Origin of the sequence: Streptosporangium sp. NPDC051023, assembly GCF_040689595.1 — a bacterium.
Taxonomy (GTDB): domain Bacteria; phylum Actinomycetota; class Actinomycetes; order Streptosporangiales; family Streptosporangiaceae; genus Streptosporangium.
The window spans coordinates 1-57,671 of record NZ_JBFBCE010000012.1; the positions used below are offsets into that span (position 1 = coordinate 1).

General features: G+C 70.5%; 39 protein-coding genes and 3 pseudogenes (1 of these 42 running past the window's edge). 10 read left to right on the forward strand and 32 right to left on the reverse strand.

Annotated elements, in window-relative coordinates:
• Positions 1-106 precede the first annotated feature (106 nt).
• The 5 genes from AB0395_RS10380 to AB0395_RS10400 form a co-directional block, all read right to left on the reverse strand.
• Positions 107-823, reverse strand: a complete 717-nt coding sequence (locus tag AB0395_RS10380; RefSeq protein ID WP_366278939.1) for a dihydrolipoamide acetyltransferase family protein — start codon at positions 821-823, stop codon at positions 107-109.
• Entirely contained in the window at positions 820-1,797 is a 978-nt protein-coding gene (locus tag AB0395_RS10385; RefSeq protein ID WP_366278941.1) for an alpha-ketoacid dehydrogenase subunit beta, read from the reverse strand. Before AB0395_RS10385 ends, AB0395_RS10380 begins: the two co-directional genes overlap by 4 nt.
• Positions 1,798-1,872: 75 nt before the next feature.
• Positions 1,873-2,991, reverse strand: coding sequence for a pyruvate dehydrogenase (acetyl-transferring) E1 component subunit alpha (gene pdhA / locus AB0395_RS10390; protein ID WP_366279192.1), 1,119 nt, complete (start codon positions 2,989-2,991; stop codon positions 1,873-1,875).
• A gap of 40 nt (positions 2,992-3,031) precedes the next feature.
• Positions 3,032-4,777 carry a non-ribosomal peptide synthetase gene (locus tag AB0395_RS10395; protein WP_366278942.1) on the reverse strand — a complete coding sequence of 582 codons (1,746 nt, stop codon included), beginning with the start codon at positions 4,775-4,777 and terminating at the stop codon, positions 3,032-3,034.
• A 338-nt stretch (positions 4,778-5,115) separates the two neighbouring features.
• A complete protein-coding gene (locus AB0395_RS10400) occupies positions 5,116-6,372 on the reverse strand; it encodes a carotenoid oxygenase family protein (RefSeq protein ID WP_366278944.1) in 1,257 nt (418 codons plus the stop codon).
• A gap of 83 nt (positions 6,373-6,455) precedes the next feature.
• Here AB0395_RS10400 and AB0395_RS10405 point away from each other — a divergent pair, with 83 nt between their 5' ends.
• Complete coding sequence (locus AB0395_RS10405; protein ID WP_366278946.1) at positions 6,456-7,163, forward strand: TetR/AcrR family transcriptional regulator; 708 nt, start codon at positions 6,456-6,458, stop codon at positions 7,161-7,163.
• 91 nt (positions 7,164-7,254) lie between these two features.
• Here AB0395_RS10405 and AB0395_RS10410 read toward each other — a convergent pair whose 3' ends face one another.
• Complete coding sequence (locus AB0395_RS10410; protein ID WP_366278948.1) at positions 7,255-8,943, reverse strand: acyl-CoA carboxylase subunit beta; 1,689 nt, start codon at positions 8,941-8,943, stop codon at positions 7,255-7,257.
• 397 nt (positions 8,944-9,340) lie between these two features.
• Here AB0395_RS10410 and AB0395_RS10415 point away from each other — a divergent pair, with 397 nt between their 5' ends.
• Positions 9,341-9,862 carry a hypothetical protein gene (locus AB0395_RS10415; RefSeq protein ID WP_366278950.1) on the forward strand — a complete coding sequence of 174 codons (522 nt, stop codon included), beginning with the start codon at positions 9,341-9,343 and terminating at the stop codon, positions 9,860-9,862.
• Between the two features lie 218 nt (positions 9,863-10,080).
• On the opposite strand, the gene AB0395_RS10420 is transcribed toward AB0395_RS10415, so the two are convergent.
• From AB0395_RS10420 to AB0395_RS10430, 3 genes are all read right to left on the reverse strand, one after another.
• Positions 10,081-11,127 carry a carboxymuconolactone decarboxylase family protein gene (locus AB0395_RS10420; RefSeq protein WP_366278953.1) on the reverse strand — a complete coding sequence of 349 codons (1,047 nt, stop codon included), beginning with the start codon at positions 11,125-11,127 and terminating at the stop codon, positions 10,081-10,083.
• Between the two features lie 114 nt (positions 11,128-11,241).
• Positions 11,242-12,897 carry a GMC family oxidoreductase gene (locus AB0395_RS10425; protein WP_366278955.1) on the reverse strand — a complete coding sequence of 552 codons (1,656 nt, stop codon included), beginning with the start codon at positions 12,895-12,897 and terminating at the stop codon, positions 11,242-11,244.
• Entirely contained in the window at positions 12,894-13,463 is a 570-nt protein-coding gene (locus AB0395_RS10430) for a DUF5987 family protein (RefSeq protein WP_366278957.1), read from the reverse strand. The genes AB0395_RS10425 and AB0395_RS10430 overlap by 4 nt, the downstream gene beginning before the upstream one ends.
• A gap of 571 nt (positions 13,464-14,034) precedes the next feature.
• On the opposite strand from AB0395_RS10430, the gene AB0395_RS10435 reads away from it, so the two are divergent.
• The gene (locus tag AB0395_RS10435; RefSeq protein WP_366278960.1) at positions 14,035-14,760 is read left to right on the forward strand and encodes an AraC family transcriptional regulator; all 726 of its coding nucleotides are present in this window, start codon (positions 14,035-14,037) and stop codon (positions 14,758-14,760) included.
• Between the two features lie 144 nt (positions 14,761-14,904).
• Here the strand turns inward: AB0395_RS10435 and AB0395_RS10440 are convergent, their stop codons facing one another.
• From AB0395_RS10440 to AB0395_RS10490, 11 genes are all read right to left on the reverse strand, one after another.
• Positions 14,905-16,308 carry a cytochrome P450 gene (locus AB0395_RS10440; protein ID WP_366278962.1) on the reverse strand — a complete coding sequence of 468 codons (1,404 nt, stop codon included), beginning with the start codon at positions 16,306-16,308 and terminating at the stop codon, positions 14,905-14,907.
• Positions 16,305-16,841, reverse strand: a complete 537-nt coding sequence (locus AB0395_RS10445) for a flavin reductase family protein (protein ID WP_366278964.1) — start codon at positions 16,839-16,841, stop codon at positions 16,305-16,307. Before AB0395_RS10445 ends, AB0395_RS10440 begins: the two co-directional genes overlap by 4 nt.
• A 24-nt stretch (positions 16,842-16,865) precedes the next feature.
• Entirely contained in the window at positions 16,866-17,294 is a 429-nt protein-coding gene (locus AB0395_RS10450; RefSeq protein ID WP_366278967.1) for an acyl-CoA thioesterase, read from the reverse strand.
• Positions 17,295-17,296: 2 nt separating this feature from the next.
• A complete protein-coding gene (locus AB0395_RS10455; RefSeq protein WP_366278969.1) occupies positions 17,297-23,068 on the reverse strand; it encodes a type I polyketide synthase in 5,772 nt (1,923 codons plus the stop codon).
• On the reverse strand, positions 23,065-24,054 hold the full coding sequence (locus AB0395_RS10460; protein WP_366278972.1) for an enediyne biosynthesis protein: 990 nt from the start codon (positions 24,052-24,054) through the stop codon (positions 23,065-23,067). The genes AB0395_RS10455 and AB0395_RS10460 overlap by 4 nt, the downstream gene beginning before the upstream one ends.
• 5 nt (positions 24,055-24,059) lie before the next feature.
• Complete coding sequence (locus tag AB0395_RS10465; protein WP_366278973.1) at positions 24,060-26,027, reverse strand: CRTAC1 family protein; 1,968 nt, start codon at positions 26,025-26,027, stop codon at positions 24,060-24,062.
• A 3-nt stretch (positions 26,028-26,030) separates the two neighbouring features.
• Complete coding sequence (locus tag AB0395_RS10470; RefSeq protein ID WP_366278975.1) at positions 26,031-27,017, reverse strand: DUF1702 family protein; 987 nt, start codon at positions 27,015-27,017, stop codon at positions 26,031-26,033.
• Positions 27,018-27,261: 244 nt separating this feature from the next.
• Complete coding sequence (locus AB0395_RS10475) at positions 27,262-28,251, reverse strand: DUF1702 family protein (RefSeq protein WP_366278977.1); 990 nt, start codon at positions 28,249-28,251, stop codon at positions 27,262-27,264.
• Positions 28,252-28,411: 160 nt separating this feature from the next.
• Entirely contained in the window at positions 28,412-29,215 is an 804-nt protein-coding gene (locus tag AB0395_RS10480) for a TIGR03084 family metal-binding protein (RefSeq protein WP_366278979.1), read from the reverse strand.
• 349 nt (positions 29,216-29,564) lie between these two features.
• The gene (locus AB0395_RS10485) at positions 29,565-32,018 is read right to left on the reverse strand and encodes an ATP-binding protein (protein WP_366278982.1); all 2,454 of its coding nucleotides are present in this window, start codon (positions 32,016-32,018) and stop codon (positions 29,565-29,567) included.
• A 317-nt stretch (positions 32,019-32,335) separates the two neighbouring features.
• Positions 32,336-36,130 (reverse strand): hypothetical protein, encoded by a 3,795-nt coding sequence (locus AB0395_RS10490; protein ID WP_366278984.1) that lies wholly within the window; start codon positions 36,128-36,130, stop codon positions 32,336-32,338.
• 656 nt (positions 36,131-36,786) lie between these two features.
• On the opposite strand from AB0395_RS10490, the pseudogene AB0395_RS10495 reads away from it, so the two are divergent.
• Positions 36,787-37,767, forward strand: a pseudogene (locus AB0395_RS10495) (RNA polymerase sigma factor); the annotation flags it as partial.
• A 51-nt stretch (positions 37,768-37,818) separates the two neighbouring features.
• On the opposite strand, the gene AB0395_RS10500 reads toward AB0395_RS10495, so the two are convergent.
• The 8 genes from AB0395_RS10500 to AB0395_RS10535 form a co-directional block, all read right to left on the reverse strand.
• Positions 37,819-39,105 (reverse strand): cytochrome P450, encoded by a 1,287-nt coding sequence (locus AB0395_RS10500; RefSeq protein WP_366278985.1) that lies wholly within the window; start codon positions 39,103-39,105, stop codon positions 37,819-37,821.
• On the reverse strand, positions 39,098-40,492 hold the full coding sequence (locus AB0395_RS10505) for an FAD-dependent oxidoreductase (RefSeq protein WP_366278987.1): 1,395 nt from the start codon (positions 40,490-40,492) through the stop codon (positions 39,098-39,100). Before AB0395_RS10505 ends, AB0395_RS10500 begins: the two co-directional genes overlap by 8 nt.
• Positions 40,482-40,709 carry a ferredoxin gene (locus tag AB0395_RS10510; protein ID WP_366278990.1) on the reverse strand — a complete coding sequence of 76 codons (228 nt, stop codon included), beginning with the start codon at positions 40,707-40,709 and terminating at the stop codon, positions 40,482-40,484. Before AB0395_RS10510 ends, AB0395_RS10505 begins: the two co-directional genes overlap by 11 nt.
• A 128-nt stretch (positions 40,710-40,837) precedes the next feature.
• Positions 40,838-41,968: a serine hydrolase domain-containing protein gene (locus AB0395_RS10515; protein WP_366278993.1), complete on the reverse strand. Its 1,131-nt coding sequence runs from the start codon at positions 41,966-41,968 to the stop codon at positions 40,838-40,840.
• Positions 41,968-43,356 (reverse strand): amino acid permease, encoded by a 1,389-nt coding sequence (locus AB0395_RS10520; protein ID WP_366278995.1) that lies wholly within the window; start codon positions 43,354-43,356, stop codon positions 41,968-41,970. The genes AB0395_RS10515 and AB0395_RS10520 overlap by 1 nt, the downstream gene beginning before the upstream one ends.
• A gap of 195 nt (positions 43,357-43,551) precedes the next feature.
• The gene (locus tag AB0395_RS10525; protein WP_366278998.1) at positions 43,552-44,418 is read right to left on the reverse strand and encodes an enoyl-CoA hydratase/isomerase family protein; all 867 of its coding nucleotides are present in this window, start codon (positions 44,416-44,418) and stop codon (positions 43,552-43,554) included.
• Positions 44,415-45,929: an AMP-binding protein gene (locus AB0395_RS10530; RefSeq protein ID WP_366279001.1), complete on the reverse strand. Its 1,515-nt coding sequence runs from the start codon at positions 45,927-45,929 to the stop codon at positions 44,415-44,417. Before AB0395_RS10530 ends, AB0395_RS10525 begins: the two co-directional genes overlap by 4 nt.
• On the reverse strand, positions 45,926-46,600 hold the full coding sequence (locus tag AB0395_RS10535; RefSeq protein WP_366279003.1) for a TetR/AcrR family transcriptional regulator: 675 nt from the start codon (positions 46,598-46,600) through the stop codon (positions 45,926-45,928). Before AB0395_RS10535 ends, AB0395_RS10530 begins: the two co-directional genes overlap by 4 nt.
• A gap of 106 nt (positions 46,601-46,706) precedes the next feature.
• On the opposite strand from AB0395_RS10535, the pseudogene AB0395_RS10540 reads away from it, so the two are divergent.
• Positions 46,707-46,931, forward strand: a pseudogene (locus AB0395_RS10540) (helix-turn-helix transcriptional regulator); the annotation flags it as partial.
• A gap of 192 nt (positions 46,932-47,123) precedes the next feature.
• On the opposite strand, the gene AB0395_RS10545 reads toward AB0395_RS10540, so the two are convergent.
• Positions 47,124-47,729 (reverse strand): DUF4142 domain-containing protein, encoded by a 606-nt coding sequence (locus AB0395_RS10545; RefSeq protein ID WP_366279005.1) that lies wholly within the window; start codon positions 47,727-47,729, stop codon positions 47,124-47,126.
• Positions 47,730-48,008: 279 nt separating this feature from the next.
• Here AB0395_RS10545 and AB0395_RS10550 point away from each other — a divergent pair, with 279 nt between their 5' ends.
• Together AB0395_RS10550 and AB0395_RS10555 are read left to right on the forward strand one after the other, a co-directional pair.
• Positions 48,009-51,842: a helix-turn-helix domain-containing protein gene (locus tag AB0395_RS10550; protein ID WP_366279007.1), complete on the forward strand. Its 3,834-nt coding sequence runs from the start codon at positions 48,009-48,011 to the stop codon at positions 51,840-51,842.
• 324 nt (positions 51,843-52,166) lie between these two features.
• Positions 52,167-53,135, forward strand: a complete 969-nt coding sequence (locus tag AB0395_RS10555; protein ID WP_366279008.1) for an LLM class flavin-dependent oxidoreductase — start codon at positions 52,167-52,169, stop codon at positions 53,133-53,135.
• A 306-nt stretch (positions 53,136-53,441) separates the two neighbouring features.
• Here AB0395_RS10555 and AB0395_RS10560 read toward each other — a convergent pair.
• Positions 53,442-53,552 (reverse strand): annotated as a pseudogene (locus tag AB0395_RS10560) (hypothetical protein); the annotation flags it as partial.
• On the opposite strand from AB0395_RS10560, the gene AB0395_RS10565 reads away from it, so the two are divergent.
• Complete coding sequence (locus AB0395_RS10565; protein ID WP_366279194.1) at positions 53,518-53,979, forward strand: LLM class flavin-dependent oxidoreductase; 462 nt, start codon at positions 53,518-53,520, stop codon at positions 53,977-53,979. The pseudogene AB0395_RS10560 and the gene AB0395_RS10565 sit on opposite strands and share 35 nt — an antisense overlap.
• Here AB0395_RS10565 and AB0395_RS10570 read toward each other — a convergent pair.
• Positions 53,958-55,031: a cation diffusion facilitator family transporter gene (locus AB0395_RS10570; RefSeq protein ID WP_366279011.1), complete on the reverse strand. Its 1,074-nt coding sequence runs from the start codon at positions 55,029-55,031 to the stop codon at positions 53,958-53,960. The genes AB0395_RS10565 and AB0395_RS10570 overlap by 22 nt on opposite strands.
• Positions 55,024-55,428: a metalloregulator ArsR/SmtB family transcription factor gene (locus tag AB0395_RS10575; RefSeq protein ID WP_366279012.1), complete on the reverse strand. Its 405-nt coding sequence runs from the start codon at positions 55,426-55,428 to the stop codon at positions 55,024-55,026. Before AB0395_RS10575 ends, AB0395_RS10570 begins: the two co-directional genes overlap by 8 nt.
• 727 nt (positions 55,429-56,155) lie before the next feature.
• Here AB0395_RS10575 and AB0395_RS10580 point away from each other — a divergent pair.
• Entirely contained in the window at positions 56,156-57,007 is an 852-nt protein-coding gene (locus AB0395_RS10580) for a protein phosphatase 2C domain-containing protein (protein ID WP_366279015.1), read from the forward strand.
• Between the two features lie 209 nt (positions 57,008-57,216).
• Positions 57,217-57,671 carry the 5' end (the start) of an LLM class flavin-dependent oxidoreductase gene (locus tag AB0395_RS10585; protein WP_366279018.1) on the forward strand. Its footprint extends 601 nt past the window's final position, so the window shows 455 of its 1,056 coding nt (coding positions 1-455); its start codon is at positions 57,217-57,219; the stop codon falls past the right edge of the window.

Consider the following 57,671-nt stretch of genomic DNA (forward strand, 5'->3'; position numbering starts at 1 on the left):
GCCCCGCGGCCGTTCCCCCTCCCGGCCCCGGCTACCCCGCGGCGCTCCACCGGCCGCCGGCCGGGGGGGGGGGGGGGGGGGGCGCCGCGCCGTCAGGGCCGCACCGTCAGGTCCGGGCGAACATCAGCGCCGGGTCCTCCAGCATGGCGCCGATCTCACGGAGAACCACCGAGCCCAGCTCGCCGTCCATGACGCGGTGGTCGAACGACAGCGCCAGTGTCGCGACCCTGCGGATCACGATCTCTCCCCGGTGCATCCAGGGCGTGTCCCTGATCCGGCCGAGCGCGAGGATCACCGACTCTCCCGGGGTCAGGATCGGGGTGCCCCCGTCGATTCCGAAGACGCCCACGTTGGTGATCGTGATCGTTCCTCCGGACAGATCGTGGGGCGATGCCCTGCCCGCCCTCGCCGTGGCGGTCAGCTCCGCCAGGGCTCGGGCCAGCTCGGGCAGCGGCAGGCGGTCCGCGCCCTTGACGTTGGGGACGACCAGCCCGTGCTCGACGGCCGTCGCGACGCCCAGGTTCACCTGGCGCCTGACCACGATCTCCTGGGCCGCCTCGTCCCACGAGGAGTTGATCAGCGGGTTGCGCCCGGCCGTGACCAGCAGCGCCTTGGCGACCGGCAGCAGCGGCGAGATCCTGACTCCGGCGAGGCCGGTCAGGCCGCGCAGCCTCGTGACCAGTTCCGTCATCGCGGTGACGTCGGCTCGCAGCCACGTGGTGACGTGCGGCGCGGTGAACGCCGACCGCACCATCGCCGCCGCCGTGCGCTCGCGCACCCCCCTGACCGGGATGCGGTCCCGGTCCGCCTCGCCCGTGCTCACCACGCGAAGGTCTGGTCGACGGCGTCGAGGACGCGGTCGAGGTCGGGAAGGTAGTGCTCCTCCAGGCGCGACGGCGGATAGGGCGTCGAGAAGCCGCCGACCCGCAGCACCGGGGCCTGCAGGTCGTAGAAGCACCTCTCGGTGACCCTGGCGGCCAGCTCGGCGCCGTATCCGCTGAACACGGGCGCCTCGTGCACGACGACGCACCGGCCGGTCTTGCGCACCGACGACAGGACCGTCGCCTCGTCGAGGGGGCTGAGCGAGCGGATGTCGACGACCTCGATGGAACGGCTCCCGTCAGCCTGGGCGGCCTCGAGGCAGGTCTTCACCATCGGGCCGTAGGCCAGCAGGGTCACGTCGTCCCCCTCGCGCGCGACCACGGCCCGGCCGAGCGGGGCGGCCCTGGACAGGTCGAGTTCAACCGGCGCCTTGTCCCAGTAGCGCCGTTTCGGCTCGAACAGGATGACCGGGTCGGGGCAGGAGATGGCCTGCTGGATCATCGTGTAGGCGTCGGACGGGTTGGAGCAGGCCACCACGCGCAGGCCGCCGGTGTGGGTGAAGTAGGCCTCGGGTGACTCGCTGTGGTGCTCGGCCGCGCCGATGCCGCCGCCGAACGGGATCCGGACGACGACGGGCAGCTCCAGCATGCCGAGCGACCGCAGCCGCATCTTGGCGAGCTGGGAGGTGATCTGGTTGAAGGCGGGGAACACGAAGCCGTCGAACTGGATCTCGCACACCGGGCGGTATCCGCGCAGCGCGAGCCCGATGGCCGTGCCGACGATGCCCGACTCGGCCAGGGGCGTGTCGATGACCCTGCTCTCGCCGAAATCCTTCTGCAGACCGTCGGTCACCCGGAACACGCCGCCGAGCCTGCCGACGTCCTCACCCATGACGACGACCTTGGGATCGTGCTCCATGGCCTTGCGCAGGCCCTCGTTCATCGCCCGCGAAAGGGACAGGGTCTCAGCGCTCACCTTCGCGCTCCCCTCCGCGCGCCGCAGGATGAGGGTGAGAGCGCGCCCTTCCGGCGCGGGCCCCCGCGGGCCCCGTCATCGAGACACCTCGTCGAAGGACCCGAGATAGGAGGCGAACCGGGCCCGCTCGTCCGCCAGCAGCGAGTGCTCGGCCGCGTAGACGTGGTCCCAGAGCTCGTCGAGGTCCGGATCCGGCAGTGCCAGGCACTGTCTGCGCAGGTCGGATCCGGCGTCCTGCGCCTCCGCTTCGACCTCGTCGAAGAACTCACCGGTGGCGGTCCCGCTCTTCAGCAGGTATGCCCTGACCCGTTCGACGGGGTCCTTGAGCTGCCACGCCTCGACCTCGGCGGGCAGGCGGTACCGGTTTGGGTCGTCCGTCGTCGTGTGCGCGCCCATCCGGTAGGTGAACGCCTCGACCAGCGTCGGCCCCTGCCCACTGCGCGCGTTGTCCAGTGCCTTCCTGGTCACCGCCAGACAGGCGAGGACGTCGTTGCCGTCGACCCTGACACCGGGGAACCCGAAGCCGTCCGCGCGCCGGTAGAGCGGGATGCGTGACTGCCGCTCTGCGGGCTCGGAGATCGCCCACTGGTTGTTCTGGCAGAAGAACACGATCGGCGCGTTCTGCACGGCCGCCCAGACGAACGCCTCGTTGACGTCGCCCTCGCTGCTCGCGCCGTCGCCGAAGTAGGCGATCACCGCGTCCTCGGTGCCGTCGCGCTGGACGCCCATGGCGTAGCCGGTCGCGTGCAGGACCTGGCTGCCGATGACGATGGTGGGCACGTGCAGGTTGTGCTCCCGCGGATCCCACCCGGCGTGGTTGATCCCGCGGAAGGAGCAGAGCACCCGCACGCGGTCGACGCCTCTGCACCAGGCGACACCGTGCTCCCGGTAGCTGGGGAACGCCATGTCTCCGGGCATGAGAGCACGGGCCGATCCGACCTGCGCCGCCTCCTGGCCGCGCAGCGACGGCCAGACGGCCAGCTCTCCCTGGCGTGCCAGGGCCAGGGCCTCCGCGTCGAGTCTTCTGACGATCACCAGGTCGCGGTAGAGGCCCTTGATCTCCTCGGCGGTGAGGCCGACGTCGTAGTCCGGGTGCTCGACTCGCTCCCCATCCGGGGTGAGCAGCCGAACGAGTTCGGGAGGGGATTCTGCGACGGTTCCCGGGGGCCTACCGCGCGCGGCGTCGATGGTCACGTGCCACTCCTCGTGCGTTGCGGTGATCACGATCCGTCCGTCAGGTGCCGTTCCCCAGCCGTCCGGCCAGACCGGCGACCGTGGGGGTGTCGAAGATCACGCTGATCGGCAGGTCCTCCCCCAGCTCCGCCTGGATGCGGCTGACCAGCCGCATCGCCAGCAGCGACTGCCCGTCCAGGTCGAAGAAGCTGTCGTCGATCCCCACCCGCGCCACGCCGAGCACCTCGGCGAAGAGGGAGCAGAGGGTCTCCTCCGTCGCGTCGCGGGGAGCCCGGTAGGCGGACAGGCCCGTGAAGTCGGGCGCGGGCAGCGCGTCGCGGTCCAGTTTCCCGTTGGGGGTCAGCGGCAGGGCGTCCAGCACGACGAACGCGGCGGGCACCATGTAGTCCGGCAGCGACTCCGCGGCGTGGGCGCGCAGGGCCGCGACACCGGCGTCGCCCGACTCGGGGACGACGTAGGCGGCCAGCCGCTTGTCGCCGGGCTCGATCTCCCGCGCGACGACAGCGACGTGGGCGAGTCCCGGATGCCTTGCCAGCACGGCTTCGACCTCGCCGAGCTCGACTCGGAAGCCCCGGATCTTCACCTGGTCGTTCGCCCGCCCGACGAAGTCGACCAGGCCCTCCGGGGTCAGGCGCACGAGGTCGCCGGTGCGGTACATCCGTTCCCCCGGGCCCGCGAACGGGTTGGCGACGAAGCTCTCCGCGGTCAGGGCCGCCCTGCCGACGTACCCGCGTGCCAGGCGCCCGCTGCCGATGTACAGCTCGCCGACCGTTCCGTGAGATACGGGGGTGAGCGTGTCGTCGAGGACGTGGAGCCTGACGTCGTCGAGCGGGCCTCCGACCGAAACGCCGCCCTCCGCCGTGTACGGGGCGGTCATCGGGCCGTGCGTGACGAACAGCGCCGTCTCCGTCGCCCCGTACATGGCCCGCACCACCGTATCGGGGCAGGCGTCGAGCACCCGCCGTACAGCCGCGGGCGCGATCACGTCTCCGCCGGTCAGCACCTCGCGCACCCCGGTGAAGCATTTGGGCGCCTCTTCCGCGACCACCCGGAAGAGGCCCGCGGTCAGATGCAGGCCGGTGATCCTCTCGTCGGTGACGAGGCGCTGCAGGGTGCCGACGTCGAGGACGCCGGGGGGCGCGACGACGATCTGTCCGCCGCGCAGCAGGGGCACCCACAGCTCGTAGGTCGAGACGCTGAAGGCGTGCGGCGCGACCATCAACACCCGCTCGTGCCGTCCGCCGTCCCAGCACGAGTCGGAGACCAGCCCGAGGACGCCCCGCTGGGTGACGCCGACGCCTTTCGGCTCCCCCGTCGACCCCGAGGTGTACATCACGTAGGCCAGCTGGTCCGGGTGGGAGACGATGCCGGGATCGGACTCCGGCGACGCCTGCGACTCTTCTCCGCCCTCGATGACGACGACCTGACCGCCTCGGGGAAGGCCGCGCCCGCGCATGGCCTCGTCGGCGAGCAGGACCGGTCCTCCGGCGTGGTCCATGATCCATTGCATACGCTCCAGCGGGTGGGCGGTGTGCAGCGGCAGGTAGAACGCCCCGGTCTTGAGAACCGCCAGGATCGCGACCACCATGTCGGCGGAGCGCTCCATCAGCACGGCGACCGGTTTCTCCGGGCGGGCCCCCAGCTTCAGCAGCCGGTGCGCGAGCCGGTTCGCCCGCTCGTCCAGTTCCCGGTATGTCAGGCGGAAGTCATCGGAGGAGACCGCTGTCGCGTCCGGTGTCCGCCCCGCCTGGACGGCGAAACGTTCTTGGATGGAAGAGGAAACCATCACGTGCTCCAATCCGTTCGTTCCCTGCGGCGGTCCGTGCGGGCGAGGGACCGGGGTGCCGTGCCGCCCGCCGTACGGATCGCCCGGTTCCCGTTCGCGCCGGTGCGAACGGGAACCGTGGCGGTAAGACGGACCGGCGGATGTGATGGCCGTTCATGTGACGGACGCCGGCGGGAACCTCCCTGAGCCTGAAGCCCTCCTCTCCGCCGCGAACCGGTCGCCGACGGATATCCGCCCTCGCGTCCAGCCACGCAGCCAGCGTCACATCTGCCCGCCGTACAGCGCATCTCCCGGATTGCGCTGCTCCTCCGCGCTCCCCGCGCCCTCTCAGGCGGGCATCAGGCGGGCAGCCAGGTCGCGCGGCCGGACGCGGGCGTGGCGCAGGCCAGGGGAGGCCGGGGAACGCGGACGGTGGCGTACGGCCCGCCCGCCAGGTCGAGCGCGTCGAACACCAGCAGCTCGCTCCGCCGCCCTGCGGCGTCGTGGGAGAGGACGACGATCCAGCCGTCGCCCTCGTGGCCCTCCCGCGCGCTCCCGACGGGCCGCGGCACGAACACAGGGTGACCGGCACGGATGCCCGCGCCGAGTTCGTAGCCGTGGACGCCGCCGGTCACGAGATCGCGCCGGAAGAGCGTGGTGCCGGTGTTCAGGTCGCGGGAACCGAACACGTACCGATGCCTGCGGCCGAGCACCCCTTCGTCGACCAGGGCCGTCTCCCACGCGGGAGCCAGCGCCCGCTCGCCCACGGTGCCCGTGGTCAGGTCGAGCGTCCAGCGGCACAGGTACGGCCGCGCCCCGAACCCGGGGGGTGCGCCGTCGGGCACGGCATCGCCGGGGGCGGCGTCGAAGGCCCGCGGGTGCCGCACGGCGTCCACGACGACCCGGCCCCCTTCCTCGTAGGCGTTCACCGCCTGGAAGACGTAGCAGGGACCGATCTGGAACCAGCGTGGCTCCGCGGCGCCGTCGCGGGGCAGCAGGCCGAGACGCGCCCGCCTGTCCGGCCGCCAGGCGTACGGCAGGCGGGCGCCGACCAGCTCGGCCGCGCGGCTGTAGACCACGGGCAGGTCGAACACAACGACGTACCGTTCGGTGAGGGCGGTCGCGTGCATGAGGGGCGCGCCGTCGAGGGCGAACGGCCTGGCGTGTGAGACGGTGCCGCCAGATCCGGTGACCAGGTGCTCGACGTGTCCCAGGCCCGGGTAGGCGGCGACCGTGTGCCACTCGCCCGTCGCCGGGTCGCAGACGGGACGGGCGAGCGTGACGTGGCCGGGAGAGCATGGAGCCGGGGCCTTGGTGCTTGCGAGCCGTATCGGGGGGGCCAGCGCGGGCACGGGGCCGAGCGGAGTCTCCTGCCGGGCCGTCGCCCTCACACGGTGCAGCAGGGCGCTCCCGCCGCTCACGCGGACACCCGACAGGACGGACCTGCCGTCGGGCCTGCCCGCACACAGCGGGTGCGGGAACGCCTGGAGGAACCATCCGTCCAGGTCCGCGGGGAGCACGCCCTCGACGGGCAGTCGTTCCGGTGACGGGGGACGGCCGACCGCCGGGGAGACCCTCACCGATGTCTGGTCGGACGCGCGAGCTGGGGCGGCCATGGGGCGCCTCCTCCGGAAGGGGGCAGCAAATACCATAACACTGTTGTGCTTAAAACATATCGCCGTTATGTAATACTGTCAACATGAGTCCTCGCCGGGCCGATCCCAGAACACGCCCCGCACTGGTCGACATCGCCGCCCGGCTACTCGCCGAGGAAGGCCCTCAGGCCCTGTCCACCCGGCGGCTCGCCACGGAGGCGGACAGCTCGACGATGGCGGTCTACACCCATTTCGGGGGGATGAGTGGGCTGGTGCGCGAGATAGTGCACGAGGGGTTCGCCCGCCTGCAGCGCCATCTCACCCACGTGAGGCAGACCGAGGACCCGGTGGCCGACATGGCTCTGCTGGGCAGGGCGTACCGGCACAACGCGCTGGCCAACCCGAACCTGTACGCGGTGATGTTCGGCGGATCCTCACTCGCCGGGTTCTCCTTGACGGAGGAGGACCGCCAGCACGGCCGCTACACCCTGGGCAACGTGGTCAAGTGCGCGACCCGGTGTTTCGAGACGGGCCGATTCAGGGCGGACGACCCTGAACTCGTCGCCCACCAGATGTGGAGCGCGATCCACGGGCTGGTCACCCTGGAGCTCGGCGACTACCTGATCGCCCCCTACGACGCGGACCGCTGCTTCGAGGCCCAGCTCACCGGCCTGATGGTCAGCTCGGGGGACGCCCTGGACGCCGCGGCGAGGTCGGTCGTGCTGTCCAGGGAGCGGATGCGGGACGAGGTTGAGACCGTGGGAACCGCGGAGGACCGGCAGGAGAGCCCGGACGATCCGCAGGAGGAGTGAGCCGCCTGGCCGTCCGCAAGGCCGCCCTCGTGGACCCGAACCGGCGGCGTCCCCGAGGGTTCGCCTCCGCGGGCGCGCCGAGTCCGCCGCCCTACAGCGGGATGTTCCCGTGCTTGCGCTGTGGCGGCGTCTGGCGCTTGTTCCTCAGCATGGCGAGGCCGCGCGCGACCACGGACCGGGTCTCCGCCGGGTCGATCACGTCGTCGACCAGGCCACGCTCCGCGGCGTAGTGCGGGTGCATGAGCTGCTTCGAGTACTCGGCGACGAGTTCCGACGACAGCTGCTCGGGATCGGCGGCCGCGGCCAGTTCCTTGCGGAAGATGACGTTCACCGCCCCCTGGGCGCCCATCACCGCGATCTCGTTCGTCGGCCAGGCGAGTGAGAGGTCGCTGCCGATGGAGCGCGAGTCCATCACGATGTACGCCCCGCCGTAGGCCTTGCGCAGGATGACCTGGATGCGGGGTACGGTCGCCTCGCAGTAGGCGTACAACAGCTTGGCGCCGTGCCTGATGATGCCCGCGTGTTCCTGGTCGAGGCCCGGCAGGAAGCCCGGCACGTCGACCAGGGTCACCAGCGGAATGCCGAAGGCATCACAGAACCGGACGAACCGTGCCGCCTTCTGCGACGCCTCGACATCCAGCACGCCCGCGAGCACCATGGGCTGGTTCCCGACCAGGCCGACCACCTCGCCGTCGACGCGGGCCAGCGCACAGATCACGTTCGGCGCCCAGTCCTCCTGCAGCTCGAGGAACTCCCCGTCGTCGACCAGTTCGGCGACGACGGAGCGCATGTCGTACGGTTTGTTCGGCTCGACGGGAACGATCTCGGCGAACCTGGGCCTGTGGTCCGTCGCCGCCTGGCGCGACGGCTCGCTCGGGGGCGGCTCCAGGTTGTTGCTGGGGAGCAGTGACAGGAGGTAGCGCACGTCCTCGAGGGCACTCTCCTCGTCGTCGCACACGAAGGTCGCGACCCCGGAACGCCCACCGTGAACCTCGGCGCCGCCCAGATCCTCATGGGTGACCCGCTGGCCGCTGACCGCCTCGACGACGTCGGGGCCCGTCAGGTACATCTTCGCGGTCTCGCGGACCATGAAGGTGAAGTCCGCCAGGGCCGGGGAGTAGGCGGCTCCCCCGGCGCAGGGGCCGAGAATGACGCTGATCTGGGGGATCACACCCGAGGCCTGGACGTTGCGGCGAAAGATCCCGCCATAGCCGTCCAGGGCCATCACCCCCTCCTGGATCCGGGCGCCACCACTGTCGTTGAGCCCGATGAGGGGGGCGCCGGTGGCGATCGCCAGGTCCATCACCTTGTGGATCTTTGACGCGTGCGCCTGGCCGAGCGACCCGCCGAAGATCGTGAAGTCCTGGGCGTAGACGAACACCCTGCGGCCCTCGATCGTGCCCGAGCCCGTGACCACCCCGTCGGTGTGCGGGCGGTGTTCGCCCGCCTTCAGGCCATTGGCCTGGTGGCGGCGGTACATGTCGATCTCGGTGAACGACCCCTCGTCGAGCAGGAGCTCGAGCCGCTCCCGCGCCGTCCGCTTGCCGAGCGCCCGCTGCCGGTCGGCCGCGCCCCGGGAACCGGCGGCGATCTGGCCGCGCAACCTGCCGTGCCGTTCACGCAGGAGGCTCATCGACGGTGCGGGCGCCTGGGCGGGGAGGCCCTGACCTCGCCCGCCCGCCTGGGCCGCGTGGTGCCCGTTTGCGTGCTCCGCCCCCTCCTCTCCCCACGACGCGGGCGCGTCCGGGGAGGGGGCGTGCCGGTCGGTCCGCTGGCTCATCGTGAGGTCCCCTCTCATGGCGCCGTCACGCGGACCCGGTGTCGCGCCCTCACCGACGCGGCGACCGAATGGGCCCCAACGAATTCGGTGCCGCCTGCGCTCACCAGCATCAGAAATACCTCGCTCATAGGCGGATTAACTAGGTGCTTCGCACCAAGCGTGCACGAACGAAGATCTCATTGTCTTCTCCCATTGTGCTTTCAGCGGACCAGGGTTATCGTCCGGCGTAAGGCAAATTCAGCAATCCGGGAGAAGAGGCGGCCGATTCAGCCTGCTACGGTTGACGGCGATGCAACGGAGATTCACATTACGGACATTAAGCAATGTAATTCAATATGAGAGCGGAGGTTTCCGTATGGTTTCCGAGGCGGCTTCTGCAGGTCGCTTTCCCGGAAGAATGGCAATTGTCAACGGCCCCCAGCACAGGACCTGGCTGAACGTCTTCCTCGTGATCGTCCTGGCCCACTGGGCCGAGCACGTGGCACAGGCCGTGCAGATCTACGCCCTCGGGTGGCCGATCCCGCAGGCGCGCGGCGTGCTGGGGCTCCCGTTCCCGTGGCTGGTGACCTCCGAGTGGATGCACTACGACTACGCGCTGTTCATGCTCGCCGGGCTCATCCTGCTCAGGAAGGGGTTCACCGGGCGCGCCCGCACCTGGTGGAACATCTCGCTGGGCATCCAGGTCTGGCATCACCTCGAGCACCTGCTGCTGCTCCTGCAGGCGCTCACCGGCAACCACCTGCTGGGCAGGCCCGTCCCGACGAGCATCCTCCAGTTGGTGTTCCCCAGGGTCGAGCTGCACCTGTTCTACAACGCGATCGTCTTCGCTCCCATGGTGGTCGCGATGATTCTCCACCGCCGCCCGCGTGATTCGGAGCGCGCGGCCATGAACTGCAATTGCGCGGCGGTGCACGCCTGACCGGAGCACGGCTCGGGAGACAAGCGCAGGCCGTCCCGTACCGGACCGCTTGGTTTACCCGACTCCTCCATTTCGCCTCCTGTTCGTTTTCCCATCGCCTGGTGATCGGCCCGGCCGTCCGCACGGACCGGGCCGATGCCTTTCTGGTTTTCCGCTGCGAGGCGGCCATTGAAGGTTGAGGCGCTTTTCTCCGGCCAAATAATTCGCATGAAAATCGCTCACGAGCCGCGAGAGTCCTCTTCCTGCCGCATCCAGCCGCCGACCCTGCGCGCCGCCGCCATACTCGCCCACGCGGTGAGCTCGATCAGTGCCCTGTCACCGGGACGGGCCGCAGTGAAGTCGGCCACGACGGACTCGCCGACCCGGTAGGAGGCGAGCGCCGTCAGCAGGGCCAGCCGCCCCGCGGGGCGCTCGGCGACCGCCAGGCCGGAGACGGCGTCGTCCGCCCAGGCATTGCCGAGGTCCGCGTGCCCTCCGTCCCACCCGGCCAGCCTGGTCGTGACGAGGTCGCGGACCGGCTCCGGCACGGAACGGCGACCGGCCATCTCGACGGCCCGGACCGTACGGGCGAACGCGCCTGCGACGTTCGGCGCGCCTGCCGCCCAGGACAGGTCTTCGGGAAGCGGGGCCGCGGGCAGCAGGCCAAGCGAGGCGCCCGGTTCCCTGGTCTCGCGGGCCGTCAGCCGCATGAACCAGCCGAGCGCCCGCATGAGCCCGCCGCGTGCCGTCGGCGGCACGTGCGGCGGGAGGGGGGTGTCGTCCAGGAACACGTTGACCATGCGGTTGAGATAGTGGAAGGTGACCGCGACTCCCACAAGCTCGGCTGCCTGTTCCGCGGGGAACGGCGCCCCGTACGGGGTGGTCTCCGCGCGCCTCCCGCTCGCCCTCGCCCACGCGGTGATCGGCTCGACGCCGCCCTCGGCGTCCCTCCCGCGAACCAGGCCGTGCAGGGTCGCGCCGTGCACCCCGACGCAGTAAGGGCAGGCGTTGCCGAGCGAGACCCCGGTCGCGACCGCCTCCTTCGCCACCCGCCCCGCCCGCCCCTCGGCCAGGAGCGTCTCCCGCAGCATCATCCAGCAGGCCGCGAGGATCTCCGGCGCGGGCGAGTGGAGGGCGACCGGCGGCGCCAGCATGCCGAACTCTCGTTCAGAGCTTGCGTAGACCTCGGCGACCAGGCCCCGCGCGGCGGCCGGCCGTACCGGGGAGACGTGCCTGACCTGGTCAAGCGACCTACGTAGTGCCCTCCTGACGAGTTTCCCGCCCATCGCACGCTCCCTGGGATCGGTGAAGCCATTGGTACTCGGGATCCGTACGGCCGCGCCCGCGGCCCGCGAGGCGGACCGGCCGCCTCGCGGGCGTGAGCGGGGTGCGCCGCGACGCTACTTGCGCGTCAGGCTGGGGACGAACGGGAGGGCCTGGCGCCTGCCGCTCGTTGCGCCGTCCGGCGACGGCGCCCCGTAGGTAACCTCGACGCCCCGTTGCCGCGCGGCCTGCACGATGCCCGGCATGGCGCGCTCGGCCAGCGCCGCGATGGTCATCGCGGGGTTGACCGTCAGCGCTCCCGGCACGGCCGAGCCGTCGGTGACGAAGATGCCCGGGTGGCCGCGTAGTTCGTGACGGTCGTCGAGCGCCGAGGTGTGCGGATCGTCGCCAATGCGGCACGACGCCAGCGGGTGCACGGTGTAGGCGCCGACCACGTCGTTGGTCCACGGCATCACCCTGGACAGCCCGTCCCGCTCCATGATGTCCCGCACGTCGGCGTCCGCCTGGGCCCAGCCGCGCAGCGTGTTCGCGGTCGGCCGGTACTGGATGGGGCCGCGTCCGAGCATCTGCTGGGAGATGCGTACGGCGTTGCCGGTCGGCGGGGGCGGGCCGAAGACCCCCTCGTTGTCGTCCTCACTCATCGTGAAGATGGTCAGCCACGACTGCCAGCGCCGTACGATCTCCTTCTTCTCCGCGCCGAACCAGGTCGGGCCGGTCGCATCCGGCACCTGCGCGAGGATGGTGCCGAAGCCGGGCGGGAAGTAGAGCTGCTCCAGCGAGTAGCGGGAGTACTCGGGCAGCGCGCCGTCCAGGCGATCCCAGCTCGCGACGCAGGGCCCCTTCCCGATCTGAGACGCCTCGTAGGCCGCCCCGTCGCCACGGGTCAGCCCCAGCAGGTCGCGAACCCTGTCCTCGTCGAGGATGGCGGTGTTGAGCCGCTCGCCGTTGCCCGAGAAGTATCTTCCGACCGCGGACGGCATGGCGCCCAGGGTGGCCTCAGAGCGCTGCAGGATCACCGGTGTGGCCCCGGCGCCCGCCGCCAGCACGACGATCTTGGCATCGATCGTCCCGCTGCCGGTGTGCACGCGGTAGTCCTCGTCGTCGACGACGGCGTAGTGCACCCGATAGCCGCCGTCGCCGGTCCTGGACAGGTGCTGCACCTCGTGCATGGGCCGGATCTCCGCCCCGTGCGCGACGGCGGCGGGCAGGTAGTTGAACAGCAGGGAGCGCTTCGCGTCGAAGCGGCACCCGGCCATCATCCAGTTGCAGTTCGTGCACTTGTCCCCGTCGATGGCGACCGGCACCGGATTGGCCGTGCGTCCCGCGTGCGCGCACGCCGCCGCGAACAGCCCGCCGGAGTAGGTGACCGACTCCCAGTCCTGCCTGGTCACGGGCAGCGCCTCCGCCACCCGGTCGTACCAGGGCTCCAGCATGTCGCGGGTGATGGTCCCGGGCCACATGCGCCTGCCGATGTTGCCCCTGCGTTCGAAGACGAACCGGGGCGCGCGGGGCATCGCGGCGAAGTACACGACGCTGCCGCCGCCGACGCAGTTGCCGCCGAGCAGGCTCATGCCGTCGCCGACCACGAAGTCGAAGATCCGCGTGTAGGACGATCCGAGCTTGAAGTCGTGGTCGAAGTCCTCGCCCTCGAGCCAGGGCCCGCGCTCGAGCACCACGACCCGCGCCCCGCCTGCCGCGAGGTGGTAGGCCGCGATCGCGCCGCCGAAGCCGCTGCCGACCACGAGGACGTCCGTCGTTTCCGTGCCGGTCATGCGGGGCTCCCTGTCGAGGTCGTGCCCGGGTGAAGGCTGGCCAGCTTCCGCCCGTACGAGTAGTCGGGGAACCGCCACAGGCCGTCGGTGCCCGGTCTGGCGAAGCCCATGGCCGCCAGGCCCGGATGCCCGGCGGCGATCGCGTCGACGGTGTGCATGTGAGCGGCGGTGTCGAAGGCCATGTTGCTGAACAGTGCGACGCTGACCCACGCCTCCCGTTCCGGGTGACCGGGGGCCGTCAGTGTTCCCACCAGGGCGGTGCGGTGCGGGAACGGCAGCGCGACGAATGGCGGCAGCGAGGGGGTGAGGTCGAGCCCGTGTTGGCTCGCGTATGCCCGCGCGTGTTCGTTCAGCGACCTGGCGAAGTTGCCGAGCGCGGGCGCCAGCCCGGTCGCGGGGGTCTCCAGCAGCTCGACGGCGCCCGCGGCGACCGCCCCTCCCCCCACCGCGGCGCCCGCGATCGCCTCGTCGTCGGGTGAGCGCTTCTCGCCAGGGACGATCGTGTCCGCGAAGGCCTCCAACGTCATCGTCCTGGCCTGTTCTTCGTCTGGGATACCCGGTTGCACCGGCGTTTCCTCCTGTCGGCGAGGGGGTGCGGTGTGAGCCGCCGAGAAGCCGGCGCATCGGCCGAACCCTCTTTTCACGGACGGGCCCCGACGACGGACATGGACCGGCGAGACCCTTGCCCGGCGCGGCGAGATCTGCGACCAAATAGAACTCATATATCGAATTCAGTTCCGGCCTGATCCATCGTCCGAGTGATGACGCACGGTACGCATCTTCTGAATTGCCGTCCTGTCAACCCTCTTTCCGGGCCATTTCAGCGACACACTAATACCCGATTACCGGCACACATAACCCATGGTAGCGACCTGAAGACGGAGAGTGTGCATCACTGGCACAGTTGACAGCAGTCAGATGTTGATTTAGAAATATTGATGCCGATCTTTTTATTAGTTGTTCGGCAGGCATATAGAAGCCCAGCGGCGGAAAATCAATACGATGACCGACCCCATAGAGGCCAACGGCTAATTCTAAGCAAACTTTTCCCGTCATTCATACGGATGAATTTTCAACAAATGGAGAGGAATGATGGAGGAAGTTCTTGAGAAAGCTGTCAGGCGGGTTATCGAGACCATGCGTGAGCATCTCGGCGACGATCTCACCATCGACGACATGGCCCGCACCGCCATGTTCAGCAAGTTTCACTTCTCCCGGGTGTTCAGACAGGTAACCGGCGTCTCTCCCGGCCGCTTCCTGTCGGCTCTCCGTCTCCAGGAGGCCAAACGGCTGCTTCTCTCGACCTCGTTGAGCGTCGCCGACATCAGCATCCAGGTCGGCTACTCCAGCGTCGGCACCTTCAGCTCTCGTTTCAAGAGCTGCGTCGGTCTCGCGCCGACCACCTACCGCCAGCACGGCGGCTTCGCCCCACTGATCCTGACCAGCGGCAAGCCCGACGATGTCGAAGCACGATTGGCGACCATCCAGGGCAAGGTCTGGGCTCCGCCCTCGGGTCAGTGCGGCCTCGTTTTCGTCGGCCTGTTCCCCACTTGCATCCCCCAGGGCCCCCCGGCCCGCTGTATGATTCTGCGCCGTCCGGGCCTGTACGCGCTGGAAGACGTGCCCCAGGGCACCTGGCACCTGCTGGCCCACTCCGTTGCGCCCGGCAGTGAGAAGGTCATGGGCAGCCTGGGCAGGGATCCCTCGCTCTATGTCGGTGGCTACGGGCCGATCACCGTACGGTACGACGTCGTGGTGAAGCCCGCCGACGTGCAACTGCGGCCGATGGGAACCCTCGACCCCCCGGTGCTGCTCGCATTGCTCGACGTGCGCCTGGTGGCGCTCAACTCGGTCGCGAGCTGAGCTGTGACCCGCGGGAAACGGCCGCAGCCATGGGAGCCTGCGGCCGTCGTCGTTTCACAGGACGCCTGGCGTGTCCCCCGCTGAACGCGCGGCGTTCGCGGGCCGTTTCGCCCCGCGGGACCCGCGGCGCCTGTCGGGACCGGTTCACCTCATGGGATGCACCGTCATCGGAAGGCCGCCGCGCATCCTGAGCGAGAGCATGGGCTCGGCGACCGCCTCATGGCCGGGCACCCTGACCAGACGCAGGTCCCGGGCGATCATCGCGACCACGAAGACAGCCTCCATCATGCCGAGGCTGTTGCCGACACAGAACCGGGGACCGGCGCCGAACGGGATGTAGGCGTACCGGGGCCGGGCGGAGGTCTGGCCAGGGGCGAAACGCCCGGGATCGAAGCGCTCCGGGTCCTCCCAGAAGTCCGGATGCCGATGCAGCGTGTAAGGACAGATCAGGACGTCCGCCCCGGCGGGCACATGGTAGGCACCGACCTCGTCGTCCCTCTGGGCCTGGCGGGTCAGAATCCACACGGGCGGGTAGAGCCGCATGGCCTCCTCGACGACCATCGCCGTGTACTTCAGCTGATGCAGGTCCTCGTAGACGGGCCGCCGGTCGCCGAGCACCTCGGCCGCCTCGGCGTGCAGCCTGTCCCACACCTCGGGATGCCGGTCGACCAGGTGGAAGGTCCACCCCAGCGTGCTGGCCGTCGTCTCGTGCCCGGCGAGCATCAGGGTGATCAGCTCGTCCCGCATCCGCTGCCTGCCGATCCGGGGGTCGCGTTCCTCTCCGGTCGAGACGACCAACCGGGAGAGCACGTCGTCGCCCTCCCCCACCTCACGCGCCGCGCGCTGAACCACCAGCCGGTCGACGACCCGCTGCAACTCCCTGCGCGCCCTGCGAAAGCGCAGTTGCTTGGGCAGGGGAAGCCAGGTCGGCACCGCGCCCAGCGTGACCATCTCGAACATCGCCTGGTCTTGCACCGCCTCGAACGAGTGCGCGACGGAGCCGAACGCACCGAGGTCGGCGTCGAGGAGGGTGCGGCCGAGCACCCCCAGGGTGAGCCCGGTCATCTCCTGAAGCACGTCGACCGGCTCGCCGCCCCGGTGTGCCCGCAGCCTGTCGACCAGCCCCGCCGCCTCCTCAACGACGGCCCCGGCCTGCTGGGCGATTCTCCTGTGCTGGAACGCCGGCTGGATCATCCGGCGCTGCTTGCGCCACAGCTCACCCTCGCTGGTCAGCAGCCCGTCTCCGAGGGCACGCCGCGCCTGGACCAGCCCGATTCCCTTGTGGTAGTTGCCGCTGTTGTCCGCCAGCACGTGCTTGGCGTGGTCGGGATGGTTGAAGAAGTAGAGCGTCTTGGGCCCGAGGGAGATGCGGACCGCGTCGCCGTACCGCTCCGCCGCCGATGTCATCAGCGCGAGCCGGTCCCGGGTCAGCTTTACGAACAGGCCCATCGCCGCCCTGCGCGGGGGCCCCGGCGGCACCGGGCGGCCGCCGCGTGCCAGGGATGACCTGTCTGGTACGGCCGCAGCACGCCGTCTGGTGAGACTCATGCCGTCACCTCGCTCCGATCTGGGGTGATCTGACGAAACCTGCCGTGGAAGAACAGCAGGGCATCCTGGTCGTCCCGCTGTTCCATGGAGAGCACTTTTCCGACGAAGATCGAGTGGTCACCGCCGTCGTAGGTGCGCCACAGCTCGCACTCGAAACGCGCGAGCGTCCCTCCGAGCAGTGGCGCACCGGTGAGCGGCCCGGGCATCCAGTCGACGGTGTCGAACTGGGCGATTCCCAGGCTTCGCCAGCGGTTGGAGAAATGCCGGGCCAGGAACTCCTGGTGAGCGGCCAGGACGGACACCCCGAAGGCACCCTCCGCGGCGAGACAACCGTGCATGATCGCGCTGCGGTCGACGCAGACCAGCACGAGCGGCGGATCGAGCGAGACAGAGGTGAAGGAGTTCGCGGTCATGGCGTGCGGGCTGCCGCCGCCGACGGTCACCACGGTGACGCCGGTGGCGAACATCCCGAACGCTCCTCGTATCGCCTTCGGATCCGTCACCTCGTGGGACGGCTCAGGATTGACGCTCATGCTGATCTCCCCGGTTGGCCGGTCCTAGGACAGATATGGTTCGAGCGCGCGGGTCAGCGACTCGGGGACCCTGGCCGGGACGGTGCGGCTGTTCGGCCCTCGCATGCACGCGACCCGCTGCCTGCCCCGGGCGATCAGCGTCTCCCGCTCGCCCAGGTCGAGCCGGATGTAGTCGAAGCTGAACTCGAGCTGGGTCTGGGCGAGGTCGACCAGGCGCATCCTGATGGACAACTCGTCGAAGGCCGTGATCTCGGCGAAGAACTCGCAGTCGACCTTCAGCGTGAAAAGCTTCAGGTCCTCCTGCAGCTCGCCGAGCACGCCGGGCGCGTGGAGCTTCAGGAACATCTCCCGGCAGCGTCCCTGCCAGCGCAGGTAGTTGACGTAGTAGACGTTGCCGACGATGTTCGTCTCCTCGAAGCCGACCGTGTGCAGGTATTCGAAGTAGTTGCCCATCGCTAGGACCGCCCCTCGGTGAGGATCGCGAACACGACGGGCTCCCGGACTCCTCGCAGGGTCGTGACGAGCGTCGCGATCCGCAGGGCGCCCGAGGCGAAGACCGTCCATGCGTCCCGCCGCACCGGAGTCCAGGTGAGCGGGGCGCCCTGCGGGAGGCCCGCCTTCCGCAGGCACTCGACGGCGGTCCACACTCGGGTCGCCGCGGCGTCCAGGCTGCCGCCCAGCTCCGCGGCGACCAGCTCGGCGAGGGGGAAGTGCAAGCCGAGCAGCCCCTGCCACGTCTCCCCCGCCCTGTCGATCACGGGTTCGACGTCACAGCCGACCGTGCCCGTGGCCGCGACGCAGAGGGTCAGCCCCGCGCCGTGGGACGCCGAGATCGTCCCGCCTCCGTCGACCTCGGGCCGCCCGTCGGGGCGGTAACGGACCTCGGCCGGACGACCAAGGGCGCGTCCCGCGGCCACGGCGGTCAGTTCCCTGCGCTCGGCCGTGCCCTCCGTCCTGCCCGGCTCGACCGCGACCGCGACCCGCGCGCCGACCAGGTCCTCCAGCGTGCGCTCCAGGTAGGGGCCGAGCAGCGGCACAACCCAGGGACCCCGCCCGTCGCCCTTGCGCACGGCCCGCAGGCTCAGCCCCTCCCAGCGCTCGACGACCTCGCCCGTCCCGGTGCGCACGGCGATGTCGTAGATGTAGGTGTCGCCGTCGCGGTGCCGTTCCACCGCGCAGTAGCGCAGCTCGCCCGCCTCGGCCAGCGCGGCGCCACCGGGATGGACCCGTTCGATCCCCAGGGGCAGCAGCGTCGCGTCCGGCACGCAGACCTGGTTGCCGTGCATCAGCGCATCCCGCATGCCAGGGTCGCCGAGCAGCAGCTCGCCGGGCAGGAAGCCGGTGAACCAGTCCGGCGCGCCGACCACCGCGACGTCGGCGTCGACGTGTCTGGCGGCGGCCCTGTGGTAGCGGCGCAGGCGCTGGAAACGCTCGCCCTGGAACAGGACTCCGCCGTACAGGTCGGTCGCCGGGTCGAGCGGCACCGCAGGCAGGCCCCCGCCGCTCTGGTCGGGCGGGCCGCTCGGCACCGCCTCTCCCGAGAAGCGCAGCAGCGCCCTGAAGTGGTCGGCGCCGAAGCCGGTCTCCGCGCTGCGGATGGCCACCTCGACGCTGTCGTCATCGGTGACGGCCGCCGCGACCCGGATCGTGGTGGCGCCGTTCTGCGGCACCACGATGGGCCGTAGGAACTCGGCCCGCTCGATCGTCGGCAGCCCGGCGGTCCCGAGGGCCGCCACGGCCACCTGGGTCATCGCCTCCATGCCGAACACCGCGGGGAACAGCAGGTTGCCGTCGAGGTGGTGGTCGGCGAGATAGGGGTCGGTCCCGGCGTTCAGCTCGATCTCGGTGACCAGTTCGACGCCGTGGTAGCGGATCAGCGGCCTGTCGACGAAGCGCAGCAGCGGCAGCGGGGGCAGGTCGCGGCGGACGGTTTCGATGCCCTCGGTGCGCCCGCTGATCACCACGACGGCAGGTGCGTCGGGGTCGGCGACCAGCCGCCGCATGATCTGCACGCCCTGGTCGGGTGTGATGGGGGTGACGCCGTCGCGGGCCAGCGCCTCGACGACGGCAAGCCGCTCCCCCATGCCCACACCGGACCAGACCGACCACTCCATGCAGAGGCTGCGGCACCCGGGATGCCGCAGGGCGACCTCCTCGGTGAGGCTCGCCAGCCACTCGTTCGCGGTGGCGTAGTGCGCCTCCCCGCGCAGCCCGACCCTGCCGATGATGCTGCCGAACGTCACGAGCAGGCGCAGCGTCCCCGGGTCGACCGCGTCGAGCACGGCCCGCAGACCGTCGATCTTGGGGGCGAAGGTACGGCGGAACGCGGCCATGTCCAGGCCGGTGAGCGCGCCTGGCTCGTTGCGTCCCGCGCCGTGCAGCACCGCGGTGACCGGTCCCGTCTCCCGGGTCGCCTCCGCGACCGCGCCACGCACCTGTTCCGGGTCGGTGACGTCGGCCCTGGCGTATCTGACGCTCACCCCGGTGTCCGCCATCCGCCGCAGGTTGGCCGCCAGTTCCCCGTCCTGCGCGGGATCGGAGCGGCCCAGGACGAGGAGTCCGGCGCCGCTGTCGGAGGCCAGTGCCAGCGCGCACTCCGCGGTGATGCCCTTGCCGCCGCCGGTCACCAGGAGCACGTCCGTGCCGTCGAGCGGCCGGACGACGCGGGCGGGCCGTACCGGCATCGCGCGCAGGGTCGGCACCCGGCGCACGCCGGCGTCGTCGTAGTGGGCCTCGGCGTAGCGCGTGGTCGCCGCGACCTCGTCCACGACCCAGCCGACCGCCCGTTCCGTCACCGGCACGTGCACGATGGTCGTGCGCAGGTGGGGAGCCTCGAGGGACAGCGTCTTGGCCATGCCTGCCGCGCCCCGGCCGTGTTGCACCAGGACGAACCGGCTGCCCGGCCCGCTCGCAAGGGCCGCCTTCGCGCCCAGCAGGGCGTGTTCCAGGTCCTGTTCCGCGCACTCGGGAGGCAGGCACACCAGGACGCCCGCGCCGACGCCGACGTTTTCGAGTTCCCGGCGCAGCGACTCGGCGAACGGGTGGCCGCCGGTCGTGTGGAGCCGCCACCGGCCGTTGTCCTCGCGCCCGCGAGCGGCGGGCAGCGGCAGCTCGTCGAGGTCGAGGGAGAAGGGCCTGGCCCACGCGGCGGCGCCGGTCACCGTCGTGGCCGGGCCGTCGCCGGTGGCCTGGCCGGTCTCGGCCAGCGTTTCGAGAGCCTCCGCGAGTTCGAGCACGGTCGCCGTGGCGAAGTTGGTCGGTGCCTGGGCCGAGGACAGGCCCAGACGCTGGGCCGCCTGGTTGACGATCTGCCCAACCGTGATCGAGCTCAGGTGGAGGTCGTCGAGCAGGTGGCTGTCGCCCCGCACCATGTCCATCGGCAGTTCGGCGCGCTCGGCCGCGAGACGCCGCAGCAGGTCGACGGCTGTCTCGCGCGAGCCGTTCCCGTCGTCCCGCGGTGGGAGCGGGCCGACGGTTTCGGTGCGCCGCGCGGCGGCGCTGAGCCGGATCTTGGGCCCCTTCTCGCAGGGGTTCTCGAAGAAGGTGAACTCCGCACCAACCTCCAGCGGCCGGACCAGCCGTCCGTGGAAGAGCGCCTCGTGCACGACCGGGACCCCGGCCACGTAGGCTGCGGCGACCACCCGCAGCAGCCCGGCCAGCGACTCGTCGTCGGTGTCCAGCGCGACGGCGGGCACGTCGGTCACCGCCCCGACCAGCCCGCTGAGCACCCGTCCCGGGCCAACCTCGACGAACAAATCGATGTCCTTGGCCGCCAGCTCGACCGCCTGGGCGAACAGCACCGGGTCGGTGATCTGCCTGCGCAGCAGCGCCGGGATGTCGGTGCCCGCGTCCAGGGCCTCCCCGGTGACCGTGGAGATGACCCGCAGCCCGACCTGGTCGAACCGCTCCGTGGCCAGCCGCGCGCCCAGAGCCTCCGCGGCGGGCGCGACGAGCGGCGAGTGGAAGGCGTGCGACACCTGCAGCGGGGTCCACTGCAGGCCCTCCGCGACGGCCCTGCGCCCCGCGGCCTGTACGGCGTCCGCGGGCCCCGCGATGACGGTCTGCCTGGGCCCGTTGTATCCGGCGATCACGACGGGCAGGCCCGCCGTCAGGACGGACACCGTGTCCGCGGACGTGGCGATGCCCGCCATGGTGCCGGAGGCGCTGTGCTCGGCCATGGTCCTGCCCCGCGCGGCGGCGACCCGCAGCAGGGTCTCCTCGTCCATCGCGCCCGCCCACTGCAGCGCGGACAGCTCGCCCAGGCTGTGACCGACCGCGACGCTCGCCTCGACGCCGAGGGTGGCCAGGGCGCGCAGGCCGGCCATCGAGCCGGTGACGATGCGCGGCTGGGCGACCGCGGTCGCGACCATGTCTCCGCCCGCGGGCAGCACCGCCTTGACATAGACCTCCTCGACCTCGGCGAAGCGCCTGCGCAGGGCGCCCCCGCTGGTGCCGCGCCCCGATCCCTGCCCGGGGAAGAGGTAGCCGATCCTGCCCGGCCCGCTCACGTGGCCGAGGAAGCAGCGGCCGTCCGCCGCGAACAGGGGGATCTCCCCGGTGTCGAGGGCCTCAAGCACGCGGCGCAGCCGCCGTTCCGCGTCCTCCGGAGAGGAGACGACGACGGCCGCCCGGTACGGCAGGCCGCGCAGCTCGCGTTGCAGCGTGGCCGCCAGATCGCCGAGCTGCGCGTACGACAGGGCGGGCACGAAGCCGACGATCCTGACCAGGCGCTCACGCAGCTCGGGCAGTGATCCTCCGTCGAGGAGCAGCAGTTCCACATCCTGTACCGAGGAGGCGAGCGCCCTGGTCCGGGTGTCGAGGGGGGCGCTCCTGCGCGGGCCCGCCTTCTCCAGCACCACGTGGGTGTTGATGCCGCCGAAGCCCATGGCGGTGACGCCCGCGCGCACCGGGACGCCGGTCGGCCACGGCTCTGCCTTGCGCAGCACCCGGAGCTGCGCCGTGTCCTCCTCGAGCAGCGGGTGGGGCTCGACGCAGCCCGTGGTCGGCGGCAGCACCTGGTGGTGCACCGCCATCACGGCCTTGATGAGCCCGGCGACCCCGGCCGCGGCCTTCGTGTGCCCGATCATTCCCTTGATCGAGCTGATCGCGGCCGGGGCGCCCGCGGGGCCCGCTGCCGCCTTGGCCTGTGACAGCGCCGTAAGCTCCGTCCTGTCACCGACCTCCGTGCCGGTGCCGTGGCCCTCGAACATGGCGACGGTCTCGATGCCGAAACCCGCTCGCTCGTACGCCCGCCGCAGCGCCAGCCGGTACCCGCCGACCTCCGGCCTGGTTATGCCGCCCCTGCCGTCGGAGGAGACGCCCCATCCGACGATGGTGGCGTAGACCCGGTGCCCGGTGTCCCTGGCGTCCTGCTCGCGCATCAGCACGACCATTCCGCAGCCCTCACCGGGCCAGAAGCCGTTCGACCTGCGGTCGTAGAGCCGCATCTCGCTCCTGGCCAGGGCTCCGGTCTTGGCGAAGCCCACGATCTCGAACGGGTCGATGGACAGGTCGACCCCGCCGGCGACGGCGACGTCGAGGTCGCCGTCGATGAGCGTTTTGGCCGCGGTGACCACGGACAGCAGCGAGGACGAGCAGGCGCCGTCGACCGTGTAGCCGCCTCCTTTGAGGTCGAAGTGGTTGCAGATCCGCCCGGCGATCGTGTTGGAGAGGCCGCCCGCGAGGGTGTCCTCGTCGGGGACGGGGAACGGGCTCTTGTAGCCGACCTCCAGGTCGTCGAGGAAGTTCGCCAGCGCGTCGTCGTCCCAGCCACGTTCCCTGAGCGCGAGAGCGACGGTGCGCCGCACGTACGGCCAGCGCAGGCGCATCAGGTTGGCCCTGGCGAACTCACCGGTGAGGGTGTTGCCGACGACCACGCCGGTGCGTTCCCTCGCCAGTCCCTCCGCGTCGGGGAAGCCTGCGTCCGCCAGGGCCAGCGCGGCCGTGTCGAGCGCGAGCCAGTGAGTGAGATCGGTCGAGCGGTAGGCGCTTCCAGCGATCTTGTAGCCGACCCGGTTGAACTCGTAGCCCTCGATGACCGCCGCGTTTCGCGCGTAGAAGCGGTCGGGGGCCGCGGGGTCGGCGTCCCAGTAGTCCTCGAGCCGCATCCGCGCGTCCGGCAGTCTGCGGAAGGCCCGGCGTCCCGCGAGGGTGTTCTCCCACAGCTCTCTCGGCGACGCGGCATCCGGGTAACGGCACGCCATGCCGACGATCGCGATCCTGGTCATACCGGGGCGACCTCCTTTCCGCTGCTCGGCAGGGCGGGGGCGTCCTGGGCGAGGGTTTCGCCGACCGTACGGCGTTCCTGGGCCTCGCGCTGCTCGCGCGCCCTGTCGACGAAGTAGAGCGACCACAGGAAGGCGCCGCGGATGAGGCAGACGGTCGCGGTGGCGAAGAAGATCCCATAGGGGATGTGCACCGCGGTGTAGAAGCCGTAGGTCAGGGCGACGCCGCCGCCGAAGACCATCTGCACCGCCGGTCTCGACGGGCTCGTGCCCGGGTCGGTGATCATGTAGTTGGTGAAGAGGATGAAGGCGACGCCGGTCATCGTGCCCAGCGCCCCGGCGATCGACGTGCCGAAGAACAGGCCACGGAGGACCGCCTGCAGGGCGAAGCCGCCGACCCAGGCGGCGATCAGCCACATCCGCCCGGTGAGCTTGCCGTTGATCATGCTGCCGCCGAGGACGATGATCGCCGGGACGAGCCAGTCGATCCAGGTGTCGACGTTCTCCGTGAAGTGGTACGGCGGCGCGATGCTGGCCCAGGGCAGGATCAACAGGATGACCGCGATGCCGAAGTTCGACGGGTTCATGAAGTGCCGCAGCCTGCCGCGCACCGGTGCCCGCAGCACCCACTTGGCGCCGACCGCGACGGTGACCCCGAAGATCATCACCAGGACCTGGTCGTTGACGTAGATCAGCATGTTCAGGGCGAGGCTGGTGATGTGCGCGGGGTAGAGGAACTCCATCAGGCCGCGCATGCCGTTGCCCGCGTAGCGTGGCGCGCGCCCCTCGCCTCTGGCCGAGACGTACTCCAGCGCGATCTCCACGGTGTAGCCGGTCGCCAGGGCGATGACGGGCCACAGCCACGGCTGCTCGAACCCCAGGAGGGTGTAGCCGATGATGTTGAAGACCGTGATCGACATCGCGAAGTTGCGCAACGCCATGGCGACCTTCGGGTCATGGCGCGGGGGGGTCGGCGTCCTGTCAGACATCTCGATCACTTCTCCTTGGCCTGCGAGCCGAGCTCGAGACAGTGCCGGCCCGGGCTCAGCTGAAGATCCTGGTCGTGTACCTGTCCGCTTCGATCACGCCAGCGCAGGTGCACCCGCACGGGGCCCGTGACGTCCCGGCCGAGCCCGATGTGCACGTCGCTGCTGCGCTTGCCGGAGTGGCCGCTGCCGCCGTCGACCCTGCCGAGGAGCTTGCGCCCGTCCGGCATCGTCACCGTGACCTGCGCGCCGGTCACCGGGGAGCCGGGAGCGGGCAGCGCTCCAGGGACCGGTTCGGCCGCGTGGGTGAGCTGCAGCCAGAGATAGGCGCCGGGTGACGGGCTCTGGTTGTGGTAGAAGACGGGTTCGGCCCACTGCCTGGCGACCGCGAAGTCGAGCCTGCCGTCGCCGTCCGCGTCACCGGTCGCGACGCCTCGCGTGGGCACCGGTATCGCCAGGCCCAGCTCCTTGGCCAGGTCGACGTACGTGCCGTCGGGGCACTTGACGAAGAAGTGCAGCGTCTGGGTTCCCGCGACGTCGTCGCCCGCGCGCACGTTCGGCCACCAGTAGGGGTTCTGCAGCAGCTCGTCGTTGGCGGTCGCCAGTTCCTGCAGCTGCGGCCACCGGTCGACCTCGCCCTTCACGAACCCGGTCGCCTGGACGATGCCGAGGTCGCCGCTGTTGTCGAAGTCGTCTATCTTGACGTCCCAGCCCCAGCCCGACCAGGCCGTGCGGGCCTGGGCGCTGCGGTCGACCCACGGCGCCTCGCCCCGGCTCAGCTTCGCGCGCAGGCTCGCCTTGTCCCCGGAGGTGGACATGAACTGGAGGTTGCTCTCCTCGATGCCGAACGACGTGGTGATGTTGCTGACGAACATGTCGTAGACGCCGTCGCCGTTGAGGTCGCCGAAGTCGAGGCCCATGCCCTTGAAGGAGTCGTGGCCGAGCGTCTTCGACTTGGGGATCAGCGGCGTGCGCACGCCCTCGACGAGCGAGAGCTTGATGTGGCCCGGCGTCGACCGGTTGTAGAACATCCTGTCGGGACCGAAGTCGTTGGCGAGGTACAGCTCGGGCAGCTGGTCGCCGTCGAGGTCGGTTGAGGCGGCGGCGAGCTCCCAGCCCTTCGAGGCCACCTCGGGCAGCACGTCGCCGAGTTTCTGGTAGGTGACCGAGGGCTGCGGGCTCGTTCCGGCTCCGGTCCAGCGGAAGAAGTAGTCCTCTCCGCCGTTGTGCGCGTTGGACATCGAGTGGTTCATGTGCACGACGCCGGTGCTCCTGGAGTCGAGCACCGCGCTCCGCGGAAAATAGTTGCCGATGAAGATGTCGTCGTGCCCGTCGCCGTCGAAGTCGGCGACGGTCGCGGCGTTGGTGTTCCACTGCGGCCCGCTGTAGAGGCCGCCGGTCGCATTGGCCCCGGGCACCAGTTCGGTCGGCTGGTAGGCGTTCGCGTCGAGCCTGGTCGCGTCCGGCCTGGCGAGGTAGAGGATCGGCGTACGGCCCCACAGGTAGACCAGCAGGTCGAGACGGCCGTCCTCGTTGAAGTCGGCGGGGACGCAGCCCATGGGCGCGATGTGGTCGTTCATGGGGAGCGCGCCGGGGTCGAGCGCGAAGGGCGCGTACCTGTTCGCCTTCCCGCCGGGAGCTGGGGTGACCACGGTCTGGTCGATGCGCGGGTCGACGAGGCACAGGTCGTTGGACAGGCCGTCGCCGTCGAGGTCGTTCATCGCGATCGCCGCCCCGACCGAGGAGATCCACGCGTCGATGTGCGTGTAGTCGGGGTGCACCTTGCGGATCTCCTGCTGCTGGAAGCCGCCCGGCAGCGCGACGGACATCGGCGCGAAGGCGTACCTGCTCGCCATGCGGCCCGTCTCCGCGGCCGAGGGCGTGGGCAGGCGGGCCACCAGGAATGTGCTCACGATCAGCACGAGAGCGATGACTCCGGGCAGCTGCCTGCGCAGCCAGCCAACTGTCGCGGTCACGTCCTAACACCTCCCAAGGGATGCAAACTCGTTGGCGATGCGCTGCCGCCACACCTCGTAGGCCGGCGCATCACCCTGGACCGGCCCGTCGGGACGGGCCTTCTCGCTGATCCGCGCCGCCTGTTCCGGCGTCATGTCGCAGAAGACCCGGGTGGCGAGCAGCGTGTGCGGCCCCACGAGGCCGGCTCGCTGCCTGGCCTCCGCCGCGAACGCGCAGCCCTGCGCGACCTGGGGGCGGTGCCTGCCCGCGCGTTGCCAGAACGTCAGCAGCTCCCCCTCGTCCGCGCCGCCCGCGTAGCTGGCGGCCAGCCCGGCGCCCGCGTAAAGGTCGTTTCTGCGGGACTCGGGGAAGCCGTCGATCATCGTGGCGACGAGAGCGGCGTCCGCGCCGCCGACGAACCACATGGCCCGTCCGATGCCCTGGTCGACGGCGCGGTTGGCGTACCACCGGAAGCGGTCGGCCGTCCAGGGGAACGCGGGGTCGCGGAAATGCGCGTGGACGTACCGGCCGGTGCGAAAGTAGGCCTGGTGGAAGCCGTACCCGTCGAGTACGAGCCACCGCAGCAACGGGTCGTAGGCGGAGACATCGGGCCACCGGAACCTCGGCAGCCTGGCCATCGCCCATCCGACCCCGACGTAAACCATGTAGACGTGGTCGTCGCCGCGCCCCGCGAGGAACCCGTCAACCCGGCCACCGCCGGTGAACGGCAGCGCGTCGAGGACGGCGAAGCCCATCCCCGCGCCCTCGTAGGCGAAACCGCGGAATCGCTCGGGAATCGTCTCCAGACGTTGCTCGGCCTCGCGGATGGTGCGCGCCTCCGCGGCATAGGCGTAACCGGTCAGAAATGATTTCCCAATCGTTTCCAACAATTCTCTCGCAGCCGGACTTTTCTCATTGAAACCACGCGTCTCAAGTTTTGTGGCCGAGACGCTCGGTGTCAGAATGCGGCGCCTGAGCACCCTCAAAAAATTGGCCACCTGCTCCCTCACGCCCCTTTTTTGGATAGACTGGTCTCCTTAGGGTGATCTCTCGATAAATCTACACAATCAGCTCAACCCGCTGTCTACTTCAAACGTGCTCACGAAAATAAAAAAGAAACCTTCCAGTAAATGAGTTTCCCTTTCCCCGCATCGGGATATGACATAAAGATTTCGGCGGCATCAATTCCAAGAAAGGCCACATCGGTAAACGCGTAACCGGCATGCGGGCACGCCGCGGGGAGGGTGGGGGCGGTCAGCCGGGAAGGCGGTCCGCCAGGAAGAGGAGACGCGCGCGCACCCCTTGGCGCCACAGCTCGTACGCGGGCAGCCCGTCCGAGCCCCGATCGACGGCGGCGCCGTCCGCGAGCGCGACGGCGGCCTCGACGGACAGACCGGCCAGGATCCGGGCGGCGACCTGGGTGTGCGACGGTACGAAACCCGCGTAGTCGCGGGCCTTGGTCGCGAACACCGCGCCCTGGGCGAGCTCGGCCCTGTGCTCTGCCGCGTGCCTGCGCAGTGTGGCCAGGGCTTCCGGGCCGCATCCGCCCGCGAACGCCGCCGCCAGCCCGACCCCGCTCCACAGATCCGCCTGCCTGTGTCCGGCGAAGCGCCCGACCGCGGCAGCGACGTCGGCGACCTGGGCGCCGTGGATGAACCACAGGGCCCGCCCCACGCCCTGGTCGGCCGCCCTCAGGAAGTAGTCCGGCGAGCCCTCCCACGGGTAGGGCGAGGGCACCCGCTGCTCGTCGACCCAGCGCCCGGTGTCGAAGTAGGCGCGGTCGAAGCCGTACCCGTCGACCGCGAGCCAGCTCATCGCCGGGTACGGCGACCCGGCCAGGTCGGGGACCGCCTTGCGCCACAGCGGCCTCGGCAGCCGCGCCATCGCGAATCCGACCCCTATGTAGGTCAGGAAGATGTGCGGCCTGCCAGGCCCCAGCAGGAGGTCACGGGCACGGTGGCCACGGCCGCCGCTCATCGCGTCAAGGACGGTGAACGCCATCGTCGCGCCCTCGTACGCGAAACCACGCAGCTCGGCATCGACCATTTCGAGTCTGCGTTCGACCTCCCACTGGTCGTGCGCGTTGATTCCCCACTCGAATCCGCAGACAACCGACTGGGGAATAGCTTCAAGGTGTCGGGTCGCCTCCGATGGCGTGACCGGAAAACCTCGTCGAGCGAAAGTCACCTCGGCCAGGGACGGTGCCAGCAGAAGACTGCGCAGCGAACCGAAAATGGTCGGCATGAAACCTCCCCGCCCTCGGCCGGTGGCGACCGCTCAACCACCGGCTTGACCATTTCATGCTCACTTCCCGAACATCCTGACGCATCTTTTGAATTGCGCTGCTCCCGGCGGCGGTCGAGGTACGGCCCGGCACCGCGCGGCGCCGGCTCCCCGCGCCGCGCTACCGCCGCGTGGTCGCGAACTGGCCCGGGGAACGGCCCTCGCCCGCGGGCCCGCGATAGGCCTGGGCGATGTCCAGCCAGCGGTCGGCCTCGGCACCGGAGGCGGTGAGCGCGAGGTCGTCGCGGTGCCTGCGCCTGACGACCAGAAGGCAGAAGTCATGGGCGGGCCCGGTGACCCTCTGCTCCGCGTCCTGCGGGCCGAACACCCACAGCTCTCCGGAGGGCGAGGTGAGCTCGAAGCGGAACTCCTCTCGCGGCGGCGTCAGGCCCCGCGCCAGGTACCCGAACTCCTTGGTCAGCACGGCGAACCCGACCAGGTGCCTGATCCGGTCCGTCGGCTCCCGCCACACGCCGAGCGTGTCGGCGATGTCCTGGCCGTGCCCGAACAGCTCCATGTACCCCGCGCAGGCGAGGACGACGGGCGGCAGCGGCCTGACGAGCCAGGGCACCGTCTGCTCCTCGGGCACCGCGGCGAGCGCCGTGAGCGAGGCCTCGCGCGAGGCCTGCCAGTGAGCGAACAGCGTCTCCGGCGGATCGCCGAGATGTTCCGCCAGAGCGGCGTTCACCGCCCCGTTGAAGTCCTTGCCCGCCTCGGCCACCCGGGCGTTGAACGTTTCCGGATCCGACGCCGCCAGGCCCGCCAGGCGGAAGACGAAGACCAGGTGGGCGATCTGGTGCTTGATGGTCCATCCGGGGGCGGGGGTCGGCAGCGCCCACCGGTCCGCGCCGAGGCCGGCGACCAGGCGGTCAAGTTCCTCGGCTTCCGCGGTCACATCGGAGATCACGTCCTGCAACTGGGTCACGAATCTGTCCTCTCGCAGGGGAAACGGGGTTCCCGGATGCCTCATTCGTTCGGGCGCCCGGCGACCGGCCGTTCCCGCGGCCCGAGCGGCGGCACTTTCGATGAGGTCCGTCCGTCCCGCGGAGGGTGGCGTCGGGCGTTTGCAGACGCGCCACGCCGTGAAGGGCACGCGCCCACCGCTCCCGCGCGGCGATCGTCGTCCACGCGGAAGCCCGTGGCCGGGTCCGTCCACGGCGCCGGCGGACGCGCAGGCCGCGGACGGCAGCGCGTTGTGACCAAGCATGCATCGGCGCGGATCGGCTGTCTTCTCTCCCCGTGCTCTCCCTTCCCCGGGCGGGCCGTGAAAGTCCTCACGCGCCCTGCCCCGCAGGGGACGGGCTGATGAGTGGCAGATGAAGGATAAAACGCGCCCCGTGAGAAGATTCGTTCTGGACAAGAAGGGTGCCGTGGTGGGCGTGGGCGATGTCGCGGGCGATGGCCAGTCCCAGTCCGGTGCCGCCGTGGTCACGGCTGCGGGCGGTGTCCAGGCGGGTGAAGCGCTGGAAGATGTGGTCACGCTCGGCTTCGGGGACTCCCGGACCGTCGTCAGTGACGCTGAGCTCCGCCCCACCGCTGGTGCGGCGGACCCGCACCACGATGATGTGCGCGGCGTGGCGCTGGGCGTTGTCGAGCAGGTTGTGCAGAATCCGACAGATCTGCGAGGGGACGACATCGACCATCACACCGGGCCGCACATCCAGGCGTACCTCGTGGCGGTCGCCGGTACGGCTGCGGATTTCGGCTTCGGCGAGTTCGGCCAGGTCGATGTGCTTAAAGGCGGTAGGCGGGACGCCGTCGAGCCGGGCCAGCAGCATCAGGTCGTCCATGATGGCCTGGAGCCGGTTCACATCGCGCAGCGCATGGTCGATCAGCTCGCCCAGGTGGGTCTGGTCGGGATGCAACTGCGCTTCCTCCAACTGTGCACGCAGTCCGGCAAGCGGGGTGCGCAGCTCGTGGGAGGCGTCGGTGGTGAATCGCTGCTGGAGTTCGAGTGACTGTTGCAGCGACGCGGTGGCGCGTTCCAGTTCCAGCGAGATGGCGCGCTCGTGGGTGTAGCGGCGGGCGTTGTCGATGCACACCGCCGCGCGGCTGACCAACCCCTCGGCCAGGGAGACATCATCGTCCTCGAACGGATCGGACGCCTGCCACCGCGTGAACGTCACCGCCCCCAGCACCCTGTCCTGGGCCAGCAACGGCACCGCGATGACCGAGGATGCCGGTTCTCCGATCACCTGCACCGGCCGAGCGCCGCCCGAGTCCGGCCAGAGCACCGTCTCCCCTCTCGCCAGACAGCGCGACTGCTGGGAGAAGGCGAGGTAGTGCACCGGCTCGCCCGCGGCAACCGGGCTCACGTTCTCCTGGACGCCCTGGACGGCGACCCGGCGCAGGCCGCCGGTGAACGCTGCGGGCTCCTCACCGCGCACGACGCCCTCGCTGAGATCAACGGTCACCAGGTCGGCGAACCGCGAGACGGTCACCTCGGCGAGTTCCTCGGCCGTCCGCACCACGTCGAGGGTCTGACCGATGTTCATGGCGGCCTCGCACAGCAACCTCAGGCGCTTGCGCGCCGCGGTGGCGAGCCTGCCGACCTCCGGTTCACCAAAGAGGAACAGCCACGGATCGATGGGCGTGGACGCCTCCCGCAGGGAGCCGGACGGCGGCCACGTCTCGTCCTCCTCGCCCATGCCGGGCCATGCGTTGCCCGCCGCCGGGAGGCGGTCTGCGCCGGGTGCGGTGCTCGCAAAATTGCCACCGCCTGCGGCGCTGTCGTTGACGACAAGATCCCCGTTCGGGGCGTTCTGGTTGTGCGCGACGGTCACCAGTGGGGCCGCCAACCGGCCCAACCGATCGCATGGTGACGTGACGAGGTCGTCGGCGAGGGACCGCCACCGGCCGCCCTGGATCCGGACCTGCGCCACGACGCCGACCATACCGGCGAGTTCGGGCCCAGGCAGGCAGCGCAGTGTGGCGTTGCGACCGTGGGACAGGGGGACCTCGACAGCCGCTCGCTGCCCGTGCGCGATCAGCTCGGCGGCCTTCTCCTCCAGTGCGAGACGATCGCCGAAGGGGAGATCACGGAGCAGCGAGTCGGCCTCCTGCGCGGGCAGGAGGTCGGGCAGGTCCGCGGTTCGCAGGTATGCGTCGAGCAGGGCGCGCTCCTGTGCGGTGCTCTGTTCCAGGAGCCGTTGTTCGATGGCCTCGGCCACCTGACGGGCGAGCAGGCTCATCGCCGGATGCACGTGTTTGTTCAGGCACGCGATCGTCACCACACCGCGCGCGTGCCCGGTGAGCGGGTCGAGAATCGGGACACCGGTGGCGGTGAACGACTGCATGCACCCGGCCAGATGCTCGAAGCCTGCTACCTGCACCAACCGCTTCTCCCGCAGGGGAGTGCCTGCGGCGTTGGTCCCGAGGAGTGCTTCGGTGTACTCCACGCCCGGGACGTGATGCGTGCGGTCGAGCGCTCTCCTCAGCGGCGGATCACTCTCATAGCGCTGCAGCATCCTGGCCTGCTCATCGCTGAGGAGCAGAGCCGTGCCCGTGTCCGCGATCGCGACCTGGAACCGCTCCAACACCGGTCGGGCCACCCGGGCGAGGGCGCAGTCCTCGTCGACCTCAACCGGATCGGCGAATTCGAGTCGCTCCGGGATGAGCCCGAGCTCCTGGCACCTGCGCCACGACTTCAAGATGGCAGGCCGAACATCCTCCCCTGTCGACTGCCCCCCGAAGAACCGCTCGAAGATCCGCTCGGTGCGTACGGCCATGTTGATCCCCCGAAACCTGCGACCGACGTCGTTCCTGACGCACCTCTCCAAGGTTAAATGGCTGGCATATAAAGCAAACCGCCACAAATTTCAAAATAAGGCCAGGTCAGCGGCAATTTTTGCCCGGGCGTTCGCTGCTCGCGGCGGTCGGCATGGCCGGTGCCGTTGAGGACGAAAACCGCGCGACTTTGAGGCGAGAGCAAGCGGCTGGGGCGCCGTTATCAGTGCAACTCAAAGCCATATCATTGCCATTTCGTTACCAGATTTTAAGGAGTCTTCTCTTGGCAACGGGCTTCCCCGCCCTGCCGGGGCGTCCGTCAGCGGCAGAGCGGGTCGTACGGCATGTCAGGAAAGTAGCGACCCCATTCGGCGCCGGTGATCCTGGGGTAGGCGATGTCGCAGACCAGGGCGGCGACGCGCTCCGGGTCCGTCTCCCACATGCGGGCGGTGCGGTCATGGCTTCCGGTGGCCAGGGTGTGGCCGTCCGGCGCGAACGCGAGCGCGTGGATCTGGTGGCCGGTGTGACCGGTGAGGGTCGCCAGCTCCATGGGCCTGCTCGGGTCCGCGGTGTCCCACAGCTGGACGGTGCTGTCGGCCCCTGCCGTCGCCAGGACGCGGCCGCCCGAGCCGAACGCCACCGCGTTCACGGTGTCGGTGTGCCTGGTCAAGGTGGCCAGGGCGCGAGGGTTGCGCAGATCGCCGACGTCCCACAGCCGGGCGGTGCGGTCGAAGCCCGAGGTGGCCAGGGTGCGCCCTTCTGGGCTGAAGGCCACCGAGTTGACGCCGTCGGTGTGGCCGGACAGCAGCGCGACCTGACGGGGGTGCAGCGGCCGTGAGACGTCCCAGAGTCGCACCGTGCGGTCCCAGCTCGCGGTGGCGAGGACGCGGTCCCCCTGGCCGAACGCGACCGAGTTGATGCCGTCGGTGTGGCCTGGCAGCAGCGCGACCCGGCGGGGGCTGCGCGGCCGTGAGACGTCCCACAGCCGCACCTCGCGATCGAGGCCTCCGGTGGCCAGGAGGCGGTCCCCCTGGCCGAACGCGACCGTGTTCACGTGGTCGGTGTATCCCCTGAGGGTCGACAGCAGGGTTGGGTGCGGCAGATCCGTGACGTCCCACAGCCGGGCAGTGCGGTCGAGGCTCGCGGTCGCCAGGAGACGGCCGTTGCGGCTGAAGGCCACCCCGCAGACCGGGCCGTCGTGGCCGATGACCTCACCAACCTTCTTGTAGTGGAGGGGGTCCGTGACGTCCCAGAGGCGTACCGTGTGGTCCCAGCCCGCGGTGGCGAGGGCATGGCCGTCCGGGCTGAACGCCACCGCGCAGACCGAGTCGCGGTGCGCCGTGAGAACGGGCCCGGGAAGGTCCCAGATCCAGATGGTGTGGTCGTCGCTGGCGCTCGCCAGGCTTCGTCCGCCGGGACCGAAGGCCACCGAGACGACGCCGCCTACCTGGCCGGTCAGAACGGCGGGCTCCTCCGAGTCTGCGGGGTCGCCGACGTCCCACAGCCGGACGGAACGGTCGAGGCTCGCGGTGGCCAGACCGCGCCCATCGGGGCTGAAAGCCACCGAGCGGACGACGTCACTGTGGCCACGGAGAACCCGCGTCCCGCGGGCCAGGCGGGGATCGCCGGTGTCCCACAGGCGCACCGTGTGGTCCTGGCTGGTGCTGGCGAGGGTACGGCCGTCCTGACTGAACGCCACCCAGACGGCCGGCGCCGTATGGCCGGTGAGAACGCGCAGCCCGGTGGGGCGATGCGGGTCGGTGACGTCCCACAGGCGCACCTCGTGGTCCCAGCCCGCCGTCGCCAGAGTCCGGCCCCGGGGGTCGAAGGCGACCGAGATGACCGCGTCGCTGTGGCCGGTGAGGCTGGCCAGCGGCCGGGGACGGTACGGGTCCGCGACGTCCCATAGGCGCGCGGTGCGGTCAGTGCTCGCGCTGGCCAGGACACGCCCGTCAGGGCTGAACGCGACCGCGTTCACGTCGCCGTTGTGACCGGTCAGAGCGGCCAGTTCCCGGGGGTGGAGCGGGTCGGCGACGCTCCAGAGCCGCACGGTGCGGTCCCAGCCCGCGCTGGCCAGGAAGCGCCCGTCAGGGCTGAAGACGACCGCGTTCACGTTGGCGGTGTGGCCGGTGAGAACGGTTGGCCCGCCAGGGGTGTGCGGGGCGGTGAGGTTCCACAGGCGCACGGTGCGGTCCCGGCTCGCGCTGGCCAGGAAGCGCCCGTCGGGGCTGAAGGCGACCGTGTTCACGTTGTCGGTGTGCCCGGTGAGCCGGGTGGCGTACGGCGCGGCGAACGTGCTGAGCAGGGCGCCTCTGGCCTCCGTCGTGGGGACGAGACGGTAGGCCGCGAGGCCGAGTTGCGCGGCCAGGGCGGGATTGGTCTCGCGCAGCGCGGCGGCCTCGCCCGCGGCCTTCTGGGAGACGGCGATGTTGCGCTGCCGAGTGGCGGTCCCGTTGGCGTCCGCGGCGTAGACGACGGCGGTGACCGCGAGGACGAGCAGGACGGTGAGCGCCGCGACGAGCTGGCGCAGGCGGCGGGTGTGCAGCCTGCCCGCGTTCTGCTCGGCGGCCCGCGCCGACAGGCTGGCGTCGAGGAAGTCGCGCTCCCTGGGGGTGAGCGCGGCGTCGCTCGTCTCGATCCAGCTCTGTGCCTGGGCCAGCCGGACCCCTCTGTAGAGGGCTCCCGGGTCACGGCCGAGCGACTCCCAGGCGTCGGTCGCCTCGGTGAGCCTGCGGTGGACGCGCAGGCCCTCCCTGTCCTCGGCCAGCCAGTCGCGCAGCCGGGGCCAGGCGCCGATCAGGGCCTCGTGGGAGATCTCGACGCTGTCGCGGTCGAGTGTGAGAAGCCGCGCACCGGCCAGGCGCTCCAGGACCGTCGAGGTGTCGGGGTCGCCGGTGTCGAGCTCGCGCCGGAATATGCGGCGTTTGGTGTCCTCTGTGCCCTCACCCAGGGCGGTGAGACGCTGGAACAGGTTTTTGACCAGCCGCTGCTGGTGGGGATCGAGGGTGGCGTAGAGCGACTCCGCCGTCTGGGCGAGGGCTCCGTGCAGACCTCCGGCCGCCTGGAACCCGGCGAGGGTCATGGCGTTCCCTCGGCGCCTGCGCCAGGTCTCCAGCAGGGCGTGTGACAGCAGGGGCAGCACCCCGACCCGCCCGTTCACCTGGGCCACCAGGGTGGTCAGCAGCGAGGTCTCCACGGCGCAGCCCGCCCGGACCGCGGGCTGGACGATGGCCCTGCGCAGTTCGTCCGTGGTCATGGGACCCATCGCCATCTGGGCGTCGCCGAAGGCGGAGACCAGGTCCGGGTAACGGGTGCAGTGAGCGTAGAAGTCCGCGCGCACTCCCAGCACGACCCGGCAGCGGCTGTTCTTCGCCTGGGCGACCGCGATCAGCGCCTCGATGAAGCGGACGCGCTCGAGCTCGTCATCGCAGAGAGTGAAGATCTCCTCGAACTGGTCGACCACGATCAACATGTCGGCCTGCGCGGGCTGGCCCGCGAGTGCGTGCCGTACGATCCGGTTCAGGGTGCGCGGGTCGTGCACGAGCTCGTCGCGGAGCCGCCCCGGCGCGCCGCCCGTGACGCGGGCGAGCTGGATGGCACACTCCTCCAGGGGGGAGGGGCCAGGAGTAAAGAGCACGACGGGCCCGTCTCCGCCCTCGGCCCGCCGCCAGGGCAGCAGACCGGCGCGCAGCAGCGACGACTTCCCCGCTCCCGAGGTTCCGAAGACCGCGACCAGCCGCTGCCGCGAAAGCCGGGTCACCAGTTCCTCGACAAGCCGTTCCCTGCCGAAGAACCGGTCGGCGTCCTCCCGCTGGAACGCCGCGAGACCCACGTACGGTGGATCCCCCTCGTCGGCGGCGGAGTCCGCGGCCTGCGAGGCGTCCGTTCCCGCGAGCTCGGCGGCCACGACGTGCCAGTGCCTCTCCCATTCGGCGACGTCACCTCCGCAGGCGTCGACGTACGCCAGAGTCACCGCCAGGCTCGGCAGCTTCCTGCCCGCCGCCGCGCCGGAAAGCGTTGCCACCGAATAGTGGGCGCGACCGGCCAGTGTCCTGTAGGGCGGGCTCCCCGCCTTCTCCCTCAGCTTGCGCAGATCGGCCGCGAATCGCAGCAAAACGCCGTCTCCCGCGTCCAGTGGTCGTTCACCACGTGGCAGCGCCTCCACCCCCTCGGTACCGGTTCCTTAACAGCCCTTCCGGGCATGGGAAACACCGGCCGGCAAAAACCCTTCGGGCCAGTCGGCGATGGAACTTGCCCGGAGATTGTTACACATGCGTTCGTATGTCGAAAGTGAATTAGACGCCCGCCCTGAGCACGGGCTTCTTCGAATCTGACTCGGAGTAAACTCGCCGTGACTACACCGGCACATCCACGGCGACCACGCGTCAGGACCCTGCTCCACGCCATTTCGCCCATCCGTTTCCCTCGTAGAGAACGCCCTCAACGCGGCACGAACCAAGGCCGATATCCCCATTCAGGATGTTCTAAAATGCTTTTTCGGGTGTCACCGTAAGAAATACGGGAAGAAAAGAGGGCAAAACTCCGCGGATTTACCGGAGAGGTTCTTCGCATCCCCGCCGGCGTCCACAACACTGGTTGCTGCCCTCAAGTGGCCTCGGACGCGGCCCGGCCCGCGGTCACGGGGGTACGCCACGGGACGCCGACGCCCGCGAATGGCCGTAGCACGGCCCCGCAGGACGTACGTTAAAACGCACAGGTGTTTGCCCTGCCGGCTCCATGAAGGATGTGATCGCCGTGACGGCCTCCGCCGAGGACAACGTGCTGATCTTGGCCGACGACGATGACGACGTCCCCAGCGCCCTGGTGACGGTCGCGGGCGCGACCTCCGACCCGGTCAAGGACTACCTCAAGCAGATCGGCAGGGTCCCCCTGCTCAACGCCCAGCAGGAGGTCGAGCTGGCCAAGCGCATCGAGGCCGGCCTGTTCGCCGAGGAGCAGCTGGGCATCGACGGTGACCGGCTGCCCGTCGACGTCCGCGCCGAGCTTGAGTGGATCGCCGAGGACGGCCACCGGGCCAAGGACCACCTGCTCGAGGCCAACCTGCGCCTGGTGGTCTCGCTGGCCAAGCGCTACACCGGCCGCGGCATGCTCTTCCTTGACCTGATCCAGGAGGGCAACCTGGGCCTGATCCGCGCGGTCGAGAAGTTCGACTACACCAAGGGTTTCAAGTTCTCCACCTACGCCACCTGGTGGATCAAGCAGGCGATCACCCGCGCCATGGCCGACCAGGCGCGAACCATCCGCATCCCGGTCCACATGGTCGAAGTGATCAACAAGCTGGCCAGGCTGCACCGGCAGATGCTGTCCGACCTCGGCCGCGAGCCGACCCCCGCCGAACTCGCGGTCGAGTTGGAGATGACTCCGGAGAAGGTCGTCGAGATCCAGCGGTACGGCCGCGAGCCGATCTCGCTGCACAGCCCACTCGGCACGGAGGGCGACAGCGAGTTCGGCGACCTCATCGAGGACTCTGAGGCGATCACCCCGGACGACGCGGTGGTGTTCAGCCTGCTGCAGGAGCAGTTGCAGGCCGTTCTGTCGGGGCTCTCCGAGCGCGAGGCCGGGGTGATGTCGATGCGGTTCGGACTCGTCGACGGCCAGCCGAAGACGCTGGACGAGATCGGCAAGGTCTACGGGGTGACGCGCGAGCGGATCCGGCAGATCGAGTCGAAGACCATGACCAAGCTGCGCCACCCGTCCAGGTCCCAGGCCCTGCGCGACTATCTGAGCTGACTCCGTATCCCGCGGCCCCGCCCCGCGGGGCCGTCCTGGCTGCCGTCCTGGCTATCGTGTGAGACCGTCGAAGGCGACCTGAAGGTGGCGGGGGCCGCGCAGAACCGGATTGGGCCGGTACGGCGGCGGGTCGTCCACGAGCCTGGGGTTGCTGAGCCTGCGGGCGATCTCGGTCAGCGCGATCTGCGTCTCCAACCGGGCCAACGGCGCGCCGAAGCAATAGTGGATGCCGTTGCCGAAACCGAGGTGCTGGTTGTCACGGCGTTCGGGATCGAAACTGTCCGGATCGTCGAAGCGTCTGGGGTCCCGGTTCCCCGAGGCGAGGACGAGCCAGATCGGCGCTCCCTTGGGGATGACGGCGCCCGCGATGTCGATATCGGCGAGGGCCGTGCGCTGGGGCAGCAGTTGCACCGGCGGCTCGTAGCGCAGTAGTTCCTCGACGAGCGGGACGGCCAGGCCCGGGTCGCCCTTCAGCCTGTTGAGAACCTCCGGGTGGCGCAGCAGGGTCAGCGTCCCGTTGGTGATGAGGTTGACCGTGGTCTCGTGACCGGCGATGAGAAGCAGGACGGCGGTCGTGACCAGCTCGACCAGTGACAGCCGCTCCTCGGGCACCCGCTCGGTGACCATCGCGGACAGCAGGTCGTCGCCGGGCGCCCGACGGTGCTCCTCGATGAGCTCGGCGAGGTAGCGTCCCAGCTCGAACCGGGCCTGCTGGGCGGCGCGCTGCCGTTCCCGCGGATCCTGCGCGGGGTCAGGGTCGAGGCCCGCGACGACCTGGTCGGCCCAGATGTGGAAGCGTGCCTCGTCCTCGTGCGGCACACCGAGGAGCCTGCAGATGACCATCACCGGGAAGGGGTAGGCGAAGTCGTCCACGATGTCGGCCTGGTCGCGGCCCTCGAAGGCGTCGAGCAGGCCCGCGACCATCCGGGCGAGCTCGGCGCGCATGTCGTGAATCCGCCTCGGGCTGTGCGGCGGCCCGAACGGCCGCATCGCCAGCCTGCGCAGCCGGTCGTGCTCGGGCGGGTCGAGCCTGATGAAGCTGGGCGGCAGGTTCGCGTCCTCCTCGGGCTCGACCAGCGGGCCGCCTCCCGCCTGGGGGTCGCGGTTGCGCGCGTCCGAACTGATCCGCGGGTCGTGCAGCAGGCTGTGGATCTCCCAGTAGGTGCTGACCGCGTACGTCCCGTCCTCCTGGCGTGCCACCGGCGTCCTGCGGAGCTCGGTGTACAGGGGGTAGGGATCGGCACGGCTGGCGTAGTCGGTGATCTGCCGCAGCAGGGTACTCGGCGTCATGACGGAGTCCTCGAAGGTGGTCGGCCGGAACCGCTCGTCGTCAGACACGGGCCGGGGTGAACTGGAGCCTGCGCTCGCTGGGCGAGTAGCCGCTCAGCGTCACGGTCGGTCCGTGGGTCGGCAGGGAGGGATCGGGGAAGTCGGCGGGAATCGGCCGCGCGCCCTCCGGGCGCCTGTCGGCGTTGGTGAAGGCCGGAGGGAACGGCGCCGCCGACTCGATCAGCCTGCGGTAGAAACTGAGCCACCTGGCCTGGTCGAAGGTGACCGCGGCGATGACGCGGCCCTGGAACCCGTACGCCGCGACGAAGCGGTTCTCTTCGAGCGACCCCTGCGTGACGACGAGCTCCTCCCCCATCGGCGGGACGCCGATCGACTTGATGTTGACGCCGAACTGGGCGGACCAGAAGGCCGGGACCCACAGGTGCGGGCGCCGTTCGAGCCCGGTGCTGATCATGTTGTGGGCGGCCACCTCGGCCTGCTCGACCGCGTTTCCCCAGTGCTCCAGGGAGAGGAACTGGTAGCCGAAGAGCGGATGGGGGGACCGGGCGACGTCACCGGCGACGAAGACGTCGTCGGTGACGATGCCGTGGACGTCGAAGGCGCGGCACCCGGCGTCGCAGGCGATTCCCCTCGGCCCCGCGGCGAGCCCGGATCCGGCGAGCCACTCGGTGTTGCGCATCGCGCCGAGCCCGATCACCGCGACGTCGACGTCGAGCGCGGTTCCGTCGGACAGGTGGGCGCGCCTGAGCCGTCCCGCCATGTCGCCTTCGAGCGAGGTCACCGTGATGCCGCAGCGCAGGTCGACGCCGTGATCACGCTGCAGCCGCGCCGCGACCGCGCCGACGACCCCGCCGAGCGCCCCGACGAGGGGGGCGGGGCCGCGCTCGGCGACCGTGACCTCCAAGCCTCGCTCGCGGCAGGCGGAAGCGATCTCGGAGCCGGTGAACCCGGCGCCGACGACGAGCACCCTGCGGGGGCCCGCGGCCAGGTGCCGGTTGAGTCCGGCCGCGTCGTCGCTGGTGCGCAGGACGAAGACCCCGTCGAGGGCGGCCTCCGTCTCCTTGAACCACGGTCTGGCGCGGGCGCCGGTCGCGATCAGCAGGCGGTCGAACTCGACCTCGTCGCCGTCCGCGAGGCGGACCCGTTTCTCGGCCAGGTCCAGTCCGGTGGCGGCGACCCCGAGCCGCCAGCGCGCGTCGAGCCTCCGGCGTCGCGGCAGCGCGGTCTCGTCCGCCGCCGTCCGGCCCAGCAGGACCTGCTTGGACAGGGGCGGCCTGTCGTACGGATCGTGCGGCTCGTCGCCGATCATGGTCAGCGAACCGGTGAAGCCTTCCTCACGCAGCGTCTCCGCGCCGCGCAGCCCCGCCAGGGAGGCGCCGACGACGACCACCCGCCCCTCTCGCCTGAACGCCTGCGCGGCCGTGTCAGCGGGCATGGGTCTCCGCCTTCCCCGTCTCCTCGCCGATCAGGTCGACGGTGATGGCCTGCACCGGGCAGGCGGCTGCGGCTCTCCTGACCTGCTGGTGCCGCGCCTCGTCCGCGAGAGGGTCGTACATCAGGGCTTCCTCACCGTGCATGGTGAAGACGTCCGGTGCCAGGAAGGCGCACTGGGCGTATCCCTCGCACCTGTTGAGATCGACGACAAGCCTCACCGGAACCCTTGTCCCTTCGACGTCCCTTCGACGGGCACGGCCATCAGGTGCTGCTCAGCCTAGGTCGATGACCAGGGAAAACAACATCCGCAATCGCCGTGTTGCGGCTTTTGGCGCTGTCTTTGCCGTCATCCGCACCCGGGGACGGGCTTGCCGAGGGCCAGAGCGTAGGCGTCGCGGAGCAGGGCGGACAACGCTCCGTCGTCCTGTGCCTGGTTGACGGTCGCCACGACCGAGACCTTGCGCGCGGGAGAGTAGGCCGCGACGGCGCCCCAGGCCCCGGGGTGGAACCACAGAACCTCGCCGTTCGCCGCGAGGCGTTCGATGCCGATCCCGTAGGTCCCCTTGCTCTGCGGGGTCGCGGTCAGCATGACGCGCAGCGTCGCGGGGTCGTGGAACACCTTGCCCTCGAACAGCGCGCGGAAGAACGTGGTCAGGTCGGCGACGGTGCTGACCAGGCCACCGCCCGCGAAGGTGTCGAAGGTGGGGTTCCAGTTCCCGGTGTCGACGGAGCCGAGGTAGGCGTGCGAGACCGGCGCCCCGCGGTGCTTCTCCCAGTGCTCGAGGTAGGTTCCGCGCAGCCCGAGCGGGTCGAGCAGGAGCGAGCGGTAGGCGCGGTGCAGGGGCTGATGGGTGACCTTCTCGATGATGTATCCGGCCAGGATGTAGCCGGTGTCCGAGTAGTGGTAGCCCTCGCCCGGCTTGAAGTACGGCTTGCCGCGGGTGACCGCCCAGTCGACCAGTTCCGCCGGTGTCCAGGTCTTGCGAGGGTGCGCCCCGACGTAGGCGGCCCAGTCCTCGGCGGTCGCGTAGTCGTACAGGCCCGCGGTGTGGTCGAGCAGCTGCCGCACGGTGATCTGCGCGCCGTACGACCTGCCCTTGATCACGTGCACCCGCTCGACCAGGCGGGGGTCGAGGTACTTGCCGATCCGGTCGTCGAGCCGCAGCTTGTGCTGCTCGGCGAGCTTGAGCACGGTGGCGGCTGTGAAGGTCTTGGTGACGCTGGCCGCGCGGAAGGCGTCCGAGGGCCGCATGTCCCGGCCGCCGAGCTGGAACTTGCCTCCGGCGCCGGTGAAGGTGACCCCCGGTCCCCGGACGTCGAGGATGACGCCGGGGACCGGCGGCTTCGCGGTCCTGCCGACGAGGCACGCGAACCCGGGATCGGAGGCGGCGGCGGGATTCGCCGTCGTGAGGCTCAGGCACAGAGCGGTGGCGGCGGCGGTCACAGCCGCGGCCACGGTTCTGCCGAACGGACGCATCAGGAAACCTCCAGGGAATCGATGATCGGCGGGGCCGTACGGCCGAGCCGGGCCCTGACCGCGTACGCCAGCAGCGTCACGGCCAGGATGACGAGGACGCCGAGCACGATGGGCCCGACGCCGGGAGAGGTGGTGACGGCGAGCAGCGCGGCGCCGAGCAGCGCGAGCACGGCCCAGCTCAGCCACGGGTGACCCCACATTCGGACCTGCAGCGTCGCGGGGTCGGTGCGGGCGCGCAGGCGCAGCTGGCTCACCGCGATGAACAGGTACAGGATCAGCGTGAGCAGGCCGGAGGCGTTCAGCAGGAAGCTGAAGATCTCGTCGGGGCTGAGCAGGCCCGCGACGGCCACGATCACGAGCGCGAGGCCGCTGCCCGCCAGGATCGCGGGGGCGGGCACGCCCGAGGGCCGCACCCGGGCCAGCGCGGCGGGCGCGTCCCCGCGCTCGGCCAGGGACATCAGCATCCGCGACGAGCCGTAGATCCCCGCGTTCAGGATCGACAGCACCGCGACCAGGACGACCGCGGTCATCAGGCCGCTCGCGCCGGGGATGCCGAAGGCTCCGATGGCCGCGGCGAAGGGACTGTCCTCCCCGTTCGCCGGGACCTTGTTCCACGGCACGACCGCGACGATCAGGAAGATCGAGCCGACGTAGAAGGCCAGCACGCGCCACACGACCCTGACGGTCGCCCTCGCGACCTCCCTGGCGGGCTCGTCCGACTCGGCGGCGGCGATCGTGACGATCTCTGCACCGAAGTAGGAGAAGATCACCGTCACCAGCGCGGCCAGGACCGCGGGCCAGCCGTGCGGGGCGAACCCCCCGTGGCCGGTCAGCGCGGACAGGCCGACCCCGCCGTGCGGCCACAGCCCGACGAGATACAGCACGCCCACGGCCAGGAATCCGACGACGAGGGTGACCTTCACCGAGGCCAGCCAGAACTCGGTCTCGCCGAACACCCTCACCGAGACCAGGTTCGCCGCGGTGAGGACGAGCAGCAGGACGGGTGCCCCCAGCCACACCGGCAGGCCGGGGACGACGCCCGAGGCCAGCCTGGCACCGGCGACCGACTCGAACGCGATCACCGCGACCGCGAAGTACCAGTAGCTCCAGCCGACGAGGAATCCCGCCCAGCGGCCCAGGGCCAGTTCCGCGTACCGGGAGAACGATCCGGTCGTGGGGTGCGCCGCGGCCATCTCCCCGAGCATCCGCATCACCAGGACGACGATCACGCCGCCCACGGCGTAGGCGACGATCGAGGCGGGCCCCGCCATGGAGATCACCGCACCGCTGCTGACGAAGAGGCCCGCGCCGATGACGCCGCCTAGACCGATCATTGTCATGTGCCGCCGCCGCAGTCCGCGGCGGAGCGCTGTCTCGCCTTGCGCCATCGAGGCTCCTTGGTTTCGTGGCCCCCGAGCCGGTTTTCGGGCATGGAAGATCCAGGCGCGGAGAAGCGCCCGGCGGCCTGCCGCCGCGGTCGGCGACGGAGGCGGATTCGGAAGGTGAGCGGAGGTGTGTGGAGGTGACAGGGAGTTGGCGGGATCGACGGACGTCGTCGGGGCGGCCGGGAGGGTGGGCCGGGATCAGGCGCCCCGGAAGCCCGCGTCCCGCTTCTCGGCGAAGGCGTGCAGCCCCTCCTCGAGGTCGTCGCTGCGCAGGCAGGCGACGGACCCCTCGATCTCCAGGGCGAGCACGCCTTCCAGGTCCAGCTCCCAGGTCCTGCGCATGTGCTGTTTGATCAGCCCGACCGGGACGGGCGCGGCCGCCCCGATGGTCTCCGCCAGCGCGACGGCGGCGGCGAGCAGGTCCTCGCCGGGGACGACGCGGCTGACCAGTCCGGCGGCGAGCGCCTCGGCGGCGCCGATCCGCTCTCCCGACAGCAGCAGGTCGATCGCCCTGCCGTGCCCGACCAGGCGGGGCAGGAAGTACAGGACGCCGTTGGTCGGGTACAGCCCGCGACGCACCTCCATGAAGGCGAACTCCGCCTCCGAGGCCGCGATCCTCAGGTCGCTGGCTATCGCCAACTCGGCGCCGACCCCGACGGCGATCCCGTTCACCGCGGATATGACGGTCTTCGGGTAGCTCACCAGCCGCCTCGTGACGTCCTGGAAGTTCTCGACGCTCGCGGCCAGGTCCGCCTCGGCCGTACCGCGCAGGCGATCTCTGGTCTCGGCCAGGTCGACGCCTGCGGAGAAGGCGCGCCCGTGACCGGTGAGGACCACCGCCCGTATCGTCTCGTCCCGTTCCGCCGCGTCGAGGGCCGCGCCGAGCTCGGCGAACGTCCGGTCCCTGAAGGCGTTCAGCACCTCGGGACGGTCGAAGGTGATCACCAACGTCGCGCCGCTGCGGGCCGTCCTGATGTCGGGCGCGCCCTCCTGCCCTTCCTGCGCGCCGCCCGTCACACGGCCGGGGACCTCACGCTCGCCGGCCTCCTGCGGCTGCCCGGTCATACGGTCTCCTCCATCGCGTCGTACTCGTTGTCACGTCCTGAGGGCAGCAGATGCTTGGCGATCCGCTCGGACGGGGTCATGGGGAACTCCTCGACGTACTCCACGAAACGCGGCACCTTGAACCCGGCGAGCCTCTGGCGCACGAACGCGACCAGTTCCTGTGGCGGCACGGCCACGGCGACCTGGACGAAGGCCTTGACCTCCTCGCCTCGCAGTTCGTCCGGCACCGCGACGACCGCCGCGGCGCGGACGGCCGGGTGCCTGGCGAGAACCGCCTCGACCTCGGCGGCGGCGACGTTCTCACCACCGCGGCGGATCATGTCCTTGCGCCTGCCGACGAGGTGGAAGTAACCGCGCTCGTCCCTGTGCCCCAGGTCCCCGGTGTACAGCCTGCCGTCGCGGATCCGTTCCGCGGTCGCCTCGGGATCGTTCCAGTAGCCGAGCATCATCGGGCTGCCCTCGACGACGATCTCGCCGTCGACGATCTCGACACGCTTGCCGGGCACGGGAACGCCCGCCGCCCCGCTGCCGACGCAGGCGTCGTCGTCGGCGGGGACCGCGAGGTCGACCCCGGTCTCGGTCATGCCGTAGGCCTCCCGCCACGGCGCCCCCCAGCGCCGCTCGAAGGCGGCGTGCAGGTCGGGGACGATGCCGGAGCACAGCACCAGCCTGACGCGGTGGGCGCGGTCTCGCGGATCCTCCGGCTGTCTGAACAGGTAGACCGGCATGGTGCCGAGCAGGTAGAAGAACGTGACGCCCTCCTCGCGCGCCGAGCCCCAGAACGTCGAGGCGGAGAAGCGCGGCAGGATCACCAGGGGGATGCCCGCCATCAGGCACAGCACGGTGTTCCACTGCGGGTCCATGTAGGAGAAGGGCTGCGCGGTCAGATCGACGTCCGTCTCGCGCACCCCGACCAGTCCTGCTGCCACCTCCGCCAGGCGCAACCAGTACCCGTGGGTGAGCATGCATCCCTTGGGGAAGCCGGTCGTCCCCGAGGTGTACTGGAGATTCACGAGGTCGTCCTGGCCGATCTCCGGCAGCTCGAACGAGCACCGGGCCGCGGCCGACTCCGCGCCCGCGTCGAAAGCGCCGGGCACCGTCTGCCTCGCGGGCCCCGCGTCCGCCGGGTCGAGCAGCCCGACCTGGCCCACACCCGTGCCGAGGAGCGCCTGCGCGGCCTCCGCCGTACCCGCCAGCGCCAGCACGGCGCCCGAGTTCCCGATCACATGGGCGAGGTCGTCGCTGCGGTAGCCGATGTTGACCGGTACGGTGACCGCGCCGAGCTTGCCGACGGCCAGCCAGGCGACGGGGAAGCCGACACCGTTGGGGAGCATGACCGCCACCCGGTCGCCGCGGCCGACCCCGTGGGCGCGCAGCACGTTGGCCAGCCGGTTCGTCCGCTCCTCCATCTCGGCGACGGTCGTCGTGACACCCCCGAAACGGAACAACGGCCGCTCTCCCGCGGTCGTGGCCCGCTCTCTGAGCAGGTGACCGAGGCTGGCGGCGCTCATTCGCCGCTCCCGGTCGTGGGGGCTCCCCCCGCGGGATTCCGCGTGGCGAGGTCGAACATGATGGTCAGCTCGGCCGCGCACTCGGCGAGGTCGACCGCTCCCTCGTCGAAGACCCACTGGAGCATGACCCCGTCGATGGAGCCCTGGATCGTCGCGGCCAGCGTCCGGGGGGTGAAGCCCCGGAAGTCCCCCTCCTGCTGGCCCCTGCGCAGGATCGCCTCGAGGTGCCGTCTGCAGGGGTCGTAGGCGGTGGCGTTGAAGGCGCGCTTGGCGTCGACCGTGCCGAAGCTCCCCCAGATGTCGACCATCGCGACGAAGTTCTCGCGGTGCTCGGCCATGAACGCGAAGCTCGCCTCGATGTAGGCGCGGAGCTTGGCCGGGCAGCCGAGTTCCTGATCGACCCTGGCCCTGATGAACCGGTTCGACTCAGACAGCAGGGCGACGACGATCTCCTCGATCAGTTCGTCCCTGCCGTCGAAGTGGTAGGAGATCACGCTTTTGCTGATCCCCACCTCGTCGGCGATCCTGGCCAGCGACGCCTGCGCGAGTCCTCCGCTCGCGATCGTCGTGATCGCGCTGCGCACGATCTGACGCCTGCGTGCCTCCTCGATGAACGTGGACTTCTTCCTGCCCGGCGACTTCCGTCCATCCGGCGTAATTTTCGACCGCATGGCCTACATTTAGGCCGTATGGTCTTATCACCGCAAGGGGCCTGCGCGAACTCTCTGGTTTTCCCTACCGGCGCGAAGATGGTGCACCATGGATGATCTTCCCCCGCTCCGCCCTCGCGAGAGGGAGGTGCTCGCCCTCATGGCAGAGGGTTGCTCGAACGCCGAGGTCGCGGCACGGCTCCACCTGTCGGCAGGCGCCGTCGAGAAACACGTGTCCAACGTGTTCACCAAGCTGGGCCTGTCTCCGACCTCCACCGGGAACCGCCGCGTCCTGGCGGTCCTGCGCTACCTGGGTCACGGGGCCGTACCCGGCCCTCACGAACCGCGTTGAGCCGCACGGGCCGCGCCGTACTCACCACGGACCGCACGACAACCCTGCCACTTCGCCACCCGCGGGATGCTCCGCCCGCCGGGGAGGCGGGGAAACCCGTCAGGCTCGCGGGACGACGGACGGGCATCGGCGGCCACCGCCATCGTCACGGCGACCGCCCGTACGCGCCGTACGGGACGGCGCGTCACCCCGTCAGCCGGTCGACGTACCACTGGGGGTCATGCTGCCGGTAGAGGTCGGCTGCGGCGAGGGAGACTCACTCCCGCCCCCTCCGCCTCCACCACCGCCACCGCCGTGGGCCTTCAGCAGCAGCTCCAGGTGTCCCTGCACGATGGGCTTGGCCTCCGAGGCGAGCTTCTTGACCGCGGCGGAGGAGCCGTCCTGCAGCTCGCTGTTGATGTTGGAGAGCGTCTGACGGTGACCGGCGATCTGCGCCTTGAGCCAGACACTGTTGAAGGCCGCCCCGTTCAGCTTCTCCAGCTTGTTGAGCGCGGCGCGCTGCCTGGGCCCCGGCTGCTGCGGAAGCTCGACACCGGCCTGCTGGGCCACCTTCTTGACGGCCGCGTCTATCTTGAGGTGGTCGTTGACCAGTTTCCTGGCGATGATCCGTATGCTCTCGTCACTCGTCTTCTTCTCGGCGAGCCTGGACGCCAGGATCTCGGTCAGGTTGGACCGATGGGCCTGGGCCAGGAATTTTTTGTCCTGCTGGTTGAGATTGGGCTGGGCGAGGACACCGGTGACGGTGCCGCCGAGCACGACGAACGCGACGGCCAGCAGGACGATGATCCTTCGAATCATTGAAACCTCCGTCGATCAGCTCTTGAAGGGTAATTAGGACTTTCTTCCCATATGCACCGATATTCACCTAAATAGCAACAGTTATCTGCAAACGCTGTCAAAAGTTCTATAGAGAAGCGAGCGACCCGACAACTCCACACGGAGCCCTTGATCACCAAGTTGTGGCCCCAGGCAGACCAGGGCATTGCCACACCCCCACATGTCCGGATAAATAAGGCGAAGAACTACATATGCGGGCGTACCATCCGACCTTTTTCCCGGGCGCCGTCGAGGAGGGACATGGCTGATCCGTCGCGGAAACGCGCAGGAGAGCCAGGACCGGAGCTCATCTCAACGCGGGAGGACTTCGCCCGCGAGCTCACCGCGATCAGGGAGAGAAGCGGCCTGACGGTCCGCGAGGTGGCCAGGCGCGCCGGAATCCCCGAAAGCACCGCGGAGGGTTACTTCACCGGGCGTCAGCTGCCGCCCCTGGAGCCCGTCTGGCCGCTGCTCGCCTTCCTCAACGCGTGCGGGGTGACCGCCCCGGCCGCCACGGAGCTGTGGGGGCTGGCGCTGCGCCGCGTGTGGCAGACGTGGCAGACGCCCAGCACCGCCCCCGTGGCCCCTCAGGCTCCCCCCTATCTCCCGCCGATTCCCCCCTACCGCGGCCTGGCCCGCTTCGAGTCCGGGGACGCCCGGTGGTTCCACGGCAGGGACGGCCTCATCCGGCTCCTGACAGACCGGGTCACCGCCAAGGCGGGCGGCGGATTCGTGACGGTGGTCGGCCCATCGGGAGCGGGGAAGTCCTCGCTGATACGGGCGGGACTGATCCCCGCGCTCGGTCACGAGGCGGAGAGCCGGGGCCGTACGGCTCCGCGAACGCTGCTGATGACGCCGGGCGCGCGTCCCCTCGCCGAGCTGGCCGCCTGCCTCGGCGTGGTCCGCGACACCTCCGGCCCCCGGGAGACCGTCCTCGTGGTCGACCAGTTCGAGGAGGTGTTCACCGCGTGCGCCGACGCGGGGGAACGCGCCGGATTCGTCTCCGCGCTGTGCGACCTACGGGAAACCGTCGTGGTCCTCGGGCTGCGCGCCGACTTCTACCCCCATGTGCTCAAGGACCCGCGCATGGCGGCCGCCTTCCTGGACGACCAGGTCACCGTCGGGCCGATGAACGAGGAAGAACTGCACCAGGCCATCACTGTCCCCGCGCGACAGGCGGACGTCACATTGGAGCCCGGCCTGGTCGAGCTGCTCCTGCGGGACCTGGCCGCGGTCTCCGGTGGTTCCCTCCGCGGGGCCGCTCCCGGCTCGGGGGCCCTGCCGCTGCTGTCGCACGCCCTGCTGAGCACGTGGCAGCGGGGCGGCGGAAAGCGGATGACCGTCGCCGACTACCAGGCCTGCGGAGGCGTCTCCGGCGCGGTCGCCACCACCGCGGAGGCGGTCTACGGAAGGCTGGACACCCCCCAGCGGCAGATCGCCCGGCAGTTGTTCGTCCGCCTGGTGCGGGTGCGAGAGGACACGGGCGCCGGCCGCCGCATGCTCTTCCCCGCACGACCGCCCGCCGACGACGATGCCGTACCCGCCGGATCCGCCCACGTGATCGGGGAGTTCGCCGGCCAGCGGCTCGTCACGGCCGGCGCGGAGACCCTGGAGATCAGCCACGACGCGCTGATCCACGCCTGGCCGAGGCTGCGCGCGTGGATCGATGCCGAGCTCACTGAACGGCTGACGAGCCGGAGCCTTGAGGACACCGCGTTCGCTTGGAGGTACCAGGGCGGCGATCCGGTCGCGCTGTACGGCGGCGCCCGTCTCTCCGCGGCCAGGGAGTGGGCGCGGGAGCCCGGTCACGAGATCACCGGGCACGCCCGTGACTTCCTCGACGCGAGCGTCCGGCGGGACAGGAGGCGGGGACGGCTCACGCGACAGGTCGTCGCGGGGCTGAGCGTCCTGCTCCTGCTGACCGCAGCCGCCGGAGTGGTCCTCTCCGTACGGCAGGCGGCCCAGGCCACGCGGGAGCGCGACAACGCGGCCTCCCGCATGCTCGCGGGACGAGCGCAACGGATCGGGGAGAAGGACGTCTCGCTGGCCGCACAGCTCAGCCTGGCGGCCTACCGGATCGCCCCGACCCCGGAGGGGCTGGCCGCCCTGCTCGCCTCCTCGGCGGCCCCGGACACGACCCGCATGCTCGGCTCGTCCCCGGGAACGCGCGCGGTCGCGCTGTCGCCGGACGGGCGTCTCCTCGCGGCGGGTGGGGACGATCACACCGTCCGCTTCTGGAGCCTGGGCGCGGCCGGCCACCCGGCGGCGCTCGGCGGTCCCCTGACCGTCGGCGGGGACACCGTCTACACGGTGGCCTTCAGCCCCAACGGACGCACCCTGGCCACAGGCACCGGCGACGCGAAGGTACGCCTGTGGGACGTCACCGACCCGCGCCGACCGCTCCCCCTCGGCGCCCCCCTGGTGGGCCCGTCCACGTGGATCTCCTCGGTGGCCTTCGGCCCCGATGGGCGCACTCTGGCCGCGGCGGGCGGCGAAAGCACCGTCTACCTGTGGGACGTCGCCGACCCCGCACAGGGCATCGGCGCCCCGACCCGCCTGGAGGGCGCCAAGAGGGCCGTGCGGAGCGTGGCGTTCGGCCCAGAGGGACGCGTGCTGGCCTGCGGTGACGACAACGGTGACGTCCTGCTGTGGAACGTCACCGACCCGCGCGCGCCGACCCGCCTTGGCACGGCCGTCACCGGCGCGGGCAAGATCGCATACGCGGTCGCCTTCAGCCGCGACGGGCGCGCCCTGGCCGTCGGCGACGCGGAAGGCCGCATCAAGCTGCGGGAGCTGACGGGGGCCACCTCGCACCCCGCACAGGACGACCCGATCTCGGTGTCGGCCAGTCTCGTCACCGCGCTCGCCTTCAGCCCCGACGGCGCCCTGCTGGCGATCGCCCGGGACGACGGCACCCTGCAGATCTGGGACCGCCTGCTGAGACGCGTCACCCAGTCCTTTCCCCATCCGGGTCAGGTGACCTCCGTCGTCTTCCATCCCGACGGCCAGTCGGTGATCACCGGTGCCGCCGACGGAGTGGCACGGCGATGGTCGCTGAGCGGGTCCACCCTGTCCGGCTTCACGAAAACGATCAACTTCGTGGCCTTCGGCCCGGAAGGCCGCACCCTGGCCGTCGGCAGCGACGACGCCCACCTGTGGGACCGGAGCAGACACCGCCTCGTCGCCACTCTGCCGAACGCCGGCGGCTACTCGGGGACGGCGGCATTCGGCGGCGACGGCCGTACCCTGGCGGTCTCCGGAGGAGACGGCACCCTGCGCCTGTGGACGGTCGCGGACCCGGCGCACCCGACCCCGGCGGCCCAGGCGTTCAAAGCCCATGACAGCACCGTCCGCGGCGTCGCGATCAGCGGGCGGAGCGGGCTGATGGCCACCGGCTCCGACGACATGGAGGTGCGCCTGTGGGACGTCGCGAACCCCGCGAAGCCGGTTCAGCTCGCCACCCTCACCGGGTTCACCTCGTCGGTCTACTCGGTGGCCTTCAGCCCGGACGGCCGCACGCTGGCTGCGGGAAGCCTCGACAAGACAATCCGCCTGTGGGACGTGAGCGCTCCCAGGAGCCCGGTCCCGCTCGGCGCCCCCCTGACGGGACCGCGCAGCAGCGTGGTCGCCGTGACCTTCGCCCCCGACGGACGCACTCTGGCGGCCAGCAGCGTTGATCGGTCTGTCTACCTGTGGGACGTCACCGACCCCAGGGCCGCGACCCTGCTGGGGAGCCCGCTGGGCATGTCCAGGGACTACGTCTACAGCCTGGCCTTCAGCCCGGACGGCCGCGCACTGGCCGCCGCCGGCGTGGACGGGAGCGTCTGGCTGTGGAACACGGCGGACCGCTCGCGGGCACGCCTCACCGCGGAGATCCCCACCGGGTTCGCCTCCCTGTACTCGGTGGCCTTCGCCCCTGACGGAAAGACGCTCGCCACCGGCGGGGCGGGCGGGGCCGTGTGGATCTGGGACACCGACCCGGAACGGGTCGCCGCCCGGATCTGCGCGACCTCCGGCGATCCGATCACCGCGCAGGAGTGGGCGCGCTACGTCCCCGACCTGCCGTACCGCGCCATCTGCCCGAAGGCCTCCTAGAACCTTTCACGATGATTCCCCGCACTGTGCCCCGACCCGTGCCTTCACATGCCCGAAGGTCTCCTAGGACCTTTCACGATCCTTGCCGAATCCGCGTCCCCCGTGGGACGGACTGGATCACCTGCCGGACGTCTTCCGGTCGTCCCGTCCGGGTCGGGCACCTCCCGGGAATAAGCGGACGAGGTGTACGGTTGCGATCCACATAAGTGGGCACTCCGTCCACTTTGGGAGGTGGCACCCTGGCCTGGCGGCGGAGACGAGACCGTCGCCCCCAGCGCCTCCCCGGAGCTCGTGAAGTGCCACTGACCCGGAAGGACACATGAGATGGACACGAGCAGTATCGGGATCGTCTTCGGCAGCCTGACACCGCCGGAGGAGCTGACCGACGGCGCGGCGCTGGCGGAGCGGCTCGGTTTCGGTGAGCTGTGGTTCTCCGAAGACTGTTTCTTCACCGGCGGCCTCTCCGGGCTGACGCAACTCCTCGCCGCGACCCGGACGGTGCCCGCCGGTCTCGGCCTGGCCAGCGTGATGACCAGGCATCCCGCGATCCTGGCCATGGAACTGGCCGGTCTGGCCCGGATGTACCCGGGACGCGGCCGCGCCGCCGTCGGGCTCGGCAACAGCCACTGGCTCCGGCAGATGGGCCTGCTGCCCGAGCGTCCGCTGACCGCGCTCACGCAGACCTTCGACGTCCTGCGTGAGCTCCTGAGCGGCGCCGCCGTCGACCGCCGGACGAGCACCCACGAGTTCTCCGGCGTCCGGCTCGAGTTCCCGCCGGAGCAGCCTCCGGAGCTGTGGATCGGCGCGGTCGGCGAGCGTGCGCTCCGCGCCGCGGGGGCCAGGGCCGACGGAGTCCTGCTGTCGGTTCTCGCGAGCCCCACCTACGTGGCCTGGGCCCGGGAACGGGTGGCCGCGGCGGGCAGGCGGGTGCCGATCACGGCGTTCGTCCTGGCGTCGGTCTCCGACGACGACCGGACGGCGCGGGACGCGGTACGGGACGCGGTCGGTTTCTTCCTCAGGGCGGAGTCGCACACGGCGCTGGTCGAGCAGTCGAAGCACGGCGCCGAGATCCGGGAGCGGATCGCGGCCCTGGCGGACGACGAGCCGCTCGCCGTCGAGGACGCCTGGATCGACGAGTTCGCGGTCGCCGGGGACCCTGCCCGGGTGAGAGGCCGGCTCAAGGAGCTGCTCGCCGCCGGAGCCGACTCCCTCGGTCTCTGGCTGTTCCCCCCGGACAGGCTCGCGGACCAGCTCCGGCGGATCGCGGACGAGGTGCTCCCGGTGACCGGCTGACCTGCCCGCCCCCGGTGTCGGCGCCGGTGTCGGCGCGCCCGCCCGAAGACCCCGGTCAGGCGTCACGGGGCGGGCGGCTCCGGTGAGGCTTCCTGACCGGGCGCGCAAGGAGGTGGCGAGATGGACGAGCCCGCGCCCGATACTGGTCTGGAACCCGACCGTCAGGACCGCCGCCTGCGCCGCCGCGGCGTCGGAGACCGCGCGCCGCGTGTCCTCCCACTCCTCGACGATCCGCCGGGCGCGGGGCAGGAGGACCTCCCCCGCCGGGGTCAGGACGACCGTCCTGCGGTCACGCTCGAACAGGGCGGCTTTGAGGGAGATCTCAAGGCGTCGGATCTGCTTGCTCAGCGCCGGCTGGGAGATGACGGCGATCGGCGTGCCGATGGCGGGACGGGGCGAGCGCACCGACGAGTACATCGACGCGATGCGCGCCCTGTGGACCCAGCGGGCACCGGCCTACCAGGGCCGGTACGTGGCGTTCGGCAACGTGGACGCCCACCCGAGGCCGGTCCGGGCGGACGGCCCCCGCATCGTGATCGGCGGTCACAGCCCCGCCGCCTTCCGGCGCGCGGTGTCCAGGGGCCACGGCTGGTTCGGCGTCGCGACCCCCGGTGAGCTGGCCGGTCACCTCGACGGGCTACGCAGAGCGGCCCAGGAGGTCGAGCGCCCCGCCGAGCTGGGGCGGCTGGAGATCAACGCCATGCAGATCCCCCCGGTCGACGCCGACACGGCCAGGCGGTACGCCGACCTCGGCGTCGACCGGCTTCTGGTCTACCCGCTGCCACTCGAGGACACGGCGGAGGTGGCCGCCTTCCTGGAACGTCACGCGGAACTGCCGCGCTGACCCGCCTCGCTTTCCGGGACCTGTCCCGCTTCGCTCCTGTGGGTCGGGCCGTGCGGGTCGGCGCAGTGGGCTTCCGCGCCGCCGATGGTGAGCAGCCCTGAGGGCGCATGGTCGACCTGCATCGTGGTGTGCTCGATGCCGTACTCGTCGTGGACCATCCGTTCAGCGGCGGCGCGCACGGCATGGCAGTCGGCTCCGGGCTCGACCAGGATGTGCGCGGACAGCGCCGCGTATCCCGAGGTGACCTCCCAGATGTGCAGGTCGTGGACCTCCACGACGTGGTCGAGCGCGGCGGTCCTCCTGCCTATCTCGGCCGGGTTCATCCCCGCGGGGGCGGCCTCCATGAAGACCCTGCCCGCGTCGCGGACCAGACCCCATCCCGCCTTGAGCATCAGCGCCGCCACGACGAGGGCGGCGACGGCGTCGGCCCTGCTCCAGCCGGTCAGCCAGACGACGGCCCCGGCCACGGTCGTCGCGATGAACGCGTAGAGGTCGTTGAGGATGTGCTGGAAGGCCCCCTCGACGTTGAGGCTCGACCGGTTGGCCCGGCTGAGCAGCCAGGTCGCGACGAGGTTGACCGCGATTCCGGCGAGGCCCGTCGCCACGACGTACACGCCCTCGACGTTGGGCGGCTCGATCAGCCGCCGGACGCCCTCATAGACGAAGTAGACGCTGAGCAGCAGCAAGGTGATGCCGTTGATCTGCGCTGAAACGATCTCCGCGCGTTTGAGGCCGTAGGTGAAGCCTCCCTGCGGGGGCCGGGCCGCGATCCGCATCGCGATCAGGGCGAAGACGATCGCGATGGCGTCGGTCAGCATGTGCCCGGCGTCGGAGACCAGCGCGAGCGAGCGGGCGGCGAGACCGATGATCACCTCGACCACCATGAAGCCCGCGATCAACACGAGCGCGCCGGTCAGGTAACGGCGGTCGGCCTCGGCGCTGACGGCGTGGCCATGACCGTGACCGTGGCCATGACCGTGGCCCTTCTCCCGGTCCCGCCCGTGGCCGGGGTCACCGCCCGCACCCCGGTTCCCGGCGACAGCATCAGACATCGCGGGATCCGCCTTCCCCGTGCCCGATGTGGGTGACAGCCAGGTCGAAGAGCATCCGCACGTGGGAGTCGGCGAGGCTGTAGTAGGCCATCCGCCCCGATCTGCGAACCTTCACCACCCGGTGCGCGCGCAGCAGCCGGAGCGCGTGCGAGGCGGCCGACATGCTCTGGCCCGTCGCCGCTGCGAGATCGCACACGCACATCTCGCCGCCCTCCAGCAGCGCCGCCATCAGCCGCAACCGCCCGGGATCGGCCAGCAGGCCGAAGACTTGGGCCAGGTCCTGCACCGCCTCCTCCGAAGGCAGGGCCTGACGGACCGAGGACACGCGTCCCGCGTCGACGACCGGAACCGAGCAGGTGTCCCGGTCCATCACCACAACACTTGAACGATCACTCATATGTTCAACTTAGCACGCTTGCGGCGAGGTCCCGCCGTACGGCACACCCCGGCCCGGCGGTCACCCGACGCCGGACACGAGGACCCGCACGACCACCTGGCCCATCGGGCGCACCGCATTCCCCCCGGAAATCCTCAGCCCAAGGATCCCGCCACCTACGGAACAATCACGGCTTTTCGGATAATCGGCCACACTTCAGAAGAAGGCGAAGTCACCGTCGCCACGCATCCAACGGACCGGCACCGGATCCTCACCGCGCACCGGACAGGCCCGTTGGCGACAATCACGTCCGGGCACCCGGCGCCGTTCACCTCGCTCGACGCCACGGACCTCGCGCCGCGGCACCGCGGGACACCACCCGGCGGACGCCCCGGCGAGGACGGATCCCCTTACCGGAGATATCGAGTTATGTCACGTTAACGATTATTTTTGTGCTGACAGTAAACCCCGGCATCCACCGCCACGTCGGTCTGACATGCGTACCACACGCCACTACGGCCGGACCGATTCCCGACATCAAATGATTCGTCGGAATTGCGCGTAATGCCTGCTTTTAACGACCGGGAGATTCGACGGCCGAGAGGACGCCGGTTTCCGTGACGGACCGGGAGCCCGCCCAGGAGCGGGGCACCCGTCCACTGGCACGCGAGATCGTTCCCGGTCAGATCAGGGGGTTCCCTCTGTCCGCGGACGCGGTCTGACATCGGATCGAAGAGAAAGTACAGATGTGAAGCGACTCCAGGCGAAGCCACGATTCATTCCGGCGGGAAGGGTCCTCGACCCGCTCGTCATCGGCAGCGAGCCGATGAAGCGTCCCGTCACCGGCGTGATCCCGGACGCGACCGGGAAGAGGCCGGACAGCGAGCTGGACGGCGCCGACCTGCCGGAACTGGCCGTCAGGGCGGCGTCCATCAGGGGAGACGCCCATCGCCACGACGGAGTCCCGCGCCGGGACGCGATGGGACTGTGGCAGATCGACGAGTCCCGGCTCCTCGCATGCGTCGCCGGAGGACTCGCGGACGACGCGCTGTCACACCTCGGATCGGCGGAGGCCTGCTCGGCCGCCCGCCGCAACCTGCTCAGCCTCCTGCGGCACGCGGAGGACGGGCTTCCGGCGGAGGACTTCTTCGGGGACGTCGCCCGCGATCTCACGGAGCGAGCCGAGCGTGAGGGAGTTCCCGCCGACACCCTGCGCACCACCCTCCTGACCGCGATCATCGACACCGACGAGCACCGCGCCCACGTGACACGGGTCGGCGACGGTACGGCGATGCTCCTGCGCGAAGGCGTCTGGACCCTCTGCCTGCCCGAGGAGACCGGGACACCCGCGCCCGGCACGCTCCCCGAGGACTCGAGCCGGGCCGAGAGCGCGATAGTGGATCTCCGGCGGGGCGACATGCTGCTGCTGTGCACCGGCGGTCTCGCCAGGCCGATGCGCGGCGAGCAGGTGAGCGAGCAGGTATCCGCCTGGTGGGCCCAGCCGACCGTCCCGTCCCTCCCCGAGTTCTTCTGGCAGCTCAGCTTCAGGGCCGAGGACCACGACGACGACCGCACCGCGATCTGCGCCTGGAGATGCTGAACGGCTCTCCCCGGTCGTGACCGCGTCCCCGGAAAGGTTCACCGGATCAGGCGCCGCCTGCAGGTCCCCGGCGGGATTCCCGATCCGGCCGTTACCGCGCGATCGAGGCCCGGCCCCGTTCCCTCGATGAGGGTGGAGGCCGGAGAGGGATTCCCCGGAGCCCCCGGCTAACCGGAAATATCCTCCGGTTAGCCGGGGTTTCCGTTGTCATGGCTGAAGACAACATCCGTGGCGTGGTCCGCGGCTCCGCCGAGGTCCCGCTGTCGATCCTGGAGCTGGCCGCCGTGGGGTCGGGAGTGACCCCGACGGAGACCTTGCGCGCGAGCACCGAGCTCGCCAGGCGGGCCGAGAAGTGGGGATACCACCGGATCTGGGTGGCCGAGCACCACGGCATGCCCTCCGTGGCCAGCTCCTCCCCCGCGGTGCTGATCGCCCATCTCGCCGCGGCGACCAGGACCATCCGGCTGGGATCCGGCGGCGTGATGCTGCCCAACCACGCCCCGTTGATCGTGGCCGAGCAGTTCGGCACCCTCCACGCCCTGCACCCCGGCCGCATCGACCTCGGACTCGGCAGGGCGCCGGGAACCGACCAGGCGACCGCCAGGGCGCTGCGCAGGCACGGCCTGGACGCCGACGACTTCCCCGAGCAGCTGGCCGAGCTGAC

Bases quoted from the DNA above. Each gene is read 5' to 3' on its own strand.
- AB0395_RS10395 (WP_366278942.1), bottom strand. From the start codon at position 4,777: ATGGTTTCCTCTTCCATCCAAGAACGTTTCGCCGTCCAGGCGGGGCGG.
- AB0395_RS10400 (WP_366278944.1), bottom strand. From the start codon at position 6,372: ATGGCCGCCCCAGCTCGCGCGTCCGACCAGACATCGGTGAGGGTCTCC.
- AB0395_RS10405 (WP_366278946.1), top strand. From the start codon at position 6,456: ATGAGTCCTCGCCGGGCCGATCCCAGAACACGCCCCGCACTGGTCGAC.
- AB0395_RS10410 (WP_366278948.1), bottom strand. From the start codon at position 8,943: ATGAGCCAGCGGACCGACCGGCACGCCCCCTCCCCGGACGCGCCCGCG.
- AB0395_RS10415 (WP_366278950.1), top strand. From the start codon at position 9,341: ATGGCAATTGTCAACGGCCCCCAGCACAGGACCTGGCTGAACGTCTTC.
- AB0395_RS10420 (WP_366278953.1), bottom strand. From the start codon at position 11,127: ATGGGCGGGAAACTCGTCAGGAGGGCACTACGTAGGTCGCTTGACCAG.
- AB0395_RS10425 (WP_366278955.1), bottom strand. From the start codon at position 12,897: ATGACCGGCACGGAAACGACGGACGTCCTCGTGGTCGGCAGCGGCTTC.
- AB0395_RS10435 (WP_366278960.1), top strand. From the start codon at position 14,035: ATGCGTGAGCATCTCGGCGACGATCTCACCATCGACGACATGGCCCGC.
- AB0395_RS10440 (WP_366278962.1), bottom strand. From the start codon at position 16,308: ATGAGTCTCACCAGACGGCGTGCTGCGGCCGTACCAGACAGGTCATCC.
- AB0395_RS10445 (WP_366278964.1), bottom strand. From the start codon at position 16,841: ATGAGCGTCAATCCTGAGCCGTCCCACGAGGTGACGGATCCGAAGGCG.
- AB0395_RS10450 (WP_366278967.1), bottom strand. From the start codon at position 17,294: ATGGGCAACTACTTCGAATACCTGCACACGGTCGGCTTCGAGGAGACG.
- AB0395_RS10455 (WP_366278969.1), bottom strand. From the start codon at position 23,068: ATGACCAGGATCGCGATCGTCGGCATGGCGTGCCGTTACCCGGATGCC.
- AB0395_RS10460 (WP_366278972.1), bottom strand. From the start codon at position 24,054: ATGTCTGACAGGACGCCGACCCCCCCGCGCCATGACCCGAAGGTCGCC.
- AB0395_RS10475 (WP_366278977.1), bottom strand. From the start codon at position 28,251: ATGCCGACCATTTTCGGTTCGCTGCGCAGTCTTCTGCTGGCACCGTCC.
- AB0395_RS10485 (WP_366278982.1), bottom strand. From the start codon at position 32,018: ATGGCCGTACGCACCGAGCGGATCTTCGAGCGGTTCTTCGGGGGGCAG.
- AB0395_RS10505 (WP_366278987.1), bottom strand. From the start codon at position 40,492: ATGCCCGCTGACACGGCCGCGCAGGCGTTCAGGCGAGAGGGGCGGGTG.
- AB0395_RS10515 (WP_366278993.1), bottom strand. From the start codon at position 41,968: ATGCGTCCGTTCGGCAGAACCGTGGCCGCGGCTGTGACCGCCGCCGCC.
- AB0395_RS10520 (WP_366278995.1), bottom strand. From the start codon at position 43,356: ATGGCGCAAGGCGAGACAGCGCTCCGCCGCGGACTGCGGCGGCGGCAC.
- AB0395_RS10525 (WP_366278998.1), bottom strand. From the start codon at position 44,418: ATGACCGGGCAGCCGCAGGAGGCCGGCGAGCGTGAGGTCCCCGGCCGT.
- AB0395_RS10530 (WP_366279001.1), bottom strand. From the start codon at position 45,929: ATGAGCGCCGCCAGCCTCGGTCACCTGCTCAGAGAGCGGGCCACGACC.
- AB0395_RS10535 (WP_366279003.1), bottom strand. From the start codon at position 46,600: ATGCGGTCGAAAATTACGCCGGATGGACGGAAGTCGCCGGGCAGGAAG.
- AB0395_RS10545 (WP_366279005.1), bottom strand. From the start codon at position 47,729: ATGATTCGAAGGATCATCGTCCTGCTGGCCGTCGCGTTCGTCGTGCTC.
- AB0395_RS10550 (WP_366279007.1), top strand. From the start codon at position 48,009: ATGGCTGATCCGTCGCGGAAACGCGCAGGAGAGCCAGGACCGGAGCTC.
- AB0395_RS10555 (WP_366279008.1), top strand. From the start codon at position 52,167: ATGGACACGAGCAGTATCGGGATCGTCTTCGGCAGCCTGACACCGCCG.
- AB0395_RS10565 (WP_366279194.1), top strand. From the start codon at position 53,518: ATGGCGGGACGGGGCGAGCGCACCGACGAGTACATCGACGCGATGCGC.
- AB0395_RS10570 (WP_366279011.1), bottom strand. From the start codon at position 55,031: ATGTCTGATGCTGTCGCCGGGAACCGGGGTGCGGGCGGTGACCCCGGC.
- AB0395_RS10575 (WP_366279012.1), bottom strand. From the start codon at position 55,428: ATGAGTGATCGTTCAAGTGTTGTGGTGATGGACCGGGACACCTGCTCG.